At 66.7% G+C, this 56427-nt stretch carries 51 protein-coding genes and 1 pseudogene (1 of these 52 only partly in view); 36 read left to right on the top strand and 16 right to left on the bottom strand.

Going from position 1 to position 56427, the window contains the following annotated elements; translation table 11 throughout:
• Positions 1-1306, top strand: partial view of an MFS transporter gene (locus tag E1N52_RS25355; RefSeq protein ID WP_133185541.1) — the 3' portion only. It extends 11 nt beyond the left edge of the window; only the last 1306 of its 1317 coding nucleotides appear in the window; the start codon falls outside the window, past its left edge; its stop codon occupies positions 1304-1306.
• 9 nt (positions 1307-1315) lie between these two features.
• Here the strand turns inward: E1N52_RS25355 and E1N52_RS25350 are convergent, their stop codons facing one another.
• The 3 genes from E1N52_RS25350 to E1N52_RS25340 all read right to left on the bottom strand — a co-directional run bounded on the left by E1N52_RS25350 (position 1316) and on the right by E1N52_RS25340 (position 5565).
• Complete coding sequence (locus E1N52_RS25350) at positions 1316-3364, bottom strand: EAL domain-containing protein (RefSeq protein WP_133185539.1); 2049 nt, start codon at positions 3362-3364, stop codon at positions 1316-1318.
• Positions 3365-3584: 220 nt separating this feature from the next.
• Entirely contained in the window at positions 3585-4517 is a 933-nt protein-coding gene (locus E1N52_RS25345) for an NAD(P)-dependent oxidoreductase (protein WP_133185537.1), read from the bottom strand.
• A 67-nt stretch (positions 4518-4584) separates the two neighbouring features.
• Positions 4585-5565, bottom strand: coding sequence for an AraC family transcriptional regulator (locus E1N52_RS25340; RefSeq protein ID WP_133185535.1), 981 nt, complete (start codon positions 5563-5565; stop codon positions 4585-4587).
• A gap of 191 nt (positions 5566-5756) precedes the next feature.
• Between E1N52_RS25340 and E1N52_RS25335 the strand changes: the two genes are divergently transcribed.
• Positions 5757-6809 (top strand): NAD(P)-dependent alcohol dehydrogenase, encoded by a 1053-nt coding sequence (locus E1N52_RS25335; RefSeq protein ID WP_133185533.1) that lies wholly within the window; start codon positions 5757-5759, stop codon positions 6807-6809.
• A 299-nt stretch (positions 6810-7108) separates the two neighbouring features.
• Entirely contained in the window at positions 7109-8071 is a 963-nt protein-coding gene (locus E1N52_RS25330; protein ID WP_133185532.1) for a LysR family transcriptional regulator, read from the top strand.
• A 620-nt stretch (positions 8072-8691) separates the two neighbouring features.
• On the opposite strand, the gene E1N52_RS25325 is transcribed toward E1N52_RS25330, so the two are convergent.
• The gene (locus E1N52_RS25325) at positions 8692-9333 is read right to left on the bottom strand and encodes a C39 family peptidase (protein WP_246089214.1); all 642 of its coding nucleotides are present in this window, start codon (positions 9331-9333) and stop codon (positions 8692-8694) included.
• 323 nt (positions 9334-9656) lie between these two features.
• On the opposite strand from E1N52_RS25325, the gene E1N52_RS25320 reads away from it, so the two are divergent.
• The gene (locus E1N52_RS25320; RefSeq protein WP_133185528.1) at positions 9657-10511 is read left to right on the top strand and encodes a helix-turn-helix domain-containing protein; all 855 of its coding nucleotides are present in this window, start codon (positions 9657-9659) and stop codon (positions 10509-10511) included.
• Positions 10512-10547: 36 nt separating this feature from the next.
• Here the strand turns inward: E1N52_RS25320 and E1N52_RS25315 are convergent, their stop codons facing one another.
• Both E1N52_RS25315 and E1N52_RS25310 read right to left on the bottom strand, forming a co-directional pair.
• On the bottom strand, positions 10548-12398 hold the full coding sequence (locus E1N52_RS25315) for an ATP-binding response regulator (RefSeq protein WP_133185644.1): 1851 nt from the start codon (positions 12396-12398) through the stop codon (positions 10548-10550).
• A 52-nt stretch (positions 12399-12450) separates the two neighbouring features.
• Positions 12451-12981 carry a putative pterin-binding protein gene (locus E1N52_RS25310; RefSeq protein WP_133185526.1) on the bottom strand — a complete coding sequence of 177 codons (531 nt, stop codon included), beginning with the start codon at positions 12979-12981 and terminating at the stop codon, positions 12451-12453.
• 295 nt (positions 12982-13276) lie between these two features.
• Between E1N52_RS25310 and E1N52_RS25305 the strand changes: the two genes are divergently transcribed.
• Positions 13277-14224, top strand: coding sequence for a phosphoribosyltransferase (locus tag E1N52_RS25305; protein WP_133185524.1), 948 nt, complete (start codon positions 13277-13279; stop codon positions 14222-14224).
• 12 nt (positions 14225-14236) lie between these two features.
• On the opposite strand, the gene E1N52_RS25300 is transcribed toward E1N52_RS25305, so the two are convergent.
• Complete coding sequence (locus E1N52_RS25300) at positions 14237-15913, bottom strand: ATP-binding domain-containing protein (protein WP_133185522.1); 1677 nt, start codon at positions 15911-15913, stop codon at positions 14237-14239.
• 217 nt (positions 15914-16130) lie between these two features.
• Here E1N52_RS25300 and E1N52_RS25295 point away from each other — a divergent pair, with 217 nt between their 5' ends.
• Together E1N52_RS25295 and E1N52_RS25290 are read left to right on the top strand one after the other, a co-directional pair.
• Positions 16131-16757, top strand: a complete 627-nt coding sequence (locus E1N52_RS25295; RefSeq protein WP_069268745.1) for a glutathione S-transferase family protein — start codon at positions 16131-16133, stop codon at positions 16755-16757.
• 57 nt (positions 16758-16814) lie between these two features.
• The gene (locus E1N52_RS25290) at positions 16815-17450 is read left to right on the top strand and encodes a Fur family transcriptional regulator (RefSeq protein WP_133185520.1); all 636 of its coding nucleotides are present in this window, start codon (positions 16815-16817) and stop codon (positions 17448-17450) included.
• A 104-nt stretch (positions 17451-17554) separates the two neighbouring features.
• On the opposite strand, the gene E1N52_RS25285 is transcribed toward E1N52_RS25290, so the two are convergent.
• The 3 genes from E1N52_RS25285 to E1N52_RS25275 all read right to left on the bottom strand — a co-directional run bounded on the left by E1N52_RS25285 (position 17555) and on the right by E1N52_RS25275 (position 20544).
• The gene (locus E1N52_RS25285; protein WP_028205606.1) at positions 17555-17965 is read right to left on the bottom strand and encodes a response regulator; all 411 of its coding nucleotides are present in this window, start codon (positions 17963-17965) and stop codon (positions 17555-17557) included.
• Between the two features lie 198 nt (positions 17966-18163).
• Positions 18164-19726 carry a cryptochrome/photolyase family protein gene (locus tag E1N52_RS25280; protein WP_205965665.1) on the bottom strand — a complete coding sequence of 521 codons (1563 nt, stop codon included), beginning with the start codon at positions 19724-19726 and terminating at the stop codon, positions 18164-18166.
• A gap of 89 nt (positions 19727-19815) precedes the next feature.
• The gene (locus E1N52_RS25275) at positions 19816-20544 is read right to left on the bottom strand and encodes a TetR/AcrR family transcriptional regulator (RefSeq protein ID WP_133185518.1); all 729 of its coding nucleotides are present in this window, start codon (positions 20542-20544) and stop codon (positions 19816-19818) included.
• A 97-nt stretch (positions 20545-20641) separates the two neighbouring features.
• On the opposite strand from E1N52_RS25275, the gene E1N52_RS25270 reads away from it, so the two are divergent.
• The gene (locus tag E1N52_RS25270) at positions 20642-22207 is read left to right on the top strand and encodes an MDR family MFS transporter (RefSeq protein WP_133185516.1); all 1566 of its coding nucleotides are present in this window, start codon (positions 20642-20644) and stop codon (positions 22205-22207) included.
• 269 nt (positions 22208-22476) lie between these two features.
• A complete protein-coding gene (locus E1N52_RS25265; RefSeq protein WP_133185514.1) occupies positions 22477-23781 on the top strand; it encodes an MFS family transporter in 1305 nt (434 codons plus the stop codon).
• An 18-nt stretch (positions 23782-23799) separates the two neighbouring features.
• On the opposite strand, the gene E1N52_RS25260 is transcribed toward E1N52_RS25265, so the two are convergent.
• Positions 23800-25218 carry an aminotransferase-like domain-containing protein gene (locus tag E1N52_RS25260; RefSeq protein WP_133185513.1) on the bottom strand — a complete coding sequence of 473 codons (1419 nt, stop codon included), beginning with the start codon at positions 25216-25218 and terminating at the stop codon, positions 23800-23802.
• A 120-nt stretch (positions 25219-25338) separates the two neighbouring features.
• Between E1N52_RS25260 and E1N52_RS25255 the strand changes: the two genes are divergently transcribed.
• The 4 genes from E1N52_RS25255 (at position 25339) to kch (ending at position 29081) form a co-directional block, all read left to right on the top strand.
• Positions 25339-26262 carry a DMT family transporter gene (locus tag E1N52_RS25255; protein WP_133185511.1) on the top strand — a complete coding sequence of 308 codons (924 nt, stop codon included), beginning with the start codon at positions 25339-25341 and terminating at the stop codon, positions 26260-26262.
• A 96-nt stretch (positions 26263-26358) separates the two neighbouring features.
• Positions 26359-26895 carry a GNAT family N-acetyltransferase gene (locus tag E1N52_RS25250; protein ID WP_133185510.1) on the top strand — a complete coding sequence of 179 codons (537 nt, stop codon included), beginning with the start codon at positions 26359-26361 and terminating at the stop codon, positions 26893-26895.
• A 123-nt stretch (positions 26896-27018) separates the two neighbouring features.
• On the top strand, positions 27019-27903 hold the full coding sequence (locus E1N52_RS25245; protein WP_133185508.1) for a mechanosensitive ion channel family protein: 885 nt from the start codon (positions 27019-27021) through the stop codon (positions 27901-27903).
• Positions 27900-29081: a voltage-gated potassium channel protein gene (gene kch / locus E1N52_RS25240; protein ID WP_133185506.1), complete on the top strand. Its 1182-nt coding sequence runs from the start codon at positions 27900-27902 to the stop codon at positions 29079-29081. Before E1N52_RS25245 ends, kch begins: the two co-directional genes overlap by 4 nt.
• A gap of 21 nt (positions 29082-29102) precedes the next feature.
• Here kch and E1N52_RS25235 read toward each other — a convergent pair whose 3' ends face one another.
• Complete coding sequence (locus E1N52_RS25235; RefSeq protein ID WP_133185504.1) at positions 29103-29681, bottom strand: putative glycolipid-binding domain-containing protein; 579 nt, start codon at positions 29679-29681, stop codon at positions 29103-29105.
• Positions 29682-29877: 196 nt separating this feature from the next.
• On the opposite strand from E1N52_RS25235, the gene E1N52_RS25230 reads away from it, so the two are divergent.
• The 7 genes from E1N52_RS25230 to E1N52_RS25205 all read left to right on the top strand — a co-directional run bounded on the left by E1N52_RS25230 (position 29878) and on the right by E1N52_RS25205 (position 35721).
• On the top strand, positions 29878-30816 hold the full coding sequence (locus E1N52_RS25230) for an urea transporter (protein WP_133185502.1): 939 nt from the start codon (positions 29878-29880) through the stop codon (positions 30814-30816).
• Between the two features lie 10 nt (positions 30817-30826).
• Positions 30827-31603, top strand: a complete 777-nt coding sequence (locus E1N52_RS25225; RefSeq protein WP_133185501.1) for a class II aldolase/adducin family protein — start codon at positions 30827-30829, stop codon at positions 31601-31603.
• 44 nt (positions 31604-31647) lie between these two features.
• Positions 31648-31836, top strand: a complete 189-nt coding sequence (locus tag E1N52_RS25220) for a 4-oxalocrotonate tautomerase (RefSeq protein ID WP_028205614.1) — start codon at positions 31648-31650, stop codon at positions 31834-31836.
• Between the two features lie 407 nt (positions 31837-32243).
• Positions 32244-33683, top strand: a complete 1440-nt coding sequence (locus E1N52_RS25215; protein ID WP_133185499.1) for a cytochrome ubiquinol oxidase subunit I — start codon at positions 32244-32246, stop codon at positions 33681-33683.
• Positions 33684-33720: 37 nt separating this feature from the next.
• Positions 33721-34725 carry a cytochrome d ubiquinol oxidase subunit II gene (gene cydB, locus E1N52_RS25210; RefSeq protein ID WP_133185497.1) on the top strand — a complete coding sequence of 335 codons (1005 nt, stop codon included), beginning with the start codon at positions 33721-33723 and terminating at the stop codon, positions 34723-34725.
• Positions 34700-34855, top strand: a complete 156-nt coding sequence (locus E1N52_RS44185) for a hypothetical protein (protein ID WP_165979443.1) — start codon at positions 34700-34702, stop codon at positions 34853-34855. The genes cydB and E1N52_RS44185 overlap by 26 nt, the downstream gene beginning before the upstream one ends.
• Before the next feature lie 86 nt (positions 34856-34941).
• Positions 34942-35721 carry a hypothetical protein gene (locus E1N52_RS25205; protein WP_133185495.1) on the top strand — a complete coding sequence of 260 codons (780 nt, stop codon included), beginning with the start codon at positions 34942-34944 and terminating at the stop codon, positions 35719-35721.
• A 7-nt stretch (positions 35722-35728) separates the two neighbouring features.
• Here E1N52_RS25205 and E1N52_RS25200 read toward each other — a convergent pair whose 3' ends face one another.
• Positions 35729-36433 (bottom strand): methyltransferase family protein, encoded by a 705-nt coding sequence (locus E1N52_RS25200; RefSeq protein WP_246089213.1) that lies wholly within the window; start codon positions 36431-36433, stop codon positions 35729-35731.
• Positions 36434-36483: 50 nt separating this feature from the next.
• Positions 36484-37350, bottom strand: coding sequence for an arylamine N-acetyltransferase family protein (locus E1N52_RS25195; RefSeq protein ID WP_133185493.1), 867 nt, complete (start codon positions 37348-37350; stop codon positions 36484-36486).
• Between the two features lie 310 nt (positions 37351-37660).
• Between E1N52_RS25195 and E1N52_RS25190 the strand changes: the two genes are divergently transcribed.
• The 6 genes from E1N52_RS25190 to E1N52_RS25165 all read left to right on the top strand — a co-directional run bounded on the left by E1N52_RS25190 (position 37661) and on the right by E1N52_RS25165 (position 45561).
• Positions 37661-39175: a carbohydrate porin gene (locus E1N52_RS25190; protein WP_133185492.1), complete on the top strand. Its 1515-nt coding sequence runs from the start codon at positions 37661-37663 to the stop codon at positions 39173-39175.
• Between the two features lie 88 nt (positions 39176-39263).
• Complete coding sequence (locus E1N52_RS25185) at positions 39264-40424, top strand: NHL repeat-containing protein (RefSeq protein WP_133185490.1); 1161 nt, start codon at positions 39264-39266, stop codon at positions 40422-40424.
• 2 nt (positions 40425-40426) lie between these two features.
• The gene (efeB, locus tag E1N52_RS25180) at positions 40427-41734 is read left to right on the top strand and encodes an iron uptake transporter deferrochelatase/peroxidase subunit (protein ID WP_133185487.1); all 1308 of its coding nucleotides are present in this window, start codon (positions 40427-40429) and stop codon (positions 41732-41734) included.
• A 32-nt stretch (positions 41735-41766) separates the two neighbouring features.
• Positions 41767-42786: an iron ABC transporter substrate-binding protein gene (locus E1N52_RS25175; RefSeq protein ID WP_133185484.1), complete on the top strand. Its 1020-nt coding sequence runs from the start codon at positions 41767-41769 to the stop codon at positions 42784-42786.
• A 55-nt stretch (positions 42787-42841) separates the two neighbouring features.
• On the top strand, positions 42842-44485 hold the full coding sequence (locus E1N52_RS25170) for an ABC transporter permease (protein WP_133185641.1): 1644 nt from the start codon (positions 42842-42844) through the stop codon (positions 44483-44485).
• Between the two features lie 26 nt (positions 44486-44511).
• Positions 44512-45561, top strand: coding sequence for an ABC transporter ATP-binding protein (locus E1N52_RS25165; RefSeq protein WP_133185482.1), 1050 nt, complete (start codon positions 44512-44514; stop codon positions 45559-45561).
• Here E1N52_RS25165 and E1N52_RS25160 read toward each other — a convergent pair.
• Positions 45549-46418 (bottom strand): LysR family transcriptional regulator, encoded by an 870-nt coding sequence (locus E1N52_RS25160; protein WP_133185481.1) that lies wholly within the window; start codon positions 46416-46418, stop codon positions 45549-45551. The genes E1N52_RS25165 and E1N52_RS25160 overlap by 13 nt on opposite strands.
• A 136-nt stretch (positions 46419-46554) precedes the next feature.
• Here E1N52_RS25160 and E1N52_RS25155 point away from each other — a divergent pair, with 136 nt between their 5' ends.
• Positions 46555-47481 (top strand): DMT family transporter, encoded by a 927-nt coding sequence (locus tag E1N52_RS25155; RefSeq protein WP_133185479.1) that lies wholly within the window; start codon positions 46555-46557, stop codon positions 47479-47481.
• 21 nt (positions 47482-47502) lie between these two features.
• On the opposite strand, the gene E1N52_RS25150 is transcribed toward E1N52_RS25155, so the two are convergent.
• Positions 47503-48804, bottom strand: a complete 1302-nt coding sequence (locus tag E1N52_RS25150) for an MFS transporter (RefSeq protein ID WP_133185477.1) — start codon at positions 48802-48804, stop codon at positions 47503-47505.
• Between the two features lie 217 nt (positions 48805-49021).
• Between E1N52_RS25150 and E1N52_RS25145 the strand changes: the two genes are divergently transcribed.
• The 9 genes and pseudogenes from E1N52_RS25145 to E1N52_RS25105 form a co-directional block, all read left to right on the top strand.
• Complete coding sequence (locus E1N52_RS25145; protein WP_133185476.1) at positions 49022-49813, top strand: GntR family transcriptional regulator; 792 nt, start codon at positions 49022-49024, stop codon at positions 49811-49813.
• Positions 49797-51470, top strand: coding sequence for a malonate decarboxylase subunit alpha (mdcA, locus tag E1N52_RS25140; RefSeq protein WP_133185474.1), 1674 nt, complete (start codon positions 49797-49799; stop codon positions 51468-51470). The genes E1N52_RS25145 and mdcA overlap by 17 nt, the downstream gene beginning before the upstream one ends.
• Before the next feature lie 5 nt (positions 51471-51475).
• Entirely contained in the window at positions 51476-52432 is a 957-nt protein-coding gene (locus tag E1N52_RS25135; RefSeq protein WP_133185473.1) for a triphosphoribosyl-dephospho-CoA synthase, read from the top strand.
• On the top strand, positions 52420-52722 hold the full coding sequence (locus E1N52_RS25130) for a malonate decarboxylase subunit delta (RefSeq protein ID WP_042265098.1): 303 nt from the start codon (positions 52420-52422) through the stop codon (positions 52720-52722). Before E1N52_RS25135 ends, E1N52_RS25130 begins: the two co-directional genes overlap by 13 nt.
• A complete protein-coding gene (locus E1N52_RS25125; protein ID WP_133185471.1) occupies positions 52719-53600 on the top strand; it encodes a biotin-independent malonate decarboxylase subunit beta in 882 nt (293 codons plus the stop codon). Before E1N52_RS25130 ends, E1N52_RS25125 begins: the two co-directional genes overlap by 4 nt.
• Positions 53597-54412: a biotin-independent malonate decarboxylase subunit gamma gene (mdcE, locus tag E1N52_RS25120; protein WP_133185469.1), complete on the top strand. Its 816-nt coding sequence runs from the start codon at positions 53597-53599 to the stop codon at positions 54410-54412. The genes E1N52_RS25125 and mdcE overlap by 4 nt, the downstream gene beginning before the upstream one ends.
• A complete protein-coding gene (locus E1N52_RS25115) occupies positions 54412-55089 on the top strand; it encodes a malonate decarboxylase holo-ACP synthase (RefSeq protein ID WP_133185468.1) in 678 nt (225 codons plus the stop codon). The genes mdcE and E1N52_RS25115 overlap by 1 nt, the downstream gene beginning before the upstream one ends.
• On the top strand, positions 55086-56024 hold the full coding sequence (gene mdcH / locus E1N52_RS25110; protein WP_133185466.1) for a malonate decarboxylase subunit epsilon: 939 nt from the start codon (positions 55086-55088) through the stop codon (positions 56022-56024). The genes E1N52_RS25115 and mdcH overlap by 4 nt, the downstream gene beginning before the upstream one ends.
• Positions 56025-56255: 231 nt before the next feature.
• Positions 56256-56427 (top strand): annotated as a pseudogene (locus E1N52_RS25105) (IS5/IS1182 family transposase); the annotation flags it as partial.

Raw genomic sequence — 56427 nt, 5'->3', positions numbered from 1 at the left:
CGGCACCACCCCTGCGCGCCAGCCTGCCCGCGCTTCGCTCGCCGCCTTTGTCGGCACCACCATCGAGTGGTACGACTTCTACATCTACGCCACCGCTTCGGCGCTCATCTTCGGCAAGCTGTTCTTCCCTTCCCACGAGCCGTTCTACAGCACGCTCGCCTCGTTCGGCACCTTCGCCGTGGGCTTTTTCGCGCGCCCCTTCGGCGGGCTCGTGTTCGGGCATCTGGGTGACCGTATCGGCCGCAAGAAAGCGCTCGTCGCCACGCTGTCGATCATGGGTGTCGGCACCGTGGGTATCGGCTTCCTGCCGACCTATGCGAGCGCCGGCGCGCTCGCCCCGGCGCTCCTCGTGCTGCTGCGCGTGGCGCAAGGCATTGCGATCGGCGGCGAATGGGGCGGCGCGGTGCTCATGGCGGGCGAGCATGCGCCCAAGGAAAAGCGCACGTTTCTTGCCTCGTTTGCGCAACTCGGCAGCCCGGCCGGCCTGATTCTCGCGCTGCTGGCTTTTCGCAGCGTCGCGCATCTCGACAAGGATGCGCTCTTTGCATGGGGCTGGCGCTTGCCGTTCATCGCCAGCGCGGTGCTGCTCGTGGTGGGCCTGCTGATTCGATCGGGCGTGGGCGAGTCGCCGGAATTCGAAGCGATCAAGACGCAGCGCCGCACCGCCGCGATGCCGATCGTCGAAGTGCTGCGCGACTCGTGGCGCGCCGTGCTGCTGTGTCTCGGCGCGAATGTGATCGGCGTGGCGGGCGCGTGGTTCGTCAACACCTTCATGCTGAACTACACGACGCAAACGCTCGGACTCGACCGCGGGCTGATTCTGGATTGCCTGTTCGTCGTCGCGTTCATCCAGCTTTTTACGCAGCTTTTCTCCGGCTGGTTTGCCCAGCGTGTGGGCGCCGGGCGATTCCTCGTGCTGGCCGCCGCGTTGGCCATGATTTCGCCTTACCCGATGTTCGTGCTCGTCTCCACTGGTCGCCCGGTCGCCATCGTGGTTGGCATTGCAATTGCCGTGATGTGCATGTGCAGCTCGTACGCGGTCATGGCGGGTTTCATGACGAATGCGTTCCCGGTGCGCGTGCGCTACTCGGCTATTTCGATCTCCTACCAATGTTGCGCGGCGCTCGCGGGTGGCCTGACTCCGCTCGTCGGCACGCTGCTCGCGCATGACTATCCGGGTCAGTGGTGGCCGCTGGCGCTGTTCTACAGCGCGCTTGCGGGCATTTCGCTCGTGTGTATCGCGGTGCTGCAGCGCAAGCAGTCGTCGGCTGCACAAAGCGACGTGGGGCTCGCGCTGCAGGACTGACGCCCGCGCCTATCCGGCCGCCGTGATGGCCTCGATCAGCCTGTTCAGCGCAACGCGCCACGCTTCGCTGTTCGGGCCTTCGGTCAGCAGTGCGCCGACCACCTCCCGATGCAACGCATCACGTTGCGCGCCCGCAGGCAGTATGTCGCCGAAGCCCGCCAGCGACTGCGCGAGCGGCGCGCGGCCGCCCTCGCCTTCTTCGCGCGTCAGGGCGCGCAAGAGGTCCCACGCCGCTTCGGGCACCGCCGCGATCAAGAGCATGCGCTCTTCCCAGATCACGAAGCGGGCGAGCCGCGCCAGGAGGCTTTCCGTTCCGGCGCCGCTTTCGACGTTCGCGGTCGCGGCGAAGGCCGGCGTCGTGTCGAGCCATTCGATGAGACGTGTGCCTTCCATTGGCTTCGCGATGACATAGCCCTGCGCACCGTCCACGCCGAGAATGGCAAGCGCGCGCAGGAGGTCGAGCGTATCGACGCCTTCGGCAAGCACGCGCCTGCCGAGCGAATGGCCGAGGCGCGTCAACTGGTAGATCACTCGCAGCATACTGAGCGCATCGCCGCCGCTCACCTTCACCATCTCGCGGTCGAGCTTGATCCAGTCGAACGGCAATTCACGCAGGCGCGTGAGGCCGCTATGTCCCGCTCCGAGATCATCCTGCGCGAGCAGCACGCCCAGCTCACGGAACTTCGCGAGAATGGCGCGCTGCCCCTGGCTCAGCGACAGTGCTTCGTTTTCCAGAACTTCCAGCGTGAGCCGCGCAGCCGGGCACCGGTGCGCGGCCAGCGCGGTGCGGGTGGCTTCGAAATAGCGGATGTCGTTGAGTGCCGCCGGCGGCAAGTTGATCGAGACATCGAGGTCGCGGCCCCCGGCGTACCAGCGTTCGCGGTCGGCGAGCGCCTGCTCGATGCCGCGTGCGAACAGCGCGAGCAGATCGTCGGAGGAGAGCGCCGAGAGAAACACGTCGGGCACGAGCAGACGCTCGCCGTCGCGCAGTCGCGCCAGCGCTTCGACCTTGGTCGACTTGCCCGTTGCGAGGCTGAGCAGTGGCTGATAGTGCATTTCCAGCGCACCGGTGCGCACGAGCGCCGCCCAATGCTGGCGCACGCTCACCGGCACCGCGGCGCTCAGGCCGTCGTTGCCGGGGATGCGCGTCGCGGCGCAGCCGAGCAGCGTTTGCAGCAAATCGACGAAGGCCACCTGATCGGGCCCGACGAAGCCGCCCGGAAACGCGCTATACAGACTCAGCACGGCGAGCGGCGGCTGCCCGGGCGCGGCCAGCGGAATCGACACCGAAGAGCGCACGCCCTCGCGCGCCGCGAGATCGCGCCACGGCGCGACGAGCGGATCGGTCTGATAGTTGACGACGCGCTCGGGCTTGCCGCTGCGCCACGCGCGCCCGATGGCGCCCTGCCCTTGCGGATGATCGGCGCGCACGCTGATTTCCCGATCGTGCGCGGCAAGCACGTTGAGCATGCCGCCTTCCGTCTTGCCGCCCGCGCCGGCCTCGAAGTGAAAAATGCCCGCTTCGTCGGGACGTCCGATGGTGCAGGCGCTCACTTCGTCGTGCTCCGCCAGCGCGGCGATCACCTGGTCGATGAAATTCGTGTAACTGCCCGCCTCCCACACAAGACGCGTGATGCGCAACAGCGCTTCCTGCTGCGAGTCCTGTACGGCCTGATACGCCTTGAGTTGCCATGCAAGGTCGGCGGTCAGGCGGCGCGCGTAGAGCGAGAGTTGTTGCGTGCTCACCGTCCGGCCGACGTCGGCGTATATCAGCTCCTGAAGGATGCCGCGGCTGCGCACGAGTTCTTCCTTGTCGAGCCCGACAATGGCATGAATGCGGCCGATGCGCTGCGCCATGTCCTCGTGCTCGCGCGCGGTCAGGCCGAGACTGGCGAGGGCAAGGAGATTCTGGATCTGGCGCGCCTTGAGGTGCGCGAGTTCCGCACCCGAAAGCATTTCGAGGATGCGGCGGGATTTGGGCAGGCGGCCCAGCTCCTCGTAGAAGCGGTTCACCACATGGGCCGCGTGCTCGTGCAGTGCGCCAATCAGCGTTTTCATTTTTGAGCCTTCGATATCACCGCCCTGGCGTCACGGCCCGGATGTGCAAATGGGCAGGGTGGCGCGCCAGGTTCATGGCCGTTGTGGTCATTAGCGGCCGCTCGAACAGCGATTGTGGCTCGCACAGAAGGAATGATACGTCATACGATGCCGGCGTCCGCGCGCGGTGGCATACACAACGCGGCGCATGCGAGGCGCCAAAAGCCCCCGACGGCCGCCTTCAGAGCGGCGTGAGGAGTGTCTCGCCCGCGAAGTGCCGCGCCGCGTTTTGGGCGAAGTGGCGCACCGTGGCGGTGCGCACGTCGGGCGACGTGCCGGCCACGTGCGGCGTGAGCACAATGTTGTCTAACCCGATGAGCGCAGCGGGCGGCTGCGGCTCGCCCTCGTAGACGTCGAGCCCCGCGCCGCCCAGCGCCCCCGCCTTCAGCGCGAGGGCAAGCGCGGCCGTATCGACGACGCTGCCGCGCGACACATTGATGAGAAAGCCCTGCGGCCCCAGCGCCTCGATCACGGCGCGGTCGATCAGATGCTTCGTATGCGCGCCGCCCGGCGTCGCAATCACGAGAAAGTCGCTCCATTGCGCAAGCGCCATCACGCTTTCGAAGTAGCGCGCCTGAGCGCCTTCGCGCGGCTTGCGGTTGTGATAGCCGAGTTCCATGCGGAAGCCCGCCGCGCGCCGCGCGACCTTCTCGCCAATATGCCCATACCCGACAATGCCGAGCCGCCGCCCCGTGACGGTGGGGCGCATGGGTAGCGCGTCGCGCCAGACACCGGTGCGGCACGCAGCGTCGAACTGCGGCACGGCGCGCACGGCCGCGAGCAGCAGCGCGAGCGCGTGGTCGGCGACGCAGTCGGCATTGACGCCCGCGCCATTGCACAGTGCGATGCCACGCTCGCGTGCGTGGTCGAGCGCGATATTTTCGTAGCCCGCGCCTAGCGCGCCCGCCAGTTCGAGCGCGGGCATACGATCGATTTCGTCGGCGGTGAGGCCCGTCGTGCCGTTGGTGAGCACCACACGCACGTCCTTGCCGCGTTCCGCGACCGCTTTGGCACGCGCATCGGCATCGGGCGCGTAGATCACATCGAATTGTTCGCCAAACCCGGCGAGGTCTTCATCGGCAAGCAGTATCAGGACCAGCAGGCATGGCTTCATCGTCGTGTCACCCTTGCGTCATTGTTTCGATGTGCGAATCGAATGCCGATGCGCCCGCGCGTCAACTTCACACGGCCGTCACATAGCGCGGCGGCAGCACCTCGATGCGCGGCGCGGCCGCGGCCGCGGCGGCGTCGCGCGCCCGGCGCATCTGGTCGGCCGGGCTCATGCCAAAGAGGCGCTTGAATTCGCGGCTGAACTGCGACGCGCTTTCATAGCCCACGCGCGTGGCCGCCGCGCTCACGGTCAGGCCGTCGTGCGTGATCAGGAGCCGCGCATGATGCAGGCGCGTGGTCTTCACGTACTGCATCGGCGAAGTCGAGGTGACAGCCTTGAAGTGCGCATGAAAGACGGCAAGGCTCATGCCCGCTTCCGAAGCGAGCGTTTCGACGTCGAGGTCGCCGCGGTAGTCGGTGTGAATGCGCCGCAGCGCCTTCGCGATACGCCCGAAGTGGTGCTGATGCGTGAGCGCTGCGCGAATCGCGTCGCCCTGCTCGCCCATGAGCACGCGATAACAGATTTCGCGCACGATCGAAGGGCCGAGAATGCGCGCCTCATACGGCTGCGCGAGCGCTTCGAGCAAGCGCAGCACGGCGTTCGAGAGCGTGGCGTCGAGCGGCGTCGCGTAGATGCCCGAGGGCTCGGACACGGCGCGGCGCGGGTCGTCGAGCGCCATGAGCAGTTCGGCGACGGTCGTCAGATCGACGCGGATCGAAATGGCGAGAATCGGCTTCTCGGGGCTCGCCTCGGTCTCGCATTCGAACGGCATCGGCACCGAGAGGACCAGGTATTGCTGCGCGTCGTAGATGAACACCTGGTCGCCGAGGAAGCCGCGCTTGCGCCCCTGGCAGACGATGAAAATGCTCGGTTCGTACATGACCGGCTGGCGCGGATGGCTTTCGCTGCCGCGGTAGAGCCGCACGCCTTCGACCGCCGTGGCGTGCACGCCGTCGCGCTGCGTGATTTGCATGAGCAGGTCGACCGTGCGCGCCTGCGTGGCGGCCGCCGGCGCGATGGCCGCCGCGGCGAGGGTTTTGACGTAGCCCATATCGGTTGTGCCCCAAAAGATGAAGACAGGCAGAGGAACAGGCTTGCCAATCTATCACCGAACCCCTCGATGTGCTGCGCGCCAGGAGAATCAGGCAAGTCTTCGATAGCTTCAGGTATTCCCTGGGTGGGTCCCGATCCTTACGATGGGAACCCTGCCGCAACACCCATGTACTTGAGGAGAGCCAACACATGTACCCAACTTACGGATACGCCGCCCGCGACGCCGCCTCGCCGCTCGCCCCGTTCGAATTCCAGCGCCGCGACCTGCGCGAACTCGACGTCCGTATCGACGTGCTGTTCTGCGGCGTGTGCCACTCCGACCTGCACCAGGCGCGCGACGAATGGCGCAACACGATTTACCCGGTCGTGCCGGGCCACGAGATCGTCGGCCGCGTGGCCGAAGTCGGCAACGGCGTCACGAAGTACAAGGTGGGTGAACTCGTCGGCGTGGGCTGTCTCGTCGACTCCTGCCGCACCTGCCCGAGCTGCGCCGAAGGCCTCGAGCAGTATTGCGAGAACGGCTGGGTCGGCACCTATAACGGCGCCGACCGCGTGAGCGGCGACATCACCTACGGCGGCTACTCGACGCAGCTCGTGGTGGACGAAGCGTTCGTACTGCGCGTGCCGGAGAACCTCGATGCCGCCGCGGCCGCGCCGCTCCTGTGCGCGGGCATTACCACGTATTCGCCGCTGCGCACGTGGGGCGCGGGACCCGGCAAGAAGGTCGGCATCGTGGGTCTCGGCGGCCTCGGCCACATGGGCGTGAAGCTCGCGCATGCGATGGGCGCGCATGTGGTGCTGTTCACCACGTCGCCCTCGAAGATCGAAGACGGCAAGCGCCTTGGCGCGGACGAAGTGGTGATCTCGAAGGATCCGGAGCAGATGAAGGCGCACGCCAACAGCTTCGACCTGATCGTGAACACCGTGGCCGCGCAGCACGACCTCAACCCGTTCATCGAGCTGCTGCGCCGTGACGGCACGATGACGCTGGTGGGCGCGCCCGAGCACGATCACCCGTCGCCGCAAGTATTCAACCTGATCCTGAAGCGCCGCCGTCTGGCGGGCTCGCTGATCGGCGGCATTGCAGAAACCCAGGAAATGCTGGACTTCTGCGGCAAGCATGGCATTACGTCGGATATCGAAATGATCAAGATGCAGGACATCAACAACGCCTATGAGCGCATGCTCAAGAGCGATGTGAAGTACCGCTTCGTGATCGACCTCGATTCGCTGCGCAAGTAACGCGCACGCAGCGCGGCAAACAAGCGCCGCGCATCCAGACGTAACACCCTGCCCCGCCGGGCCATCCGTTCCGGATGGCCCGCCAGCCCTTCCCCTTCGAGGCCTCCTTTTTTGGCCTCCCGTAGTCGAGCCGGCGTCACATTCGCCGCCATCCAATCGTCATGGCTGTTTAACCGCTGAGCGTCGCTTTCCGCGAGACGCCGGCACCGCGAAGCGCATTCATCGCTACGCGGCTCACCCTTTTTCTGCAGCAGCGCGGATTTCGTTCAAGCCTCAAGCCCATTGTCAGGAGCTCGCCCGTGATCGACCGCATCCAGGCGATGCGCACGTTCGTGCGCATCGTCGACACCAATAGTTTCACCAAAGCCGCGCAGTCACTCGATATGCCGCGCGCCAGCGCTACTACGCTGATGCAAAACCTCGAATCGCTGCTGGGAACGCAATTGCTCGTGCGCACCACGCGGCGCCTTTCGCTCACGCCCGAAGGCGCCGCGTACTACGAACGCGCCTCGCAGATCCTCGCCGATATCGACGATGCCGAAGCGAGCGTGCGCCAGTCGCCCGGCGCGATTGGCGGGCGCTTGCGCGTGGAGATGCCCGGCCTCATCGCCAATGCGATCGTGCTGCCCGCGCTCGACGACTTCCACGCGCGCTATCCGCAGATCGACCTCGTGATCGGCGTGAGCCTGCGCAACGTCGATCTCGTCGGCGAGGGCGTGGATTGCAGCATCCAGCTCGGCGAGCTGCCCGACTCGGGACTCGCGGCGCGGCGCCTCGGCGTGCTGGAGCACGTGACCTGCGCAAGCCCCGCGTACCTCGAGCGGCACGGCGCGCCGCAAACGCTCGACGATCTCGCGCAGCATCCGGTCGTCAACTTCCTCTCGCCGCTCACGGGCCGCCCGTTCGAGTTCGACTTCGAGGTGGAGGGCAGTCCGACCAAGGTGAAGGTGGACGGGTTTGTGCACGTCTCCGACGAGTTCGCCTACCTGACCTGCGGTCTGCAGGGCTATGGGCTCATCCAGCCGCCGCTGCTCGCGGCGCAGCCGTACCTGGATAGCGGTGCGCTGCGGGAGGTGCTGCCGCAGTGGAAGCCGCTGCCTACGCCCGTTTCGGTGGCGTTTGTGAAGTCGCGCCAGTTGTCGCCGCGTGTGCGCGTGTTTGTCGACTGGCTGGCGGAGTTGTTTGAGGATGCTGGCGCGATCAATCGTGATCTTTCGCGGGTGCGGCAGTTGTTGGAGGGGCTGCAGTTGGCGTCGGTCTGAGCGTTTAAGTTTTTGCTTTGGCCTTTAGCTTTGGCCTTTACTTGTGTTCGCGTCGGTATGCAAGTGTTGCCCCTGTGCGGGGCGGCACCTACTTTCTTTGCGGCGGCAAAGAAAGTAGGCAAAGAAAGCCGCTCACACCGCCAGTGCCTGCCACCGTTCACATCTCGTCGTACATGGTGAATGGCTCCGGAGCGTCTGTCACCTCGCACCACCTAACTGAGTGACAAGGCAGTCATTCATCCCGCTGCTCGCTACGCGCGCTGCGGTCGGGTCTGCATGGGAAACCGGATGGTACGAACAAGCATTCGCGAAAACGCACGCGCACCAATGGTTTTCGGTTATGCCCTTCGGCGCGCGTAGCGCCGCCGGAAGGATGAGCGCCTTGTCACTACCGTTGAAGGTGCGGGGTGACAGACGCTCCGGAGCCATTCACCATGTATGGCCAGATGTGAACGGTGGCAGGCGCTAGCGGTGTGAGCGGCTTTCTTTTGCCTACTTTTCTTTGCCGCTGCAAAGAAAAGTAGGTGCCGCCCCGCACAGGGGCGACCCAGGCAGACCGCCGCGAAAACAAGGAAAGGCCAAAGCAGCCAGGAACCACAAAAAAACAAACCCACACGCCTTCAGCGCGGCCGCCTAATCGCCATACCCCGCCGCGCGTGAAACCGCGCAACCGTCTCATACGGCAACCAGACATCAGCCTGATACGGCGCAACCCCCGACGGATTGTGAAACCACACACCGCCGTCGCCACGTCCGTGCAGCAGGATCAAGTGGCCGCCCTGCCCGGGATTCTCCCGTTCGGGGTAGCGAATCTCGGGGCTCACAGAGACGATGGCAAGCGTATCGGCATCAACGCGCGCAGCACTCGCCGCAATGTCCTCGTCGATCATCACCTCCACGTGCACGCCGAACGCGGCTTCCACCCATCCGGCGAACGGCCGGTAAATCAACCCGTCCACGCCGCCATCTTCACGCACGCGATACACGCCGTGCTGTAACGCCTCTTCGAGCATCTGGGCGCGCGGCGCATGCGCGACGCCCCAATAGTCGAGCGCCGACTCGAGGCAGGTCAAGCCGCACAGGCGCTTGGCCCAGAAGCGATAGGCGTCGGCCTCGGTGAAGCCGCTCGCGCGCCAGTGCGGGTCCTCACACGGGTCGGCGCCGCGCTCGACGATGGGCGCCACCCAGTCGGCGCTGCCCCACTGGCTGTAATACGGCACGCCCTCATGCCGCCATGTCCCGCCGTTGCGCACGTCGTCCAAACGATACCCCTCGCACCTGTATGGTTGATCTTCCGCGCGCGAGCGCACGGCGCTCAAAATCGTGCATCTTCGCAGCCGCGCGCCGTCCCCGCAATGCCGCGAATACCGCAAGCCGCGCGTAATCCAGGCCGAATATACGCTTACATTCTCGTGATTCGGCGCCGCATTACATTTGGCTAAAATAACGCCGTCGTTTGGCATTTTATGCGTTTAGAATATCGTGCTCCCGTGCGCAGGCCGCGCGAGGTCAGGTCAGACCGGCCCCGCGGCGCCACGGCATGATGAATCAGAAACTGAATCCACGAATCCCTCCTTTGAGCAGTATGTCGAACGTTGCATACACAACCGACTCGGCCTCGGTGGCGGAGCGCGTACGCGAGCTGATGAGCCGTCACGGCATCGGCAAGCGTCAGCAAACGACCGAGCTGTGCCGGATTCTTGACCTGAGCTTTTCACAGGGGCACCGCAAGCTGCGCGGCAACAGCCCGTGGACGCTCGCGCAGATCAAGAAAGTGGCCGAAGCGTTCGGCGAACCCGCGGGCCAGCTGTTCGGCGCGCAGTTGCTCGACCCCGGCATGGTCGGGGCGAGCGCTCAGGAGGCGATGCTCTGTGTCAGCGCCGCCGAGCTGCCCTGCACCGCGTGGATCGGCGCACCCGTCGAGGCGGGCAGCCGCCCCGACTTCGTCGCGTACGAAAAGCAGGGCCAGTGGCGCGTGGTACGCCCGGACGGCGCGCTCTACCAGAACGCGCGCGAAGTCCACAAGATCGAGATCTACCCGCGCCGCGCCGAGTCCGACAAACCGCTCATCGCCGTCGTGGACGACGACCAGTCCTCCGCCGACAACCTGCGCGACTACCTCGAGCACAGCGGCTACACGGCGCTCGCGCTCTACGGCCTCACGGCATTCAACGAAGCGCTCGAAAACAACGTGTTCGACGGCGTGGTGATCGACTGGCTGTTCGGCAGCCTGACCGCCGCCGAGGCGATCCGCAGCGTGCGCGCCTCCGAGAACCCCGATGCGCCCATCTTCGTGCTCACCGGCGAACTGCTGACCGGCAAGGCCAGCGAGTCGGAGATCAGCCAGGTGGTGCGCCACTACAACGTGGCCTGCTACGAAAAGCCGGCGCGCATGGCGATTCTCGTCGCCGATCTTTCGAAGCGGCTCAACCGCGGCTAACGCCGCACATCGCCCACTAGCCCGCTCCCAGGTCTTTCAGGCCGCCGCGCGCGGCGCGCTCAGCGCGCGCTGCAACGCCGCGCGCAGCACTTCGTAATGCACCGGCTTCGTGAGCCGGTCGAAGAACGGCGCGCCCTCGCCGCCCGGGGTCTTGCCCGCATTGTCCGGTAGCGCCGCCAGCCCCGCCACGTCGGCGCTCACCGCAATCACGCGCGGCTGCCCGAGCACGTCCTGCGCGGCCCTGAGCCCCGCCACGAAGTCGTACCCGTCGCGGCCCGGCATGTGCAGGTCGAGCAGCACCACGTCGCAGGCTTCGTGCGCGAGCAGCGCGAGCGCGCTGTCGGCGTCACCGGCCGCGAGCGCGCGGTAGCCCATGTGCGCGACCATCTCGCAAAGCGAATCGCGCACGAGCGGGTTGTCGTCGACGACGAGCACCTGCGGCAGCGCCCGCGCGGGCTGCGCCGCTTCGGCCACGGCCGCGGGCGCCGGCGGCTCGACCGGCGTGACAGGAATGCGCACGGTGAAGGTCGTGCCTTTGCCCACGCGGCTTTGCGTCTCGATCGTCCCGCCGAACAATTCGACGAGGCCGCGCACGATCGCAAGCCCCATCCCCGCGCCCTCGTAGCGCCGCGAGCGCGACGTGTCGAGCTGTGTGAACTCCTTGAAGATGAGCGGAATCTGGTCCGCCGCCACGCCAGGCCCCGTGTCGCCGACGACGATCACGAGCGTGTCGCCGCCAGCCGGCCTCGCCGCGCCTTCCTCATCCTGCAATGGCCGCGCGACCCGCGCGGGCGCCTGCAGCCAGAATTCGAGCCGCACCTTGCCGCGCTCCGTGTAGCGGATCGCGTTCGTCACAAGGTTGCCGGCGATCTGGCGAATACGATGCGGGTCGGCCACCACGCGCCGCTGTGGTCCCACCCACGCATGCTCGAACACGAGCCCGCGCGCGCGCGCCGCCTGCTCGTTCTCGTCGACGATCGATTGCAGCAGCTCGCGCGGCTCGAACTCTTCCTGCCGCAATTCGAGCTTGCCCGCGCCGAGACGCGCGTAGTCGGTCAAGTCCTTCATCTGCGCTTCGAGCTGGCGCGCGGCGGTTTCGAGGCGCTGGATCACCTTGCGGTCGGCTTCCGAATGCGAGTTGAAGCCAAGCAGTTCGATCGACGAGACGATCGCGTGCAGCGGCGTGCGCAGTTCGTGGCTGATCATGCCGAGGAAGGCGTCCTTCGCCATGCTCGCCTCGCGCGCGGCCCGGCTCGCCTGGTGCTCCGCTTCGAGGGCCGCGTGCTGCTGGTGCAAGAGGCGCGTGCGCCGGTAGCCGTTCATCACGAGCAGCACGCCCGCCGCCGCCGAAAGCACGAGCAGCACGAGCCCGGACGCGAACAGCTCGCGGCGCTTGGCGATGAAATCGTGCCGGATCGCCTCGCGCTCGGTCACGTCGGCGAAACGCCGGTTCAGCGCGAGGTCGGTCACCTGGGTCCAGTGCAGGTCGAGCGCCATGAGCATCGGCACGGCGCGTTCGGGGTTGTCCGCGAGGGTGGCGATTTCGGCCTCGAATGGCGAGATCGTCGCGGCCAGAATGGCGAGATCGGCGTCCTGGCGTCGCTTGAGGCCGGGCGTCGAGTCGAGCGAGAGCGTCGAGCCCTTCATCACATTGAGCTTCGACTGCAGCACCTCGTAGCGCAGCCGCACCTTGTCGAGATCGCGGTCGATGCCGTCCGCGAACATCAGCAACTGGCTCTCGAAGCGCGCGTAGGCGATCTGAAGCTGCGCGGCGTCCCAGTAGAGGCCGTCGTAGTTGCCGGTGATGCGCTGCACGACCTGCGGATTGAGCAGGTTGGCATAGAGCAGATAGCCGACCGCCACCACGGGCGGCGCGAGCGCCGCCATCCAGATGATCGCCTGCAGCAGGCGTCGCAAGGGACGTTGTATCACCCGCTACTCACCGCTTGATCGTCATCGACTTGATCTGCCACGCGAACTTCGAGTCGCCCGCCGCGCCGTCCAGCTCGAGCGGATGCTGGTCGCGTGGATAGATCAGGAACAACGGGCCGAAATTGCTCACCTTCAGGCGCTGGCCGTTCATCTCGTAGGCGACCACCACGCCGTAGCGTGCGGCGTCGGCAACGGGCACGACGCAGGTGTAGTCGTCGAGCGTGTGGATCTCGATCTGGCTGCCGTAGGCGCCCACGGCCTTGAGCACGTCTGAAAGCAGCGGGCCCGTGAAAGTCGAGCGCGGCGTCCACGTCGTGGCCGTCGTGATCGAATGCGCGGGCAGCGCGAGCAGCTGCGCCTCGCTGAAGTGATACGCCGTGTGGGACGCGTTGTTGGTCACGCGCACCTCGCCATCCACGTCTAGCGAGAGCGAACCCGCAGAACCCTGCGCCTGCGCGGAGTGTGCAAAAAGCGGCGCCGCGCCCACGAGCGCGAACCCCGCCACGGCGGCCCAGCGCCGCCAGCCTGGCCATCCCATCCATTGCCACATCTTGCCCGAGCCCTTTCGCGCGATGATTCGCGTCGTTTTCGTGTGTCTTTGCGCGGCGCTGCGCCACATTTTTCGGCAATGCGCCACTTTTTCCTGCTGCTTTACCCTCGTTTTCCTGCTACCTCCGCCCGCCATGCCAGCAGGCGCCGGTGAGCATAGGCATAATATCGTCAAACATTGTGCTGACAATAGCCGTCTTTTTCTCGTACACCGCTATCGGAAACGCGCGTTGCGCATTTGTCGCGCAGTTGCCGATCACGGGCTTCGTCACCCATTTCAACCCATGGATAAACCTGTCGTTCCGCTCACCTACGAACAGCTCGATCACTGGGTCGAGTCGCTGCAACCGGCGCTGATCGCGGAGGAATTCGACCTCGTCGTCGGCATTTTGCGCGGCGGCGCGCCGCTCGCGCTGATGGTTTCGCACGCAACGGGAGCGGGTGTCGCATTCCTGCGCTACGACCGCACCACGCGCGAAGTGCGCTGGGACTCCACGTTGCCGCTGCCCGAACCGGGCTCGAAAGTGCTGCTCTGCGAGGACATCGCGGGGCGTGGCCATACGCTCGTGGACTGCATCGCATTTCTGACCGAGCACGGGCTCGTCGTGCGCACGCTCACCGGCGCCTATGACGACCTCAGCCGTTTGCGCCCCGATTATTCGATCGACGCGAGCGGCTATTTCGCGCTCTTCCCCTGGGAGCGCCAGGCCTACACCGACCGCTATCGCGCCGACTGGATCCGCGACACCGAAGGCGAAGGCACGCGCATGGCCGACGACCACGAGTACGCCGTCTACGCCATCGATCTCGACGGCGTCCTGCTCCCCGATATCCCGGTTGCGCGCTACGACGAAGACCTCGTCGCCGCGCTCGCCGAGCGCGATGAGCTGGTGCCGTTCGAGCGCCTGCCCGGCATCGACATGAAGCGCACCCGCGCGATCATCACGGGGCGTCCGGAGATCGACCGCGAGCGCACGCTCGCCTGGCTCGAACGCCACGGCTTCGGGCACCTCGAACTGATCATGCGCACGCCGGACCAGCACGACGACACGGCCGCGGCCGTGGCTGCGCACAAGGCCGCTGCGGCCATCCGCAGCGGCGTGACGCACTTCATCGAGAGCGATCCGGTGCAGGCCATCCTGATCGCCCAGAGCGCACCGCTCTTGCGCGTGATCTGGTGGAACGCCCAGGCGCGCACGGGCACGCTGATCGGCGCCTCGGCCTGGAGCTGAGCGAGACAGCGCTCAGACGCCGCCGCGCTGGCCCTCGATGAACCGCGCGGCGCGCGGCGACGCCACCACGATGAGCTTCATGGCCGCGCGCGTCGCGCCGACAAAGAGTTTGCGCGCGGCGCGCTCGTCGAATGACTCGAAGTCCACCTCGGTCAGGATCACGCACGGCGCGGACTGTCCCTTGAAGCGGTAGATCGAATCGAGCAGCACATCGCCCTCGCGATACTGCGGATTGCCGAACAGGTCGTATTGGCCCGTGAAGCTGCGCAGCCGGTGCGGGCCGAGCTGATCGAGCGTCGCGAAGAGCGAATGCTCGCGTCCGCGATAAGAAAGCACGACGATGTCCTGCTTGCGAAAGCCGAGCGAAAGCGCCTGCGTAATGGCGCGTTTCGTGGCCAGAACCACCCCGGGTTCCGCGCCGGGTCCGGTTTCGTGCTCATCCCAACTCGCCACCGTCACCTCGGAGCCGTCGAACGGACTCCCCGCCGCGAGCTGCGCGATGGCGGGCACGGTCGGTCCGGCCACGTCGCGCAGGAACGCGAGGATATCGCGCGGGCTGCGGTAGTTGGTGTTCTCGCGCAGCACGGTCCAGCCCGCCAGCGCGAGCGGCTCGCGCACGTACAGGTTCTGCAGCGGATCTTCGAGCCACCACCATGCTGCGCCCGGCCGCAGCAGACGCCCGAGCGCGCCGACCCACGGCTGCTGGAAATCCTGCCCTTCGTCGACGATCAGCACGTCGAACTGCCAGCGCTCGGAAATCGGCATTTCGCCGAAGCGCCGCACGAGGTCGTCGAATGCGCCGGGGCTCCCGAAGTCGGGCACGTGGCCGCCGTCACGCGCAACCCAGTCGCATAGCTGGTGATAGGTCGCCACCTTCGCCTCGGGCGGCGCGAGCTGCGCGATGTGATCCGCGAGCGGCCGGTTGAAACACACGTAGAGCGTGCGCGCGCCGCGCGCCACCGCGTCCTTCATGACCTGCACGGCCAGTTGCGTCTTGCCCGAGCCCGCCGTCCCGATCACGCGCAGCCGGAACGGATCGATTTCGAGCCGCCGCGCCCACGTGGCGAGGCCGCCCGCGAGCCGCGTGACGAGTGTGCCCGCCGCGCCCACCAGCGCGCTGGTGTCGGGCGTGAGCGAAAGTTCGTCGGCGAGAAAGTGATGGATCTTCGCGGCGCACGGCAGGCGCGGCTCGTCGGCGGGCATGGCTTCGAGCACGATGGCGGCGAGCTGCGCCTTGCGCGTGGCGTCGACAATGCGCGCCGGGTTCACGCCCGCGATGGCGGGCTCGCGCACCACGTGGTCGGGGCAGTAGAACAGCTCTTCGAGCACGTAGGTGCCCGCGCCGAACGACGCCGTAAAGCGCCGGTGCAGCCCTTCGACCGTGCGCGCCAGCGCGATCGCCACGTTGCGCTCGGTTTGCATGTACGCCTTGACGAGGCCGCCCGGCGTTTCGCGCAAGAAACCGGTTTTCTGCTCGACGATCATCACGCGCCCGGCCGGGCTGACGATCACGAAATCGGCCTCGCCGAAGACCGAAAAGCCTTCGGAGAGTCGCGTCCAGTGCACGCCGTGATAGACGGTGTAGCCGTTCGGCAAACCGCGCGCGAGCGCGGCGAGCGTTTCGCGCTCGCGCGCGGCGGCGCCGGTCGCTTCGAGATGCTGCCAGTCGTCGGGGACAATGCGGGCCATGGGCGGGTCTCGGGCGTGAGTTGGAGATCGAGGCGGGACGGCCGCGCGGGAAATCGAGAGAGCGGTGCCGCACGAATCGGGCGCGGCGGCGGAACTCCGGGCACCGCGCAGCGCCTATTCTACGAAATGCCTGGTTGCGCAAAAAAACCGCGCGAGAATCGTGTATCGTGGCGGCCTGCGCTTGACCCTTTTTCCCCTTGCAAGGAGTACGCGCCAGATGATCACGATCTGGGGACGCGCCAATTCGGTGAATGTCCAGAAAGTCCTGTGGTGTTGCGATGAACTCGTGCTGCCGTTCCAGCGCATCGACGCGGGCGGCTCGTTCGGCCATCTCAACGAGCCTTCCTATCTCGCCATGAATCCGAACGGCAAGGTGCCGACGATCACCGACGGCACGTTCGTGCTGTGGGAGTCGAACGCGATCCTGCGTTATCTGGCGATGGAGTACGGTCCCTCGAGCCTGCTCTACCCGACCGACCCGAAGGTGCGCGCCTCGATCGAGCGCTGGCTCGACTGGTCGATCGGCACGCTCGCGCCCATCGAGCGCCCTGTGTTTCTCGCGCTCGTACGCACGCCGCCCGAAAAGCGCGACACGGCGAAGCTCGCGGCAGACTTCGATCAGTTGACCCCGCTTTGGCGGCTGCTCGACCACCATCTGCAAGGCCGCTTCTTCATGGAAAACGAGCGCTTCTCGCTCGCCGACATCGTGCTCGGCGCGTACGCGCGGCGCTGGTTCGGACTCGAAGGCGTGGAACGTGAGCCGCTGCCGAATGTCGAGCGGTGGTATCAGCGCATCGCGCAGCGCCAGGGCTTCCGCAAGTACATCGATCTGCCGCTCACCTGAGCCGTCGCTCCATGGCGGCGCGGGCGGGCCGGCGGCGCGCCCCGTATAATCGCAAGCATGAAGACAGCAAAACCGTCCCCGGACGCCTTGGCCCTGCACAGCAACACGCAAGGCGAGGCGCACGACCACGCGCACGATCACGGCCACGCCCATTCGCATGACGTCGCCAAGGGCGCGTCGGTCGAGTCCGCACTCGCGATGGCCGAGGCCTATTGCCGCGAGCGCGGCGAAAAGCTCACGCCGATCCGCCGCAAGGTGCTGGAGTTGCTGCTCGCCTCGGGACGCGCGACCAAGGCGTATTCGCTGCTCGACGAAATGCGCCAGATCCATCCGGGTTCGGCGCCGCCCACGGTCTACCGGGCGCTCGACTTCCTGCTGTCGGCGGGGCTCATTCACCGCATCGAGTCGATCAACGCGTTCGCCGTTTGCCACGACCTCACGCAGTGTCAGCACGGCATTCTCGTGGTGTGCCAGCAGTGCGGCAACGTCACCGAGTTGCACGAGCCCAAGCTGCGCCAAGCGTTAGTTGCGCAGATCGAGGCCGCGGGCTACCGGCTCGCCGGCGACGGCATCGAACTCAAGGGTCTCTGCGCGCAATGCCAGGAGATTCAGGCTAGTTCGGCCGGCAAGGCCGTAAAGGCGGACGCCGCTGCCGCGCCCGAAGCCGCCGCGCAGTCCTCGTCCGTTAGCTAACTTTAGCCGCACGTCAGCGCAGGCAACGGATCAGCCGCGCCGCATGTCGCGGCGCTCCAGTCCATCAGCACCCGCCCGTTTCCGGCCTCGCTACGCGCGCGGCGTCACAGCGACTGGCGCGCGTCGATCGCGTCGCTCAGCAGCGTCACCAGTTCTTCCGGCCGGGCCGGCTTGGTCATGAAGTGCTGAAAGCCTTCGCCGATGCTGCGCAAACGCCAGCTTTCGTCGGTATGGCCCGTGAGCGCGACCGCGACGGTCGGTGCGTGATCGCCGCGAATTTCGTAGTCGCGCAAACGCTGGATCAGATAGAAGCCATCCATGGCCGGGAGGTCGAGATCGCAGACCACGGCATCGGGGTGCAGGCTCAGCGCCGCCTCGACGCCGGTTTCGGCGTCTTCGACCGCCACGACATGCGCACCCTCCGCCTCGAGGAGCGAAGTCAGTGACGCCCGGCTGTGCGGGTCGTCTTCGACGAGGACGATGGTCGTCCGGTCGAGCTTGTGTACTGCGTTCATTGTGTTTGCTTACATGCCTTTCTGTCTGTCAGGCCGAGTGCCGCAAGGCTACGAGCCCGGTATCACGCCGGGCGCACGGCAACGCGGGCCGTCCTGATAGAGCAATCTTAATGCCGTCCGGTTCCCGCGTGCTGTGAGTGCGCCCAGCCGCGCCGCGCACGATAGCCGCATCACAAGACAGCCCGATGACGGCCGCGCTCACGCCTTGCCGCCCTGTTTTGTGTCCTGCTCTGGATCCTGTCGCGAAGCGGCAAGGCCCTTGGCCTTACCGGTTTGCGCAAAGGCTTCGAGTGCACGCTGGCGCGCCAGTTCGTGCTCGACGACAGGTTCCGGATAATCTTTGCCGAGACGCACGCCCGCAGCTTCGAGCTGCTGCGCGCTGGCCTTCCACGGCTGGTGGACGAGCGCATCGGGCAGGTCTGCCAGCTCCGGCACCCAATGCCGCACGTAGGTGCCGCGCGGGTCGAACTTCTGACCCTGCAGCACCGGATTGAAGATGCGGAAATACGGCGCGGCATCCACGCCCGAGCCCGCCACCCACTGCCAGTTGGCCGGGTTGCTGGCCGGGTCGGCATCGACGAGCGTGTCCCAGAACCAGGATTCGCCCGCGCGCCAGTCGATCAGCAGATGCTTGCTCAGGAAAGAAGCCGCGACCATGCGCACGCGGTTGTGCATCCAGCCGGTGTGCCAAAGCTCGCGCATGCCGGCATCGACGAGCGGATAGCCGGTCAGCCCGCGCTGCCACGCTTTCAGACCGGCAGCGTCCTTGCGCCACGGCATGGCGTCGAAAGCGGGACGCAGGTTGCGCGTTGCCAGATCGGCGTAGTGAAAGCGTTGGTAATGGCAGAACTCCCGCCAGCCCAACTCGCTCGCGAACTTTTCGGCGCTCGCGGCGCGCCGCGCCGATCCCCGTCCGTGCGCGTGCTGCGCCGCCCTGAGCGCCGCCCAGACCTGGCGCGGCGAAATTGCGCCGACAGCGAGATACGGGGAGAGGCGGCTCGTGGCGGCGTCGCCGGGTTCGTCGCGCTCGCCGGCGTAGGCATCGAGGTCGGTGGCGAGGAACGCGCGCAGGCGCTCCAGCGCGGCTTCCTCGCCCGCCGGCCAGGCCTCGCGCAAGCCGCCCGACCAGTCGGGCGCGCGCGGCGCCAGGCCGAGCGCGTCGAGTTTCGATGCGCGCTGGGTAAGACGTGCTGGCAGCGATTGAAAAATCATCCGTTCGGGCTCGCCTTCCGGCGGCGGCGGATCGCCCACGCGCAGGCAGGCGCGCCAGTACGCGCTGAAGACCTGAAATGGCTCGCCGGACTGATTGAGCACCGTCCACGGCTCGTTGAGGAGCTGACCGCTGAAGCTCTCGACACTGACGCCGCGCTCGCGCAGCGAGGCTTTGAGGGCGCGATCGACCTCGCGTTGCGCCGCGCCGTAGCGGCGGTTCCAGTACACAGCTTGCGCGCCGGTTTCCGTGACGAGGGCGTCGAGCGTCGTCGCTTCGTCGCCCTGCAAGAGCAGCAGGCGGCCGCCGCGAGCGGCCAGCGCGGCTTCGAGCGCGCGCAGCGATTCATGACGCCACCAGCGCGCCGCGCCGCCCTCCGTGCGCTCGCCCGAGGCGTGCGGATCGTGGATCCAGACGCAGATCAGCGGGAGGCCGCTCGCTGCGGCCTGCGCGAGCGCGGGCTGGTCGGCAAGCCGGAGATCGTCGCGAAACCAGACGATGGCGGGGGCTCGATGCGCAGAAGCGCGGGAAGAAGCGGAAGAAGAAGGCAGACCGGACCTCGACCGGGAAACATTCGCGCGGCACAGCGCACGGGCCGTGCCGCAAAGGTCCCGGAGCGTACCACGTCGCACGCTGACGACTAATCCGTATCAATGCCCGTATCGGCGCGCGCGTCCACGCGCCGGGGCCCCACGCCCTCGGTGATGAGCGCGACCGCATGACGCACGATCGCGTCGACGCCGACGTGAGGCCGGTGCGCGTCGCCGCGCCACATCTGGCTGGTGGCGAGCGGCAGGAGCGTCAGGCCCATCAGCGACTGGAACAGCAGCGAAGGCTCCAGCGCCGCGTTGAGCCGGCCCTCGCGCTGCCAGCGCGCAATTGCCGTGTGGGCCTTTTCCTGGTGCTCGCGGCCGAGGCGCTCGAGCATGCGCTGGCGCAGCACGCCGCCCTCGCTGATGACGTCGCGCACCCACAGCGGCGGAAACCACGGATTGCGCTGCCCCAGCGCCACGAAGCGCTGCACGAGCGCAGTGAGCGCCGCCACGGGATCGTCGGGATGCTCCGCGAAGGTGTCGCCAAGCGCCTCGCGCAGCGGAATGAAACGCTCGTCGATCAGCACGTCGATCAGCTGATCGCGGGTCTTGAAGTAGTAGTGGACCATCGCCGGCGTCACGCCCGCCTCGCGGGCGATGGCGGCAAGCGACGTGTCGAGGATGCCCTGACGCGCGAACAGCACAAGTGCAGCGTCGATCAGACGCGCCCGCTGCTCCGCCCCGCCCACGCCGCCACTCGGCCGGCCGGGACGGCGCGCGGCGGCCCGGCCTGGCGTGCCGCTGGCGTTGTCGAGGGAAGGTTCTGGCGCGTTCATAGGTGTCTTATCCGGTAACAAAATGAATTTTGACCAACTGGAATAATTGTCCTAATATTAACCTCCGAATTAATTAATTTCAAGATAGACGGACACGATGAAACCCAGCACGAAACACCCTGTGCCCGCTACGGCGGGGGTTGGCGCTCACGCGAATGCAGCGGTGCTGGCGTCGGGCCCGGCTGCCGATACCGGCGGCCATCCGCCGATCCGGCTGCTGTTTCCGGCGCTCCTGCTCGTCATGCTGCTGGCCGCGCTCGACCAGACCATCGTCTCGACGGCGCTGCCCACCATCGTCGGCGAGCTGGGCGGGCTCGACCGGCTCTCGTGGGTCGTCACGGCCTACCTGCTCACCTCGACGATCGTCGTGCCGCTCTACGGCAAGTTCGGCGACCTGTTCGGGCGCAAGATCGTGCTGCAGGCCGCCATCGTGATCTTCCTGATCGGCTCGGCGCTTTGCGGCGTAGCCCAGAACATGGAGCAGCTCATCGCGCTCCGTGCCCTGCAGGGCATCGGCGGCGGCGGCCTGATGGTCGTGACGATGGCCGCCATCGGCGACGTGATTCCGCCCGCGCAGCGCGGCAAGTATCAGGGCATGTTCGGCGGCGTGTTCGGCATCGCCACGGTGATCGGGCCGCTGCTTGGCGGCTTTCTCGTCGAGCATCTGTCGTGGCGCTGGATTTTCTACATCAATCTGCCGCTCGGCGCGATCGCGCTCGTGGTGATCGGCGCGGTGTTCAAGCCGCGCGCCGCGCACGTGAAGCACGTGATCGACTACATGGGCGCGGGCTGGCTCGCCGCTGCCCTCACCTGCCTGATCCTTTTCACGAGCGAGGGCGGCTCGCTCCTGCCGTGGACGTCGCCCACGCTCTGGCTCACGCTGCTGCTCGGCATCGTCGCTGTCGCGGGCTTCATCCACGAGGAAAAGCACGCCGCCGAGCCCATCATCCCGCTCGAACTCTTTCGCCAGCGCACCTTCGTGCTCGCGAGCCTGATCGGCTTCATTGTGGGCGTGTCGCTGTTCGGCTCGGTCACGTTCCTGCCGCTCTATCTGCAGGTGGTGAAGGGCTCGACGCCCTCGCAGGCCGGCATGCAGATGCTGCCGATGATGGGCGGCGTGCTCGTGATGTCGATCATCACGGGCCGCATCATCAGCAAGATCGGCAAGTACCGCATATTCCCGATCGTGGGCACCGCGCTCGTGGCCGTGGCGATGATGCTGCTCGCGCGCCTGCAGATCGGCACGCCCATCCACCTCATGTATCTCTACATGGGTCTGCTCGGCTGTGGACTCGGCATGGTGATGCAGGTGCTGATCCTCGCCGTGCAGAACGCCGTGGAGTTTCGCCACATGGGCGTGGCCACGTCGGGCGCGACGCTGTTCCGCTCGATTGGCGGCTCAGTGGGCGTGGCCGCGTTCGGCGCGGTGTTCTCGCATGGGCTGAACGCACGGCTCGAAAAGGTGCTTACCGCCGACGTGCAACTGCCGCAGCCGCTCACGCCCGACGTGATCCACCATTTGCCGCCCACGCTGCACGCGCAGTATCTCGATGCGTTCGCCGGTGCACTGCACACGGTTTATCTCTCGGCGGCGGTCGTGGTGGTGCTCTCGTTCGCGCTGTCGTGGCTGCTGCGTGACGTGCCGCTGCGCAAGCAGCATTGAGCGCGTTTCCCTTGCTTTCCCTTCAAGCCAGCGCTTCCCCGCTGGCTTTTTTTCTGCCTCGCGAACCGGTGTCACTTCGGCCTGAAGGGGCTTGAAGGGGCCTGATCCGACCCGTTCGCACAGTTATTACATTTTCCACACAAGTAATTACAGTTAGCTAAAATCGCGGGCATCGCGCACCGGGACCCGGCGGCGCACGTTCCAACTCTCGCGACGGCTGCTTGACGGCCGCTCGCCAAAAAACACACAAACCAGGAGAAGACCCGCCCATGGACGTCCAGACCAACCAAGCCACGCTATCCGCGCAAGACACGAGGCGACGCGTATTCGCCATCGTCGGCGCCTCGTCGGGCAATCTCGTCGAGTGGTTCGACTTCTATATCTACTCGTTCTGCGCGCTGTATTTCGCACCCGCGTTCTTCCCGAGCGGCAACACCACCACGCAGTTGCTCAACACCGCCGGCGTGTTCGCCGCGGGCTTCCTCATGCGCCCCATCGGCGGCTGGCTGTTCGGCCGCATCGCCGACCGCCACGGCCGCCGCACCGCGATGATGATCTCGGTGCTCATGATGTGCGGCGGCTCGCTCGTGATCGCCATGCTGCCCACCTACGCACAGATCGGCGCGTTCGCCCCGTTCCTGCTGCTGGTCGCGCGACTCTTCCAGGGGCTTTCGGTCGGCGGTGAGTACGGCACGAGCGCGACCTATATGAGCGAGGTCGCGCTCAAGGGCCGGCGCGGCTTCTTCGCGTCGTTCCAGTACGTCACGCTGATCGGCGGCCAGCTCTGTGCGCTCCTCGTGCTCGTGATCCTGCAGCAAACGCTCTCGACCGAAGAACTGAAGGCCTGGGGCTGGCGCGTTCCGTTCGTGGTCGGCGCATTCGCCGCGCTGATCTCGCTCTATCTGCGCAAATCGCTCGATGAAACCTCGACGAGCGAGTCGCGCCACAAGCGCGACGCGGGCACGATTCGCGGCGTGTGGCAGCACAAGGGCGCGTTCTTGACCGTCGTGGGCTTCACGGCAGGCGGCTCGCTGATCTTCTACACGTTCACGACCTATATGCAGAAGTACCTCGTGAACACGGCCGGCATGCACGCGAAAACCGCGAGCAACGTCATGACCTGCGCGCTCTTCGTCTACATGCTGATGCAGCCGGTGTTCGGCGCGCTTTCCGACAAGATCGGCCGCCGCACGTCGATGATCCTGTTCGGCGCTTTCGCAGTCATCGGCACGGTGCCGCTCATGCATGCGCTCAAGGACGTGGCGAGCCCCGTGGCCGCATTCGCGCTGATCACGGTGGCGCTCGCGATCGTCAGCTTCTACACGTCGATCAGCGGCCTCATCAAGGCGGAGATGTTCCCGCCCGAAGTGCGTGCGATGGGCGTGGGCCTCTCGTACGCGGTAGCGAACGCGCTGTTTGGCGGCTCCGCCGAATACGTCGCGCTGTGGTTCAAGGCCGCCGGCAGCGAGTCCACGTTCTACTGGTACGTGACCGCGCTGTGCGCGATTTCGCTGATCGTCTCGTGGCGCATGCGCGATCCGTCGAAGGAAGGCTATCTGCGTCACGAACCGTGATGCTCGGGCGCAGCCGCTTCATGCCGGCTGCGCCACCCGCTCCATCGCACGCTGCAATGTTTCGTAGACCTTCGGACGATTGCACTGCGAAACATTGAAACGCAGGAAATCGCCCGCGCTGCGCGACACGCTGAACACGTTGCCCGGCGCGAGCACCACGCCTTCCGCCAGCGCCTCGCGCGCGATCTGCGCCGCGTCGAGTCCGTCCGGCAATTGCGCCCAGACGAATAGACCCGCCTGCGGCCGCGTCCATGCGGTCAGGCCCAGCGCCGAAAGCCGCCGCAGCGTTTCGCCCATGGCGTCGGCGAGCTTCGCGCGCAAGCCGTCCAGGTGCCGCCGATAGGTGCCGTCCACGAGCAGGCGGTGCACGAGTTCCGCCACCATCTCCCCGTTGCCGAACGAGACCGCGAGCTTGAGATCCACGAGCGGCTCGATCCAGTCGGCACGCGCCGCGATGAAACCGCAGCGCGCCGCCGCCGACATCGTCTTCGAGAAGCTGCCGATCGTCACGACGCGCGCGAGCCCGTCGAAAGCCGCGAGGCGCGGCGCGGGCTCGATCTCGAAGTCGGCGAAGATATCGTCCTCGACGATCAGGAGGTCGTGTTCCTCCGCGAGCTTGAGCAGGCGATGTGCAACGGCGGGCGCGAGCGTCGCGCCCGTGGGGTTGTGGACCGCCGAGTTCGTCACGTAAAGGCGCGGCCGCGATTCGGCCAGCGTGCGCTCGAACGCGGCAAGATCCGGGCCCGTCGGCGTGTACGGCACACCAACCACGCGCACGCGGTGCGCGCGCAGCAGGGCCTGGAAATTGAAGTAGCACGGGTCGTCCACGAGCACGGTGTCGCCCGGCTCCAGCAGGAAGCGGCACAGCAGGTCGAGCGCCTGGGTACCGCCGTCGGCCAGCAAGATCTGCTCGGGCGCAGCCTCCACGCCGTGCTGGCCGAGCCGCCATGCCAGCTGCTGGCGCAGCGCCGGCAGACCAAACGGCGACGCGTAATCGGTGAGCGGCGCGCGCGGGTCGCGTGCGAGGGCACGCAGCGCGCGCCGCACGGCGTCCTGCGGCAGCCACGAGGCGGGCAGCCAGCCGCAGCCGGGCCGCAGCGCGTCGGCCTCGGTCTGCAGCGACTGGCGCGTGAGCCAGAGCGGATCGATCTCGCGGTCGAGCTGCGGCCCGAGCGCGGCGAGCGCGAGCGGCGGTGCGTGACCGGCCACGAAAAATCCCGCGCCGCGCCGCGCGACGAGCACGCCTTCGGCGACGAGGCGCTCGTAGGCCTCCACTACCGTCGAATTCGACACGCCAAGCTGCTCGCTCATCGCCCGGATGGACGGCACGCGCGCGCCGGCGGCCAACGCCCGCGCGGCAATGCGCTCGCGCAGCGCCTGCATCACCTGCTCGACGCGCGTCATCGGCAGGGCTTGCGTCCTCGCTCTGTCTTTCATCTGTACTGCTCCGTGTTCAATACAGTTTGAACAAATTGTACTGATCTGTAGCTTACCTTCGCGCGGCGCGGCGCGCATCATCAGCGGATCGATCACCGAAGCTTCCCCTTGCCAAAGCTCATGCGCAAAACGCTCGACTCCACCACCGACGGCTGGCTCTGCGGTCTCGCAGGCGTCCTCATCTTCAGCGGATCGCTGCCCGCCACGCGGCTCGCCGTGCTCGGCTTCGCCCCCGTGTTCCTCACCAGCGTGCGTGCGACCATCGCGGGCATGCTCAGCGTGCTGCTGCTTCTTGTGCTGCGCGCCGCACGGCCCGCGCGCGCCGAGGTCTGGCCGCTCGTCATCGTCGCGCTTGGCGTGGTGGTGGGCTTTCCGCTCCTCACCGCGCTCGCGCTCCAGCACGTGAGTTCGGCGCACGCCATCGTGTTCGTCGGCTTGCTGCCGCTCGCCACGGCCGTGTTCGGCGTGTTGCGTGCGGGCGAGCGCCCGCAGCCGGCCTTCTGGATCTTTTCCGCGGCGGGGAGCGCCGCCGTGGTGGCATTCGCGCTGCGCCACGGCATCGACGCCTCGCCGCTCGGCGACGCGCTCATGCTCGGCGCGATCATCGTGTGCGGGCTCGGCTATGCGGAAGGCGCACGGCTCTCGCGGCGCCTGGGCGGCTGGCAGGTGATCTGCTGGGCGCTCGTGATCTCGCTGCCCGTGATGGCGCCGCTCGCATGGTGGCTGCGGCCCGCGTCGTTCGCCGCGGTGGGCGCGGCCTCGTGGTGGGGGCTCGCCTATGTGTCGCTTTTCAGCATGCTGATCGGCTTCGTGTTCTGGTATCGCGGGCTCGCGCTCGGCGGCATTGCGGGTGTTGGGCAGTTGCAGTTGCTGCAGCCGTTCTTCGGCTTCGTGCTCGCGGCGCTCCTGCTGCACGAGTCCGTGCCGCCGGCGATGATCGCCGTCACCGCCGTGGTGATCGCGTGCGTGGCAGGTGCGCGGCGTTTCGGGCGCGCGAGCGGCGCTTCCTCTGTCGCGAATCGCGCGGGCACGCAGCGCGTCTAGGTCAGGATTTTTGGCGCGCTTCAAAAGCGCGCCTGCGCGAGGCATAGTAAGGAACGCAAACCTCCTTCCCATTTGCCTTCGCGCCTCGATCCAACGATGAACCCACACTCCGACGCGCACGTGCGCGACGCCACTGCCGACGACTTCCCCACCATCGCGGCGATCTACGCGCACCACGTGCTGCACGGTACGGCGTCGTTCGAGGAGACGCCGCCCTCGCTCGACGAACTCCTGCGCCGCCACGCCGCCGTGCGCGAACACGGCCTGCCCTGGCTCGTCGCCGAGATCGACGGTCGCGTGGCCGGCTACTGCTACGCCACGCCCTACCGGCCGCGCCCCGCATACCGCTTTACGGTCGAAGACTCGATCTATATCGACGAGGCGTTTCGGGGCCGCGGACTCGGCCACACGCTGCTCAACGCGCTGATCGAGCGCTGCGAGGCAGGCCCATGGCGGCAGATGATCGCCGTGGTCGCCGACCCGCGCGGCGGCTCGCTCAAACTGCACGAGCGCCTGGGCTTCGCACTGACCGGCACGCTGTACGGCGTAGGCTTCAAGCACGGCGAGTGGCGCGACACCGCGCTCATGCAGCGCACGCTCGGGCCGGGCGCGGATACGCCGCCCAAGAGCTGACGCGCGGCGCTCAAACGCATTGCGGCACGCCACGCGTGTGCCGCAAGCGAAACGCCGCTCGTACAATACGTCCTTTCGCAACGGAGCCAGACCCAAGGCTCCGAAGACAAGGACTGATTCGCCATGCAACCCCTCCTCGAACATCTGCACCCGTCCAACTGGGGCTTCCTGTGGGACGCGCTCTCCGCGCTCGCGCTGCGCCTGTGCGCGGCCTTCGCGATCCTCTGGTTCGGCTGGTGGCTCTCCCGGCGCGTGGGCAACTGGATCAAGCGGCGAGGCGGCGGCATCGATCCCACGCTGCGCCCCATCGTGCGCGACACCGCCGTGTGGGGCGTGCGCCTCGTCGCCGTAATCGGCGCGCTTTCGCAAATCGGCATCCAGACCGCCAGCATCGTCGCGGTGCTCGGCGCGGCCGGTCTCGCCATCGGCCTCGCGCTGCAAGGCACGCTGCAGAACATTGCGGCCGGCATCATGCTGTTGCTGCTGCGGCCGTTCAAGGTGGGCGACTATATCGACGGCAGCGCCGGCGCGAGCGTTGCGGGCACCGTCGAGGAAGTGAACCTCTTCACCACGCGCCTCACGAAACCCGACGGCATCTGCGAATACGTGCCGAACAGCGCGCTGTGGAGCAATTCGATCCGCAACTACAGCCGCAATCCCACACGCCGGCTCGACCTCGAAGTGGAAGTGTCGGTGCGCGACGACGTGAACCGCGCCATCGACGCGCTGCGCACGCTCGCCGCCGCCGATCCGCGCGTACTGGCCTCGCCCGCGCCTCAAGTGATGGTGGCACGCTTCGACGACAGCACCGCCGTGCTCAACGTGCGCGTGTGGTCGAACATCGACACGTTCTGGGAGATGCGCTGGGAGCTTTCGCGCAAGGTGCGCCAGGCGCTCAATGACGCGCACTGCTCGCTGCCCCTGCGCACGCGCGAACTGCACATCGTGCAGACGCAACCGGGAGAACCCGAGCAACCGGCGCAATCGACTCAACAAGCGCAGCAATGAACGCGTACGCGCGCCGCCTGCGCGGCTACGCCAGAGGGCTCGTGCCGCACGGCTATCTGGCCTTGCTGCTGGTGATCGACGGCCTGCTGCTGGTGCGCCCGGTCGCCCAGAAGGCGCTCGAACACGCGCGCGGCAACTGGTTCGACGACTGGATCACGCTCATCAACGCGTTCGGCGTGCTCGCGCTGCCCCAGGCGCTCGTTGCAACCGGCCTCACGATGATGTCGTTCGGCATCGCGTTGCGCGCGCGCGTGGCATGGGTGCTTTCACTGGTGCTGCTCGCCGGCGCGACCAGCATCTGCCTGTGGGGCGACTATCGCAGCAACGCGCTCGCCGGCTTCTCGCTCGCGCTGGCCTGTGCGCTCATCTACTACTGGCGCCGCTTCGATCGCGCGAGCGTCGCCGTCGGCTCGTTGTTCGCATTCCTGAGCATTGGCTCGTTGATCGTCTATGCGGTGTTCGGCTCGCTGTATCTCGGCGAAGATTTCGACCCGCCTATCCGCAACCTCGTCACGGCGTTCTACTTCTCGATCGTGTCGATGTCCACGGTCGGCTACGGCGACATCGTGCCGCGCTCGGACACCGCGCGGCTCTTTACGGCCTCTATCATCGTGCTCGGCATCACCGTGTTCGCGACGTCGATCAGCGCTGTAATCGGGCCCGTGATCGGCGGCCATTTGAAACGCATCGTGAAGGGAGGCATTTCCAACGTGACCCGCAAGAACCACTATCTGATCGTCGGCGCGTCGCCGCTCGCGCATAGCGTGTACGCGGGGCTCCTCAAGCGCGGCTACGCGGCAACCGTGATCGTCGCGCCGAATACGCCGCACAATTATCCGCAGGAGGCCGATCTCATCATCGGCGATGCGAGCGACACCGCCACGCTGCACAACGCGGGCGCCGAAACCGCGCTCGCCGCGCTCGCGCTGCGCTCGGACGACGCCGAGAACGCCTTCGTGATTCTCGCGATCAAGGAGATCGCGCCGAAGGTGCGCACCGTGGCGCTCGTCAACGACAGCCGCAACCTGCAACGGCTGCGTCTCTTGCAGCCGGATATGGTGTTTTCACCGCAACTGCTCGCGGGCGAACTGCTCGCACGCACGCTCAACAACGAAACCATCGACAACACGCTGATCGAACAGTTGCTGTTCGGCAAAAGCGCAGGCGGCGCGGCGTAAGCATCTTGTCGACGCGTTCTATCAGTCCGGCGGCGGCAGACGCCGGAACAGCGTCGGATAGTCGATCACGAGCCCATCTTCGTCCACACGCAGGTTCGCCGTGAAGTCGCGAAAGATGCCCTCGTAGCGATACTCGCGGTCGCGCTCGATGCACACATAGGCCTGCTCGACAGGCTTGGGCTCCAGTTCGGGCGCGGCGATGTACACCACACGGATCGGCTGGCGCTCGCCGCGCGCAAGGCCCAGACGCCGGATCGGCAGCGTGTTCGTGTACGGCGTCGCGGCGATGTCGATGTCGATGCAGCCGTCGAGCGCTTCCAGTGCGCGCCCCTCGCCGTCGGTCCAGTGGCCCTTGCCGTCGCTCTGGAGCACGAGCGAGCCGCCGCCCATCACGCGAAACGCCGCCCAGCGCACCCGCCAGTGCGCATCGCACTCGATGGCGTAGCACAGGCCATAGGACTTGCCGTAGCGTTCGCCGATGACCACGCTTTCCGCGCGGATCGTGTCGCCTTTTTCGCCAAACTTCGGGGCGCAATGCGCATCGAACGCCAGATGCTCGATACCCTCGCCCGTCTCGGATGCCCAACGCACTTCACGCATCGTTCGCCTCCCACGCAGACTGTCTCTGGATAATCACGATAACCGCCGTGCCCATATCGTAACGCGGCGGCAAATAGCGACTATCAACACACGCGCATGCGCCAGGCGGTCTGCATCGCCTATGCTCCCATTCTGGCCGGCCGTGCGCCTCGCACCTGGGCCGCACTCGCCCGTACCCGCACACCACGCCTTCGCCATGTCCGCCCGATTTTCCGCCGCTTCCGGCGCCACTGCCGATACCGCCGCCGTTGGCGCGCTTTTGCGCAGCCTCGGCCAGATCGTGCTGCAAGCACACGCGGGAACGGGCGCGTGCCTGCTCGCGGCGCTCGCGCTCACCGACTGGCGGCTGGCTTTCGCCGCCCTGCTCGGCGCCGCTGCGGCCAACGTCTGCGCGGTCGTGGCGGGCCATGCAGAAACGGCGATCCGCGACGGCCTCGCAGGCTACAACGGCGCGCTCGCCGCGCTCGCGGCGTTCACCTTCGTCGGCGATGCGGGCACGGCGGCCGCGCTTGCGCTCATCGCGGGCGGCGCGAGCGCGTGGATCGCCGGGCCGCTGAACCGCCGCCTCGCCCGCGCCCGGCTCGGCCTGTATTCCGCGCCCTGCCTCATCGCGACCTGGATCTGGCTGCCGCTGCATCCCGGCAGCGCCCCCATCGCCAGCGCGATTGCCGCGGCGCCGCCGGCCCCGCACGGCGCACCGCTCGCCGCCGCCGCACACGCCGCCGCCGGCGTGCTGAGCGGCCTCGCGCAAACCACCTTTGCCTCGGGCGCGGCGGCGGGCCTATGCGTGCTCGCGGGCCTCGCCTGGTCGTCGCGGCGCGCAGCCGCCTACGCGCTCGGCGGTGCGGCGCTCGCGAGCGCGCTCGAACTCGCGTGCGGCGCAAGCCCGGACGCCTTCGGCGCGGGCCTCGCCGGCTTCAACGGCGCGCTTGCTGCGCTCGCGGTCTGCGCGCTCGGCACACGCGCCGCGATCTGTGCGACCATGCTCGCCGCAGCCCTGCATCTGGCCGCCGTACGCTGCGGACTGCCCGCGTTGACGGCGCCGTTCGTGCTGGCAAGCTGGAGCGTGCACGCGGCCGCGCGATGCCTGCGTCCTGCGTCATCCACGCCGTCTGAAGAGTCCATCGTCCGCTGAAGGAATCGCCATGTCTTTCGCCCATCGCCCGGCGAGCACCTGCGCCGAGACCGCGCCGCGCTCCGCCGCCGAGCAGCAACTACGCGTCGATCTCGCCGCCGCTTACCGCCTCATCGCACTCAACGGCTGGGACGACCTCATCTACACGCACGTCTCCGCCGCCATACCGGGCGAGGCGGGCCGCTTCCTCATCAATCCGTTCGGCCTCGCCTTCGACGAAGTGCGCGCCTCGAATCTCGTGAAGATCGACACCGAAGGCCGTATCGTCGGCGCAAGCGAGCATCCCGTGAATGCCACCGGCTTCGCGCTGCACGCGGCCGTCCATCTCGCGCGGCCCGACGCCGTGTGCGTGATGCATCTGCACAATACGGCGGGCATTGCGGTGTCGATCCAGCGCGACGGCCTCTTGCCCGCTTCGCAGCACGCATTGCGTTTTTACGGCCAGCTCGCCTGGCACGACTACGAAGGCCTCGCCTTCACGCCCGCCGAAGGCACGCGCCTCACGGCAAGTCTCGGCGCGCACCCGGCCATGCTGCTGCGCAATCACGGCACGCTCACCACCGGCCGCACGGTGGCCGAAGCCTATGTGCTGATGGCGACGCTCATCAAGGCCTGCGAAATCCAGCTGCAGGCGCAGGCCGGCGGCGTGCCGCTCGTCGTGCCGCCGCCCGGGGTCGCCGAACGCACGGCCGAGCAGTTGCGCGATGGCGGCGCGATCGAAGGCGTGCTCGAATGGCCGGCGCTGCTGCGTAAGCTCGATCGCATCGATTCGTCATACCGCGACTGATCGCGCCCATTCCATCGCTTCACTCACTTTTCAAGGAGACCCGCATGCCGACATTCCACATCGAAATGTTCGAAGGCCGCAGCGTCGAACAAAAACGCCAGCTCGCCGCCGCGTTGACCGAGACCACGTGCAAGGTGCTCGGCGTCGAGCCGCAATCCGTCGACATCATCTTTCACGACGTGAAGCCGGAAAACTGGGCGACGGCCGGCAAGCTGTGGAGCGATCCACGCTGACGCCATTTCCATCGTATTCCTGAGCTTTTCCGCCTGGCGTCGCACATACCGATCGTGCCGCCGGGCGCGCCTGATTTCTCCCCCGCACGATTCCCTACGCCGCACGCCGAGGCACATTGCCGCACCCCATGCGGCAGCGCGGTGTATTGACGCAGCGCGACACCCTTCGCCCGTCCCCTCTGCACAACGAGTGTTTAATCTAAATTGATCTGTATCAATGCGTTAGCGCATGTTTTCGTCTCATTGATATTGACGAGTGCGACACGCTGGCGCACGTCGCACCGCAGCAAAACTGCCGCCGTTCCCCTACGCTTACGTCCATCGCACGAGAAGCGCAGCGCCCCCACTGCCACACCGTGCGACGTTTCTTCCGCGCTTTCTCCGGTAAGCAAGCAACAGGCACGCACATGCACACGTCACTTTCCGCCTTCGACCTGGCCCGGCTGCAGTTCGCCTTCACCGTCTCGTTTCATATCGTCTTTCCGGCGCTCTCCATTGGCCTCGCGAGCTTCATCGCCGTGCTCGAAGCCTGCTGGCTTAAAACGCGCCAACCGTTCTACAAGGACCTCTGTCTCTTCTGGTCGAAGGTCTTCGCCGTGGCCTTCGGCATGGGCGTCGTGTCCGGCGTCGTCATGAGCTATGAGTTCGGCACCAACTGGTCGGGCTTTTCGTCGTTCGCGGGCCCCATCACCGGACCGCTGCTGATGTACGAGGTCATGACCGCGTTCTTTCTCGAAGCGGGCTTCCTCGGCATCATGCTGTTCGGCTGGAACCGCGTGAGCCCGCGCGCCCACTTCGGCGCGACGCTGATGGTCGCCATCGGCACGCTCATCTCCACGTTCTGGATCCTCGCCTCGAATAGCTGGATGCAGACGCCGCAAGGCTTCAAGATCGTCGATGGCCACGTCGTGCCGGTGGACTGGTTCAAGATCATCTTCAATCCGTCGTTCCCGTATCGTCTCGCGCACATGGCGATCGCCGCGTTCATCGTGGCCGCGCTCGTGGTGGCCGCGAGCGGCGCGTGGCATCTGCTCAAGGGGCGGCGCGACCCCGCCATCAAGAAGATGTTTTCGATGGCGCTCGGCCTGCTGCTCGTGCTCGCGCCGGTGCAAGCCTTCGTGGGCGATGCGCACGGCCTGAATACGCGCGAATATCAGCCCGCCAAGATCGCCGCGATCGAAGGCATCTGGGACACGGAACACGGCGGCACCGCGCTCAATCTGTTCGGCATTCCCGACATGAAGGCCGAAACGACGCGCTACGCCGTTTCCATTCCGCACCTGGGCAGCCTGATCCTCACGCATAGCTGGGACGGCGAGATCAAGGGACTCAAGTCCTTCCCCGCCGACGAGCGGCCCTATTCGCCGCTGCTGTTCTGGAGCTTCCGCGTTATGGTCGGCTTAGGCATCCTGATGATTGTGCTCGGCGTGACCGGCTGGGTGCTGCGCCGCCGCGGCACGCTCTACGATTCGCGCTGGTTCCAGCGCTTCGCGCTCGCCATGGGACCGACGGGCTTCATCACGCTGCTCGCGGGCTGGGTCACGACCGAAGCCGGCCGTCAGCCCTGGGTGGTCTACGGCGTGATGCGCACGGCGCAAGCGGTGTCGCCGCTCACGGCGCAACAGGTGGGCGTTTCGCTGATGGCCTTCGTGGCGGTGTACTTCCTCGTGTTCGGCACGGGCATTTACTACCTGCTCAAGCTTCTGCGCAAAGGTCCCGCACTGCCCGACCCGAAGCCGCATGCGCCTCACGAGCCACGTGAACCGCGCGTCGCCCACCCTGCGCTCGCTGTGAGTCAGACCGCACGCCGCCCCATGTCCGCCGCCGATCAGCTGATCGACGCCTGAGGCTCCCCGCATTCATCGTTACGAGGCTAGCAAGCAAATGGATGTCACCGTCATCTGGGCCGCGATCATCGCGCTCGGCGTTCTTCTCTACGTGGTACTGGACGGCTTCGATCTCGGCATCGGCATCGTGTTTCCGCTCTTTCCCGACGAGGATGAGCGCGATCTCATGATGAACACGGTCGCCCCCGTGTGGGACGGCAACGAGACCTGGCTCGTGCTCGGCGGCGCGGGGCTCTTCGCCGTATTCCCCGTGGTGTACTCGACCGTGCTTTCCGCGCTCTACCTGCCGCTCGTGTTCATGCTCGCGTGCCTGATCTTCCGCGGCGTCTCGTTCGAGATTCGCGCCAAGGCCAATCGCACGAAGCATTTGTGGGACCTCGCGTTCATTGGCGGCTCGACGGGCGCGGCATTCTTCCAGGGCATCGCGCTCGGCGCGTTCCTGCAAGGCATTCCGATGGACGGCGGCCAGTTCGCCGGCGACGCCTTCGGATGGCTCACGCCCTTCAGCCTGCTCTCCGGTTTCGGGCTCGTCGCGACCTACGCGTTGCTCGGCTCCTGCTGGCTCGTTGCGAAGACCGAGGGCGACCTGCAGCGCCGCCTGCACAAGCTCGTCTGGCCGCTCACGGTCATGCTGCTCGGCTTCATCGCGCTCGTGAGCCTGTGGACGCCGCTGCAGGACCCGGCCATCGCCGAACGCTGGTTCCGTTCGGGCCTCTTCTGGCGTCTCGCACCGGTGCCGCTGCTCGTGCTCGCCTGCGCCGCGTGGATGCGCTGGGCCGTGCATGCGCGCCATCACAAGACGCCCTTCATCGCAGCCATCGGGCTCGTGCTGCTCGGCTATGCGGGCCTGCTCGTGAGCCTGTGGCCGTACGCGATTCCGCAGGGCCTCACGCTGTGGGAAGCCGCCGCGCCGCGCGAGAGCCAGATGTTCACGCTCGCGGGCGCAGCGTTCATTCTGCCGATCATCCTCGCGTACACGATGCTCAGCTACTGGGTCTTTAGAGGCAAGGTGCGTCATGGCGACACCCATCACTACCACTAACACTGTGCGCCGCGCGCTGCCCGGCTGGCTCTGGTTCGTACTCCTCTGGTGTGGGGGCGTGGGCGCAGCCGTCTCGCTCGGGTTCGCGTTCAAGGTCTTCATGAACCTCACGCTGTTCGCCGTGAAGTGAGTTGCACGAGCGGAGTCGCACGAGCGCCCTCGATTTCACGGCGCCGCGTTAGACTGTAGGCTCTCTGTTACCCGTGCGAAAACCTCATGCAACAGATGACCTTCATGGAATGCGTCAAGCGCGCATGGGCGAGCGCCTGGCAGGCCGCCGTGCAAATGCCGGTTCTCCTTGCGGGGACGTTTGTGATCTACGCGGCGCTCGGCTGGTTCGGGCTCGCCGGGCGCCCCGTGCCGGCCGAAGGCGCGGCGCCTTCCGCCGGGCTCATTTTGCTCGGCAATCTCGCCTCGCTCCTGAATTCGCTTCTCTACCTCTGGTTCACGCTCAAGATCTCGCGCTTCGTGCTGCTAGGGGAGCGCAGCGCGCCGCTCATGCCGGCCGGCGCCAAGCCGTTCCTGCGTATTTTTGCGGTCGGCCTCATTCTGGCGGTCGCGCTCGGCGCATTCGCGCTGTTGCTGTGGGTCGTGCTGCGTCCTCAGTACCAGGGCGGCGCCGCGTTCCTCTTTCTGGTGGTCATTGCGATCTGGATGTTCGTGGCGGTGCGCCTCTCGCTGCTCTTTCCGGCGCTCGCCGTCGGCAGCAAGATCGCCTTCAGCGCCGCATGGCGCGACAGCCGCGGACACTTCTGGAGCCTTTTTGGTGTCACCTTCGTCGCCGCGCTGCCCATTGCGGTGTGCGGTCTGATCGTGCTGATCGGCATGGGTCTCGCGGGCGTCACGCCTGAAATCGTGCGGCAGCCGGGATGGCTCACCGCGCTCGCCATTGGTCAGAGCATCGGCAATATCGTGTTTGCGCTGCTCACCACCACGGCGCTCGCCTGGCTTTATCGGCGTTACGCGCAAGCCCTGACTTCGCCTTCCACGAGCTAATCTCGCGCTACCAGATGCCCGGCACGAAGCGATAACGCACGCGCGCCAGATACTCGCGGTAGCCGGGCAGATTCTCCGCCAGCGTTTGCTCTTCGCGCACCGCGCGATAGCCGATCCCCACGACCATCACAGGCACGCAAGCGAGCCCCCACCACGAACCGAGCATGAGCGGCGTGCCGACGAGAAAGAGCAGCGCGAAGCCATACATCGGGTGACGCACGTACGCGTACGGGCCGGTATCGCTGACCGTATGTCCGCGTTCGCTCTGAATCTTCACCACGGGCGCCGCAAAACGGTTCGCCGCGAAGACGGCGCGCGTCGCGTAAATATCGACGAAGATGAAGATGGCGCCGAGCACGCTGAGCCATAGCGGCACGCGCGACCAGCCCATGCGCACGGCGTCGATTCCCATCAGGCACAGCCATGCGCAAAAACCCACCGAAACGCACAGCATGAACACGCGGTCCCACGGCTGCTGCGTGCGCTGCGCGAACGGCGCGAGCCGCTCGACAAGGAGGCCCGGATCTTCGCGCCCGAGCCACAGGCCGATCCACACGCCGCACAACGCCCACTCGATGAGCCAGAGCCACGCCGCCGTCCACGCCAGCGTGCCCGCCGAAACGAACAACAGCACGCCCATCAATCCGAACCAGACCACGACTTGCACGAACAGCTTCGCCATTAGCGCTTTCGTCATTTTCAGCTCAGTCATGATGCCCTCCTTGCGCGGGGCCCAGCGTCGCGTCGTACGCTGACTCGCGTCTACTGTTGCGCGCTGTGCGACATCATGCGCGCATAGAGTGCGTCGGCGTCGATACGCTGCGCCGCTTCGCCGCGCGAGAGATCGATGCCAAAGCGCTCGCGCAGACACTGCGCGAGTTCCTCTCCATTGGCGAGCGTACGCTCCTCGCTCACCTGGCCTTGTGCGTCGCGCTCGGTAAAGCGCTCGTTGAACAGGATCGCGCGCCCGCCTTCGCGCGCGATGCACGCGATCAGGCTGAACGTAAAGAACGATTCGGGCGACGCCGACGTGTACCAGTTCGCCACTTCGTAATCGACCCACTCCGCCGGCGTCAATTCGAAGCGATAGAGATCGAACCACTTCTCGCCATCGTGCAATTGCAGCTTGCGCTCGTTCGCCGACAGAGTCACGAGCCGCGCCGGTTCGTGCGGTGTCGGCTGTTCCGCATCGGTCGAGAACGAGAGCGGCGCGCGCAGCGTCGCGGCACCGAAGCCCCCGTCGACGAGCCACGTGTCGCCCCCCGCCTCCACGCGCAGCAGCATATGTGTGCGCGGCGTGCGCGCGTCGGGTTCACGCCCGTACAGCACACGTGCGGCGAGCGGGGTCACCGTAAAGCCCAGTTGCATGAGCACATGCGCGAGCAAGGTGTTGTGCTCGAAGCAGTAGCCGCCGCGGCGCTGCGTCACGAGCTTCGCGACGATGTCCGGCAGCTTGATCGACACGTGCCGTCCCGCCAGCGGATCGAGATTCTCGAACGGAATGGCAAGCGGGTGCAGACGCTGCAGCTCGCGCAGCACGGCGAGGGTCGCTGCGCGCGGACCGTCGTAGCCGATGCGGGCGAAGTACGCGTCGAGATCGAGTTCGTAGCCTGGGGAAATGTCGGTCATGGAGCCAGCTTGTTTTGAAGTTTGAGCGGCGAAACGTGCGTTCACACACGTGATGATAAGCGACTTCATTCGCCTGACTAATTCATCCAAAACTAACTATCTGTAATGTGCAAACACGCGAACGACAGCACTTCGTAAGGATACTGCTGACGCGGCGTAAAACAGTTGAGAATCATTCTCGTTTTTGTTGACGCTCGCATTCGCTATTAGTACGATGGCGCCGTCTGGACATGTCGGGTATTCAGCGGCTTGCGAATAACAAACGCCAACGCGATCAATCAAGCAAACATTTCAATAAGTAAGGAATACGATGGAATTGACCCGAACCGTCCGCAGCCCTGCGCTGGCCTGCTCGCGCAGCGCAGCGCCCGGCCGCCCGGCGCGTCGGCGCACACCGGCGTTGCGCGCCATTGCCGTGCTTGCCGCGAGCGCGACTTTCGCGTGCGGAGCCGCACGCGCACAGAGCAATGCGAACCCCGACGCCGCCCCTGAAGCACCGGAAGCCGACCTCGCCATTCAGGCGCAGCCGTCGAACTTCTGGACCGGCTTCTGGTCGCGCCAGAACATGCTCGGCGACATGGGCGGCCTGCGGCCGTGGCTCGGCAAATACGGTGTGACCTTTCAGCTCACGGAGACGAGCGAATACCTCGCAAACCTGCGCGGCGGTCTCAAGACCGGCGGCGCGTATGACGGTCTCACGACGGCGACGGTTCAGGTCGACACGAGCAAGGCGCTCGGCATTCCGGGCGGCCTCTTCAATGTGAGCGCGCTGCAGATTCACGGCACCAACCTGAGCACGTCGAACCTCGGCACGCTGAACACGGCAAGCGGCATCGAAGCGACGCCCACCACGCGCCTGTGGGAGCTGTGGTATCAGCAATCGTTCTTCAACAAGCGCCTCGACGTGAAGATCGGTCAGCAGAGTCTCGACCAGGAATTCATCGTGAGCCAGTACGGGGCGCTCTTCATCAACACGATGTTCGGCTGGCCGGCGCTGCCTTCGTACGACATGCCGTCGGGCGGTCCCGCCTACCCGCTCGCCGGTCTCGGCGTGCGCGTGCGCGGGCAGATCACGCCTTCGTTAACGGCCCTCGCAGGCGTGTTCTCGGGCGACCCGCTCGGCAACGATCCGAGCAACCTTAGTGGTACGAACTTCAATCTGCACAACGGCACGTTGTGGATCGGCGAGCTGCAGTACGCCATCAACCAGCCGTCCGAAGGCGAACTGGTCAGTGCGGACAATCACGGCCTGCCCGGCACCTACAAGGTTGGCTTCTGGTACAACACCAACTCGTTCGCCGACCAGCGTTTCGACAACACGGGCCTTTCGCTCGCGAATCCGGCTTCGACCGGCATCCCGGCGCAGCACCAGGGCAACTATAGCTTCTATGCGGTGGCCGACCAGATGATCTGGCGTCCGGACCCGGACGAGCCGCGCAGCATCGGCGTGTTCGCGCGCGTGATGGGTGCCCCCGGCGACCGCAATCTCGTGAGCCTCGCGGCCAACCTGGGCATTGTGATGAAGGCGCCGTTCAAGGGCCGCGATAACGACAGCGTGGGCCTTGCCGCGACGTACATCAAGGTCGGCAACAACGTGCACAACCTCGACCTCGACCAGCAGATGTTCACCGGCGGTCCTTACGGCGTGCGCACGCAAGAAACCGCGCTCGAAGCCACCTATCAGTATCAGGTCACGCCGTGGTGGATTCTCCAGGCTGACGCGCAGTACACGTTCAACGCGGGCGCCGGCCAGAATCCGCAGGATCCGACCGCGCCGCTGCGCAATACGTTCGTGATTGGCGTGCGGACCAACATCACGTTCTAAGCCACGCAATCAATATCATGTCCAACACCAAGTCCTCGCGTTTTCCCGCCGGCGTGCGCGCCGGCCGCGCGAGGCACGGAGATTCAGTATGAAACACGCAACGCGCACGCTCCTGCAATGCACGGCCCACGCGGTCCGCTCCGCGCTCGCGCTTGCCGCCGCGGCGGCGCTCGCCGGCGCGCCGCTCGCGGCTCACGCCGACCCGCAAGGCCTCCTCGAGACCGTCAAGCATCACACCACGCTCATCAACACCGTGCCCGACAACGGCGACCAGAACCCGTACGCGATTTTCGTCGCGCCGGTCTCCTCCGGCACGGTGAAAGAAGGCGACGTGCTGGTCGACAACTTCAACAACGCGGCCAACCTGCAGGGCACCGGCAGCACGATCATCGACTATCACCCGGACACGAAGCAGATGTCGCTGTTCGCGACGATTCCGCGCGATCTCAAGGAATGTCCGGGCGGCGTCGGTCTTTCGACCGCGATGACGATGCTCAAGTCGGGCTGGGTCATCGTGGGTAGCACGCCGAGCAACGACGGCACGACCGGCACCAAGGGCGCGGGCTGCATGATCGTGCTCGACAGCAGTGGCAAGATTGCCAAGGTCATCAGCAGTCCCAACATCAACGACCCGTGGGGCAACATGGCAGTCGTCGACAACGGCGACCACGCCACGCTGTTCGTGAGCAACGCGGGCTTCGGCGTGGGCGGCGCGGACGGCGATCCGCCCGTGTTCAAGCAGGCCACGGTGCTGCGGCTCGACCTCGACATCCCGAGCGGCCAGGCGCCGGTCCTGAAGAGCGAAACCGTGGTCGCGAGCGGCTTCGGCGCGCAGGCGGACAAGGGCGTGTTCCTCGTCGGCCCGACCGGCCTCGCGCTTTCGGCGGACAACAAGCTGCTCTACGTGTCCGACGCAATCGGCAACCGCATCAACGTGATCGAAGACCCGCTCACGCGCGACACGAGCGCGGGCGTGGGCCGCCAGCTCACCGCCGACGGCCTGCTGCACCGTCCGCTCGCCATGATCACCACGCCGCAGGGCCACCTGCTCGTGACGAATGCCTTGAACGGCCAGGTCGTCGAGATCGACCCGGCTGCGGCAAAGCAGCTTTACGCGCGCTGGATCGATACCGACAAGGCGCAAACTCCTCCGGGCAACGGCGACCTTTTCGGCATCGCGCTGACCCCGGCAGGCGACGGCTTTTATTACGTGCAAGACGACGTAAACACTCTCGTGCTGGCTAAATAATCATGTCCTCCGACGATACCCCCAACCAACCATCGCGCCCCGCGCGTCGCGGCTTCCTGAAAGCCGGCGCCGCGCTCGGTGCGAGCCTCGGCGCGGGCGCGGCCACGAGCGGCCTCGCTCAGGCCGCCGAGGCAAAGCACCACGCGATGCCCGCCGACCCGATGCTCACCGTCGAGCCGTTCTACGGCGAGCACCAGGGCGGCATCGTGACGCCGCAGCAGGCGCACACGTATGTCGCGGCCTTCGACCTCACGACGACCTCGCGCGACGACGTCATCAACCTGCTGCGCAAGTGGACCGAGTCCGCGGCGCGCATGAGCCAGGCGCAGCCCGCTGCCGCGCTCGACTACACCGGCGACGACCACCCCGCGGCCGACTCCGGCGACGTGCTGGGCCTCGGCTCGGCGGGCCTCACGGTCACCTTTGGCTTCGGCCCCGGTCTCTTCACGTCGCAGGACAAGGATCGCTACGGTCTCGCGCACAAGCGCCCTGCCGCGCTCGTCGACCTGCCCCGCTTCAACGGCGACCAGCTGATTGCGCAGAAGACGGGCGGCGATCTGTTCGTGCAGGCGTGCGCCAACGACGCGCAAGTCGCTTTCCACGCGGTGCGCCAGCTCGCACGCCAGGGCTACGGCATCCTGACGATGCGCTGGGGCCAGGCGGGCTTTCTGTCGGGCCCGCGCGCGCAAACGCCGCGCAACCTGATGGGCTTCAAGGACGGCACGAACAACCCGCCGACCACGGACCCGAAGGCGATGAACCAGTTCGTCTGGGCCACCGCCGCCGACGCGCCCTGGATGCAGGGCGGCACCTATACCGTGGTGCGCCGCATCCGCATCACGCTGGAGCACTGGGACCAGATGGAACTGGGCTTCCAGGAGCAGGTGTTCGGCCGCCACAAGTACAGCGGCGCGCCTCTCGGCCAGAAGAAGGAGTTCGACAACGTCGATCTCGACGCGCAAGATAAGGACGGGAATCCGCAGATTCCCGAGAACTCGCACGTGCGTCTCTCGAACCGCGCATCGAACAACGGCGCGCAGATCCTGCGCCGCTCGTATTCGTACAACGACAGCACAGACTTTTATATCGAGCGCTGGCCGCCGTGGCGCCAGGAAACCGAATATGACGCGGGCCTCATCTTCATTGCCCACCAGGGCGACCCGCGTACGGGCTTCATTCCGATCAACGAAAAGCTCGCGAAGTTCGACATGATGAACCAGTTCACGACGCACGTGGGCAGCGCGATCTTCGCATGCCCGCCCGGTGCGAAAGCGGGCTCGTTCATCGGCGCGGAGCTGTTCAGCGCCTGAGATTCACAGATAACAACGGACAACGAAGCAATATGAAAATTTCCATGATGCGCACGCCGCTGCGCGCCGCCGCCCTCTCGCTCGCGCTTGCCGGCATGCTGCCGCTCGCCGCGCAAGCGGCCTCGATCACGCTCTACAACGCACAGCACGAGCAGGTCGTGAACCAGCTTGCGAAGGACTTCGAGCAGCAGACCGGCATCGACGTGAAGATCCGCAGCGGCGAAGGTCCGGCGCTCGCGGCGCAGCTCGTCGCCGAAGGCGAGAAGACGCCCGCGGACGTCTACTTCACGGAGAACTCGCCGGAACTGATGCTGCTGGAAGAAAAGGGCCTCCTCGCCCCGGTGCAGCAAGCGACGCTCGCGACCGTGCCCGCGCGCTTCAACTCGCCGCAAGGACAATGGGTGGGCGTGACCGCGCGCGAGAACGTGCTCGCGTACAACACGGCCAAGGTGCAACCCGCGCAATTGCCGAAATCGATTTTCGATCTCGCCAAACCCGAATGGAAGGGTAAGGTCGGCATCGCGCCGAGCGACGCCGACTTCCTGCCGCTCGTCGACGCCGTGCTCGCCGTGAAGGGCGAAGCCGCCACGCTCGAATGGCTCAAGGGTCTCAAGACCAACTCGCAGATCTTCGACGACGACGAAGGCGTGGTCGCTGCCGTGAATCGCGGCGCGGTCGCCACCGGTATCATCAACAATTACTACTGGGACCGCCTGCACGCGGAGATCGGCGACAAGAAGACGCAAAGCGCCGTCGCGCATTTCGCCGATGGCGACGTGGGCGCGCTCGTCAACGTTTCGGGTGCTGCCGTGATGAAGTCCGCGCACAATGTGGACGGAGCACAGAAGTTCCTCGCCTATCTCGTGAGCGAGCGCGCGCAGAAGCTGATGGCGCAGGACCACATCAGCTACGAGTACCCGCTGCGTCCCGGCGTGGCGAGCGATCCCATCAACAAGCCGTTCGACCAGCTGAAGCCGCCCGCGCTGACCATCCAGCAGCTCGGCGACGACAGCCAGGCGGGCAAGCTGCTGCGTCAGGCTGGCCTGCTGTAATCGGCATGGAGTACGAAGCAAGATCGTGAGCGAAGCAGTTACGACGGCGCAAGCCGTGCCAGAGTCTCATCAAGTCGATGTCGCGGGGGTCTCGCCCCTGCGCGCGCGGCGGCGTGCGCCGCGCGCGCTTTTCGCCGCCGCCGCGCTCGGCCCGCTGCTGGTGCTGCTGCCGCTCGCGCTGACGTTCTGGCGCGCGCTGTCCTTTGGTCTCGCCGACGCCGCCGAGCTGATCTTCCGGCCGCTGGTCGGCGAGTTGCTCGTCAACACGCTGTCGATTACTGTTTCGGCCACGCTCGCTTGCGCCGTGCTCGGCACCGCCGTGGCGTGGCTCGTCGAGCGAACCGACGTGCCGGGGCGGCGCGCCTGGGCGCTCCTCGCCGCCGCGCCGCTCGCCATGCCCGCGTTCGTCACGAGCTATGCGTGGGTCTCGCTGAGCCTCGATTTGCAGGACTTCCTCGGGGCGTTCATCGTCATCACGACGGCCTACTTCCCGCTCGTCTATCTGCCCGTGGCCGCCGCGCTGCGCGGCCTCGACCCCGCGCTCGAAGAATCGGCGCGCGCGCTCGGCTGCAACCGCTGGTCCGTTTTCGTGCGCGTCGTGCTGCCGCAATTGCGACCCGCGCTGTTCGGCTCGATGCTGCTCGTCGCGCTTGGCGTGCTCTCCGAATTCGGCGCATTCACGCTGCTGCGCTTTCGCACGTTCACCACCGAAATCTACGCGGAATACCGCACGAGCTTCGATGGCGGCGGCGCCTCGCTGCTGGCCTGCGTGCTGATCCTGCTCTGCCTCGTGTGCCTCGTGCTCGAGTTTCGCGTGCGCGGGCGCGCGCGCTACGAGCGCGTGGATCGCGGCGCGCGCCGCGCGAGCGTGCGCCATGCGCTCGGCCGCTGGCGCTGGCCTATGGCGGCGGGTTTCGTCGCGCTCAATGTGGCGACGCTCGGCGTGCCGCTCGCGATGATCGGCTACTGGCTCACGCAGCCCGGCGCGGCGGCAATCACGCCCGCCGATGTCTCGCCGGAGTTGCTGGTTTCGACCACATTCGCCTCGCTGCGCCTCGGCCTGACGGCTGCGTTTTTCACCACACTGCTCGCGCTGCCGCTCGCGTATTTGCTTGCGCGCTATCCCGGCCGCGCCGCCACGTTTCTCGAACGCACGGCTTTTATCGCGCAGGGCGTGCCCAGTCTCGTGATTGCGCTTGCCATCGTTTCCCTCGCGGTGCGCGCGCTCGAACCGCTCTATCAGGGCACCACGCTGCTGATTACCGCATATGCGATCCTCTGTCTGCCGCTGGCGCTCGTGAGCGTGCGCGCGGCGCTCCTGCAAGCACAGCAGCGCCTCGAAGATACGGCGCGCGCGCTCGGCCTGGGATGGTTCGCAACGTTGCGCCGCGTCGTGCTGCCGCTCGCGGGTCCCGGCCTCGGCGCGGCGGCCTCGATGGTGTTCATCTCGGTGGTCACCGAACTGAACGCCACGCTGCTGCTCGCGCCCATCGGCACGCACACGCTCGCCACGCAGGTCTGGACCGACACCTCGACGCTCGCCTTCGCGGCCGCCGCGCCGTATGCCGCGCTGCTCACCGCGCTTTCGCTCGCCGCTTCGGGCCTGCTGTTCGCGTTTGCGGGCCGCTCCGCGCTCGCGGGCCATGCAACGGTCAACATGCCGGTCGATACGATCGACACGCCGCCCGACGACGCCTGAGCCTCAGTTAGCCCCAAGTTAGCCCCATGAGCACACTTCGCATTTCCGGCCTGAAAAAGGCCTTCGACGGCCATCCGGTCCTGCACGGCATCGATCTTTCCGTGCGCTCGGGTTCGCTCGTCGCGCTGCTCGGGCCTTCGGGCAGCGGCAAGACCACGCTGCTGCGCGTGCTGTGCGGCTTCGAGCGCGCCGACGCCGGCACGATTGAGATCGACGGCCGCCGCGTCGCGGGCGACCGGCTGCATCTGCCGACCGAGCAACGCCATATCGGCTACGTGCCGCAAGAGGGTGCGCTCTTTCCGCACCTCACGGTTGCCGAGAACATCGTGTTCGGCCTGCCGCGTGCGCAGCGGCGCGCGCAGCATCGCGTGGCCGAATTGCTCGAACTCGTCGGTCTTCCGGAATCCTATGCATCGCGCGCGCCGCAACAACTCTCGGGTGGCCAGCAGCAGCGCGTGGCGCTCGCCCGTGCGCTCGCGCCCTCGCCCGGTCTCGTGATGCTCGACGAGCCGTTCTCGTCGCTCGACGCCGCGTTGCGCGTCGAAACGCGCGAAGCCGTGGCGCGCGCGCTTGCCGCTGCCGGCGCGACCGCCGTGCTCGTCACGCACGACCAGGCCGAGGCGCTCTCGCTCGGCCACGAGGTCGCCGTGCTGTGGCGCGGCAAGCTGCTGCAGAGCGGGCCGCCGCAAACGCTGTATCGCCGCCCGGCCACGCGCGAACTCGCGGCCTTCATCGGCGAGGCGGTGCTGCTGCCGGGAACGGTCGCCAACGGGCGGGCGCATTGCGTGCTCGGCGCGCTGCCGATCCAGCAAGACCAGCATGCGGCAGAAGGCGCCGTGGATGTGATGCTGCGCCCCGAGCAGATCGACGTGCTGCCAGAAACCGCCCAGCGCGACGGTGCGCTCGAAGCGGTGGTGCAGGCCATCACCTTCCAGGGTCAGGATGCCGCGCTCACGCTGCAACTGATCGATGCGCACGCAACGGTCCGTGCGCGCGTGCCCGGTTATCGCACGCCGCGCGAAGGCGAGCGCGTGCGGCTCGCGGTGGGCGGCGAAGTGAGCGTCTACCCGCGCTGACGCGGCACCGAAAGGTCCTGCACCATCTGCTGCGCGAGGTAGTCGCAAGTCGGCCGGTTCGACTTGACGCTGCGCGCCACCACGATTTCCAGCGGCTCGATCTTTGGCAAGCCCTGCGCCTCGCCGAGGATCGCGAAGCGCGCCGGCACGCTGCAACGCGTGAGCGCGACGATCGCAATGCCCGCCTCCACCGTCGCCGTCAAACCCATCAAACTCGCGCTGCTATAGGCGGCCCGGTAGCGGATGTGCGCGCCGTCGAGCGCCGCCACGGTATGCGCGCGCGCCACGCTGCCATGCTCGTAGAGCCCTACCGGCAGCGGCGACACGGCAAGCGGCGCGGGGTCGGTAGCGGACCCCACCCAGACCATCTCCTCGGCGCGCACGAACTCGCCGCGCATCTTGCGGTCACGCGTGACGAACGCGATGTCGATCTTGTTGTCCGCCAGCATCGGCCCGAGCGCGACGCTTTGCGCACAGACGATCTCGATCTCCACATGCGGATAAAGCGTCGAGAAGCGCCGCAACACCGGCGACAGCAGCGACGCCATATAGTCGTCGGGCGCGCCGAGCACCACGCGCCCCGTCACCTCGGGCCGCACCAGCGCCGCCCATGCCTCCTCCTGCAGATCGAGCGCTCGCCGCGCATATTCGAGCAGCGTGTTGCCCGGGCGCGTAAGCGCGAGATTGCGCGTGTCGCGCGTGAACAGTGTGGTGCCAAGCATCTGCTCGAGTCGCTTGATCTGCATGCTCACGGCCGCCTGCGATCGATGCACGGCCACGGCCCCCCTCGTGAAGCTGCCCGCGTCCGCGACGGCGGCGAAGGTGCGTAGCAAATCGATGTCGAATTCGGGGTTCATACGCTGGGTGGCCAGATCGCAGCCTATTCATAAGCTACGTTGATGGAATTCTTCAATTTAATTCGTTTGCCCGTGCCCCGCAACTGGCGAATACTTAGCCTGTCTCCAACCCCCTTTCAATCCCCCAGCTCCGGCCATGCAATCCGAACATCACGGCAACCGTCAGCAAGGCGTCCTCATGCTCGCGGGCGGCGGCCTCCTGATGGGCACGATCGGCGTGTTCGTCGAGGAGGCGCGCCTCGGCGCCCTCACGCTCGTGTTCTTCCGCTGCTTTTTCGGCATGCTCGCGCTCGCCGGGTACTGCGCGTACAAGGGCTGGCTCTCGCCGCGGCAGTTCACGCGCCGCACGCTCGCGCTCGCGGTGATTTCAGGCGTGCTGATGGTCACGCAGTGGGTGGCTTTCTTCGACGCGATCCATCGGACGAGCATCGCCGTTTCGACGGTCGTGTTCCATGTGCAGCCGTTCTGGGTCGTGCTGATGGGCGCGGCGATCTTTCACGAGCGGCTCGGCGCCGACCGGCTGGGCTGGATCGGCATTGCCTTCGTGGGGCTCGTGCTCGCTTCAGGCGTGCTCGCGGAAACCCATGTGGCCGATCGCACGAGCTACATGATCGGCATTGGCGAATCGCTGGGCGGCTCGGTGCTCTATGCGAGCGTCACGCTGATCGCCAAGAGCCTGCGCAACTTCCGCCCGCACCTGCTCACGCTGACGCAATGCGTGGTGGGCTCCGTGTGCCTGCCGCTCATCGCGCCGTTTTTCGCGCCGCTCGAACTCGCGCATATTTCCGCCACGCAATGGGGCTGGCTCGTAGGCATGGGGGTGCTGCACACGGGGCTTTCGTACGTGCTGATCTACGGCGCGCTGCCGATGTTGACGACACCCGTGATCGCCGTGCTGCTGTTCGTGTATCCGCTCACCGCGATCGCCGTCGATGCGATCGTCTACGGTCGCGCGCTGAGTGTGCCGCAGCTTGCGGGCATGGCGCTGATCGTCGCGGCGAGCCTCGGGGTCAATCTCGGCTGGCGCCTGTTGCCGCCGAGGCTCGTGAAGGCGCGGCGCTAACCAACGCGCCGCATATCGGGCTCAGGAAGGCAGCGTTTGACCCTTCGTTTCCGGCGCAAACGGAATAATCAGAAGCCCGAGAACGAAGGCCAGCGCCGTGAGCGCCACCGGCACGCCGAGCGTGTGCATGCGCAGCACTGCCGCGCCAAGCAGGAAGTTCACGCCCGCGCCCACGAAGCGGCCAAATGACGTGCAGAACGCGAACGCCGTAGCGCGCACACGCGTTTCGAACTGCTCAGGCAGCCAAAGGCTGAACAGCGCGAAGTTGCCGCCGAAGAAGCCCAGCACGAAGAGCAGCGCAATGAACGGCACGAGTCCGTTCTGCAGGTAGAACGCCCAGCCGAAGCTCGCCGCGATCGTCACGGCCATGCCCGCGAAATAAACGGCGAGCGTCCACTTGCGGCCGATGCGTTCGGCCATGGGCGGCAGTGCGAGGCAACCGAGGATCGTGCCGATCGAGAGGATGCCCGTGGCGATAGACGCCGTGCGGATCGCCTCGGCCTTATTGGCACCGGCCCGCGTCGCCAGCTGGATCACGGCCGACGGTTCATACACCGCGCCGGCCCACAACCCGATGATCGCGATGGTCAGCAACGCGCACGCCACCACGGTGCGCTTGCGGTACACGTCGCCAAAGATTTCACGCAGCGGACGGCCGCGGTGCACATGGCTCGCCTCCGACTTCTGCCACTTGGCCGGCTCCTCCACGCGCGTGAGCACGAGAATGGCCACCACCACCGGCACCGCGCCCGTGAGGAACATGGCGCGCCAGCCGAAGTGCACGCCGACCGTGTAATTGAGCGCGGCCGCAATGAAGAAGCCCGCGTAATAGCCGGTTTGCAGATAGCCCGCACCCATCTTGCGGCGGTCCTCGGGCCACGATTCGGCCACGTAGGTTCCTGCAAGCGCCCACTCCCCGCCGATACCCACGCCCGCGAGAAAGCGGTAGATGGCGAGCGACCACACGCTCTGCGCAGTGGCCGAAAGTCCCGTGAAGATCGCAAACATGAAGATGGTGCCGGCCAGCACGCGCGTGCGGCCGAAGCGGTCCGCGAGCGGCCCCCAGATGAACGACAGCCCCCAGCCCACGAGGAAGAGCGCGAACAGGATCGAGCCGGCAAGCCCGATGTTCGCCGCACTCGCCTCATAGCCCGAACGCGGCAACAGCTCCGTGAGCGCGGGCGTGAGCACGAGTGCGTAGATGAACGAGTCCATCCCGTCGAGCGTCCAGCCTGCCCAGGCGCCCCAGAAACCGGCGATCTGCGACCGGTTGAGCGGTGTCTTGGTGCGAGTTCGCCGCGCGGACTCGGTGATCGAATTCATGATGCTCCTCTCTCCATTGATGCCTCGCCAGCCCACGCAGCAAGATGCGCACGCACGCCGCGAAACGCGGAAATGCAGGCCGCGGCAGTGCCGGCCCTCTTCAGGAACTCCCTGTAAGCCCCCGTTCTTCTTACCCGTCTATAGTGAATCTGGTGTTTCTGTGTTGCGGGTTTTGGAGGCTTTCGCCCCGGTCGTTTTATATATAATATTTGATCTCATGAGCGACGCAACGAATGGTTTTCCCCTGGAAGGCGCGGCAGCGCCCCGCACCAGCACCTCGCGCATGATCGCCGACGCCCTGCGCAGCGCGATCGTCGAGGGCAAGCTCGCGCCTGATGCGCCATTGCGCCAGGACGCGATCGCGCGGCATTTTTCGGTCAGCGCCATCCCCGTGCGCGAGGCCCTGCGCCAGCTCGCGAGCGAAGGCTGGGCGAAGATCGAGGTAAACAAGGGCGCGAGCGTGGCCTCGCTCTCCGCCGACGAAGCGCGCGAGATCTACGAGATCCGCTCCGCGCTCGAAAGCCTCGCGCTCGGCCTCGCCATTCCGAATCACACGAGCGCCTCGCTGCGCGAAGTGACCGCGCTGGCCGCCGCCGCGAAGCGCGAGCGCGATCCGTCGCTCTATGTCGCGCGCAACGAGGCCTTTCACATGAGCCTCTATGCGCCCGCCGGCCGCCCGCAGTTGCTGGAGATGCTCACCGCGCTCCATCGCCGCGGCGAACGTTATCTGCGCCTGAAATTCGGCTTTCCCGAATACAAGGGCGAATCCGATAGTGAGCACACCGAAATTCTTGCCGCCGTGAAGCGCGGCGACGTGCCCACTGCGCAAAAACTCGTGGCCGAGCACCTGCTCGGCACGGGCGAACTCATCTACCGTTTCCTGACCGAGCGCGCCGCGCTGCCTGCAGTGGCAACCTCAGTGCCACCTTCGGCACAGACTGCCGCCGCAAAGCCGCGCGCCGCCTCTTCCCGTTCACGGAGCCGAACTGCCGATGAAGCCTCAAGCTGACACGCCAACCTCGCCTGACCTCGCGCCGCGCTCTTGGACCACGCGCCGCGACGAAAAGGCCCGCCGCCTCGCCGCCGTTTCGGGCTGGCTCGAAGACGGTGTCCTGCCCGCCTCGCGTATGACCGATGCGCTCGAACTGCTGATCCGCCCGGGCGACCGCGTCGCGCTCGAAGGCGACAACCAGAAGCAGGCCGACTTCCTCTCGCGCTCGCTGGCCAAGGCCGATCCGGCCAAGGTCAACAACGTTCATCTGCTGATTTCCAGCATCAGCCGCCCCGAGCATCTCACGCTGTTCGAGCGTGGCATTGCGCACCGCGTCGACTTCGCGTTCGCGGGGCCGCAGAGCCTGCGCGTCGCGCAGTTGCTCGAAGACGGCCAGCTCGAAGTGGGCGCGATCCATACCTATGTCGAACTGTACGCGCGCATGTTCGTCGACCTGATCCCCCAGGTCGCACTGCTGTGCGCCGAAAAAGCCGACCGTCACGGCAATCTCTACACCGGCCCGAATACCGAAGACACACCGACCATCGCCGAAGCGGCCGCGTTCAGCCAGGGCATCGTGATCGTTCAGGTAAACGAAATTGTCGATGAACTGCCACGCGTGGACATTCCTGGCTCGTGGGTCGACTTGGTCGTGCAGGCCGACCGGCCGTTCGCGGTCGAGCCGCTCTTTACGCGCGATCCGCGCCACATCGGCGACTTGCAGGTGCTCACCGCGATGATGGTCATCAAGGGCATTTACGCGCCCTATGGCATCGCCGCGCTCAATCACGGTATTGGCTTCGACACCGCCGCGATCGAATTGCTGCTCCCCACGTACGGTGAATCGCTGGGCCTGAAGGGCAAGATCTGCCGTAACTGGACGCTCAATCCGCACCCCACGCTGATTCCCGCCATCGAATCGGGCTGGGTGGAGAGCGTGCATTGCTTCGGCAGCGAAGTGGGCATGGAAGCCTATATCGCCGCGCGGCCCGATGTGTTCTTCACGGGCAGCGACGGCAGCCTGCGCTCGAATCGCGTGCTGTGCCAGCTCGCGGGGCAATATGCCGTGGACCTCTTCATCGGCTCGACGCTGCAGATCGACGCGGACGCGAATTCGTCCACCGTCACGCGCGGCCGGCTCGCGGGCTTCGGCGGCGCGCCGAACATGGGCCACGATCCACGCGGACGGCGCCATGCGAGCGAAGCCTGGCTCAAGCTGCTCAAGGACAACGGTCCCGTATCGCGCGGCCACAAGCTCGTGGTGCAACTGGCGGAAACCTGGAAGAAAGGCGGAGAACCGACTTTCGTCGACGAACTCGACGCCATCGCCGTGGGCCAGAAGAGCGGCATGCCCGTCGCGCCCGTGATGATCTACGGCGACGACGTGAGCCATGTCGTGACCGAAGAAGGCATTGCGCACCTGCATCGCGCAGAGGGCGTCGACGAACGCCGCGCCGCGCTCGCGGCCGTGGCGGGCGTGACGCCCATCGGCCTGCGCGCGCAGCAGCAGAAAACCGACGAACTGCGCCGCCGCGGCATCGTGCAGTTCCCCGAGGATCTCGGCATTTTGCGCGGCGAGGCCAAGCGCTCGCTGCTCGCGGCGCGCAGCATCGACGATCTGGTGACGTGGTCCGGCGGACTCTATGCGCCGCCCGCCCGTTTCCGTAGCTGGTAAGCGCGATGCGTACGCTTCCTTTTACGGCGCTTGCCGAGGGCTCCGCGGGTCTCGCGCGACGCGTTTCGTACGCTGGCGACTCGCGGCTGTCCTCCTCCGACGCGCAGCTCGCCCGCTTCGCCCGCGACGCGCTGATCGAAGAGGCGCGCCTCACGCCCAAGCCCGCGCTCGTGGACGCGCGCGGTAGTGGCGCGCACAGCGATCTCGATCTCGCGACGATGCTGCGTTCGGCGCACGCGCTAGAACCCACGTTCGAAGCACTCGCGCGCGCCTCGCGCGGGGCCGCGCCCGGCACGGCTTTGCGCACTGATCTCGCGCGCATCGGCCGCGCCGGCGAAGCCGCGATGATGCGCGCGACGCAGGGCAGCAACGCGCATCGCGGCGCGATCTGGATCGTCGGGTTGCTGGTGGCGGGCGCGGCGATCGTGCATACGCCGCAAAGCAGCGACAGCGAATGTGCCCACGCGGCGCACATCTGCGAAACGGCTGCGCAGATCGCGCGCTTCGACGACCTGCTCGCACAGCCCGCGCAAAGCAACGGAGAGCGCGTGCGTCAGCGCTACAACGTAGGCGGCGCGCGCAGTGAAGCGCAAGAAGGCTTTCCGCACGTCGTGCGCGTGGGTCTGCCCGCACTGCACGCCGCACGCGCGCAAGGGTACGAAGAAGCCCACGCGCGCGTGGACGCCCTGCTCGCGATCATGGCCTCGCTCGACGACACCTGCGTGCTGCATCGCGCGGGGCTCGCCGGGCGCGAGGCAGCTCGAACGGGCGCGCAGCGCGTGCGCGACGCGGGCGGCGTCGCCACGCAAGCCGGCCGCGCCGCGTTCGACGCGCTCGAACGCGCGCTGCTCGCACTCAACGCATCGCCGGGTGGCGCGGCTGATCTGCTCGCCGCGACGCTCTTCATCGACAGACTGGTTCAGCACCGCATGGGCGGGAGGACGGTTTCATGGAACAACTGACATTCGACTATCCGGCGCAACGCGCCGTGACGACACGCGCCCACGTGGGCGTGGTGGGCTCGGGCGATCTCGAAGTGCTGCTGCAGCCCGCGAGCGACATGCAGGCGCGCGTGGTCGTGCATACGAGCGTGGACGGCTATAGCCATATCTGGAAGAGCGTGCTCGACCGCTTCTTCACGCGTTACGACGGCGCGGCGCTCATCGAGATCAACGACTTCGGCGCCACACCCGGTGTGGTGGCGCTACGTCTCGCGGAAGCCGTGGAAGCCGCGCAGGAGGCGCAGTCATGAGCAGCACGAATCAACTGACGCCCGGCGCGCTGCTGCGCGAGAGCTTCATCGAATTGAGCGCGCGCGAACGCGCGGCCGCCGTGCTGGACGCGGGCACGTTCCGCGAACTGCTTGGGCCCTTCGACCGTATCGAATCGCCGTGGCTGCCGTTGCAGGGCATCGTCTGCCAGGCCGATGACGGCGCGGTGATCGCGCGCGGCACCATCGACGGGCAGCCCGCTGTCGTAGCCGCGATCGAATCGGCATTCCAGGGCGGCAGCATCGGCGAAGTGTCGGGCAGCAAGATCGCCGCCGCACTCGAACTGGCGCTCGCCGACTGCGAGCGCGGCAAAATCGTGCGGCCCGTCATCCTGTTCGAAACCGGTGGCGTGCGCTTGCAGGAGGCCAATCTCGGCCTTGCCGTGATTGCGGAGATCCAGTCGGCCATCGTCGCGTTGCGCGCGCATGTGCCCGTGGTCGGCGTGATCGCGGGCATGGTGGGTTGTTTTGGCGGCATGTCGCTCGCGGCGGCCCTCTGTTCGACGCTCGTGATGACGAAGCAAGGCCGCCTCGGCATGAATGGTCCGGAGGTGATCGAGCAGGAAGCCGGCATCGAGGAACTCGATTCGAGCGACCGCCGCCAGGTGTGGCAATTGATCGGCGGGGAGCAGCGCGCGCAGACCGGTTTCGCCGATGCGCTCGTCGAAGACGCGGTAGACGATGTGCGCGCCGCCGTGCGCACGGCGTTTGCGCAAGGCGCGCCGCGCACGCCGCGCTCGGCGGACGTGGATGCCACGCTCGCGAAACTCGCGCAGATCGATCCCGCCAGCGTCACCCCAGAAATGATGCGTGCGGTGTTCACCGCTTCGCCCCTGAACCTGCGCGGAGAAAACGCATGAACGACACGACGACGAGCCGCGGCTCACGCTGGCTGCGCGCCCTCGCGGGCGTGGAAACGCAAGGCGCGTGCGTGCAATACGCCGACGCGCCGCTCGACGACGAGACCGCGCGCTTCATCACCGTCGCGCCCGATCCCGCGAGCCGCTTTCCGCGCGCGCGCGACAACGTGGTGGGCCTCGAACAAGGCTGGCGTCTCGCGAAGGCCGTACGCGAAGCGATTGCCGAGGACGCCACGAGCGGCAAGCGCCGCCCCATCGTCGCGATCGTGGATGTGAAGAGCCAGGCATACGGCTATCGGGAGGAGATGCTCGGCATTCACCTCGCCTGCGCTTCGGCCGTGGACGCCTACGCGAGCGCGCGGCTCGCGGGGCATCCCGTAGTGGCGCTGATCGTCGGACCCGCCATGTCGGGCGCGTTTCTCGCGCACGGCTATCAGGCCAATCGCATCGTCGCGCTCGACGCGCCCGGCACGATGGTCCACGCCATGGGCAAGGAAGCGGCGGCGCGCGTCACGCGGCGCAGCGTCGAGGACCTCGACGAGCTTGGCGAAAAGATCGTGCCGATGTCGTATTCGATGACTTCGTTCGCGAAACTCGGTCTGCTCGACGAGTTGATCGAGGGCGTCGATGCGGACGCGCCGAGCGCAGCGCAGATCACACGCGTGCGCGATGTGCTCGCACAGAAGGTACGTGAAGCACGCGGCGACAAGAGCGGCCTCGCGCATCGTCTGCAAGGCGAGTCGGCGCAGCGTACGCGCGCGGCGTCGATCGAGGTGCGCAAGCGTCTGGCACAACAGTGGGACGCTAGCTGATGCGCGTGTGCGCCGCCCCGCCGTTCGCTGCTGACGCGCCGCGCGTGGACGACACGCGCTGGCGCGCGCACGACCTGCTTCGCATCGCGCGCCATACGCCGTCAGGCGACGAGCCGGATTGGGTACGCGGCGCGCTTGCCCGCGCGCCCTGGGTGGTCGTGCGGCGCACTTGCGCGGCGGCGGGCTTCGTGGCGGTAGGCGTGCGCGGCAGCGTACGTTCGGAGCGTTTCGGCACCTGGCTCAATACTGAGGATATCGAATCATCAACCAGTCCGGAGGATCTGCTCGGCGTTGAGCCGCTTCGCGCACGCCGCGCACTGCCCGCGTTCATCGCGCTCGCTACCCTGCGCTCAAGCGCCGCGCCGTTGCGCAGTTACGTTTGGGGCCCAACGGGCAGCGCCGGTTTCGAACTCGCCACGGGCGTTCCCACCCTCACCGCATCGAGCGATCTCGACATCATGATTCGCCTGCCGCAACGCATCTCACGCGCGGCGATCGAGGCGCTCGCGCAGACACTCGCGCAAGCCGCCAGCCGCTCCGGCACACGCATCGACGCGCAACTCGAAACGCCCGCAGGCGGCGTCGCGCTCGTCGAACTCGCTGCGCACAAGCCGCGCGTGCTGGCGCGCGCATCCAGCGGCGCGCAGCGCGTCGCCGATCCGTGGCAAGCAGCATGACGCTCGCCCTGCTCTTTCCCGGCCAGGGCGCGCAAAACGCAGGCTTCCTCCACAAGCTGCCGCAGCACGACGCCGTGCGGGCGACGCTCGACGAGGCGTCGGCGGCACTCGGCTTCGACGTCCTCACGCTCGATAGCGACGACGCCTTGCGCTCTACGGTTGCCGTTCAGATCGGCCTCACGGTCGCGGGCGTGGCCGTGGCGCGCGCGCTCGCGCACGAAGGACTCACGCCGCAATTCAGCGCAGGGCTTTCCGTGGGCGCCTATGCGGCCGCAGTAAGCTGCGAGGCCCTGGCGTTTGGCGACGCGCTGCGGATGGTGCGCAAACGCGCCGAGCTGATGGAAAACGCGTGGCCCTCGGGCTATGGCCTCTCGGCCATCGCGGGGCTGAGCGAGACGCAGGTGGAAGCGCTCGCGGATGCGCATGCACGCGACAGCGGCGAGCGAGTGTACGTGGCGAACGTCAACGCGCCGCGCCAAATCGTCGTAGCCGGCGCCGATGGCGCGCTCGAAGCCTTTGCAGCCCGCGCGCTCGAAGCGGGCGCGCGCAAGGCGCAACGGCTCGCAGTGGCCGTTCCTTCGCATTGCGAATTATTGGCCGATGCTGCCGATACGCTCACCGATTGGGCGCGCGACATACCGTTTCGTACGCCGCGCGGCGCCTATGTCGACAATCGCGGCGGCAGGCCGCTCTACAACGCCGACGCCATCCGCGCCGATCTCGCCACCAATATGCGCTACACGGTGCGCTGGTACGACGCGCTCACGGTCATGATCGAGTCGGGCGCGAGCGTGCTGGTCGAGGCGCCGCCCGGCCAGGTGCTCACGGACATCGCCCGCGAGCAGTATCCCGAGGTAAGCGCGCTCGCAGGCTCGGGTTTGCCGCTGGAGCGTCTCGTCGCGATCGTGCGGCGCCGGCTCGGCGAGGACGCCTGATCGCAGCGCAAATGCCGAATTCGGCGTTTATGCGCATAAATTCTTATTTGATTTTTAGCGCGAAGCCGCTCGCGCGTGCATGGCCGCCGCATCGAAAATCAGCGATTTAGTCGGCCTTGAACAATCCGCGAAGGCTTATGCGGCAAGGCTCTGAGGCCGAATTGGTGTTGTGGGAATTGCAGGGACCAGGCATATTGACGCTTGAATCCTGCAAATCCTGACGAGGTGCGGATGGGTCCGAAGACGCCTGTGACAGAAGGAGATTTCTTCCGGCAGCCGCTGCGTGAGCAGATCAATCTGAAACATCCGCTGGTGCGGCTGGCTGAACTGATCAACTGGGATCGGCTGGGCGTGGCAATGAGCGAGAGCTTCGTGTCGCGCAAGGGACGGCCGGCAACATCAC

Origin of the sequence: Paraburkholderia guartelaensis, assembly GCF_004353905.1 — a bacterium.
Lineage (GTDB): Bacteria > Pseudomonadota > Gammaproteobacteria > Burkholderiales > Burkholderiaceae > Paraburkholderia > Paraburkholderia guartelaensis.
This window is presented reverse-complemented; position numbering and strand designations above follow the sequence as displayed.

Coding starts and splice junctions, on each gene's coding strand:
- E1N52_RS25350 (WP_133185539.1), bottom strand. CDS start 3,364: ATGAAAACGCTGATTGGCGCACTGCACGAGCACGCGGCCCATGTGGTG.
- E1N52_RS25345 (WP_133185537.1), bottom strand. CDS start 4,517: ATGAAGCCATGCCTGCTGGTCCTGATACTGCTTGCCGATGAAGACCTC.
- E1N52_RS25340 (WP_133185535.1), bottom strand. CDS start 5,565: ATGGGCTACGTCAAAACCCTCGCCGCGGCGGCCATCGCGCCGGCGGCC.
- E1N52_RS25335 (WP_133185533.1), top strand. CDS start 5,757: ATGTACCCAACTTACGGATACGCCGCCCGCGACGCCGCCTCGCCGCTC.
- E1N52_RS25320 (WP_133185528.1), top strand. CDS start 9,657: ATGTCGAACGTTGCATACACAACCGACTCGGCCTCGGTGGCGGAGCGC.
- E1N52_RS25315 (WP_133185644.1), bottom strand. CDS start 12,398: ATGGCGGCGCTCGCGCCGCCCGTGGTGGCGGTCGGCTATCTGCTCTAT.
- E1N52_RS25310 (WP_133185526.1), bottom strand. CDS start 12,981: ATGGGATGGCCAGGCTGGCGGCGCTGGGCCGCCGTGGCGGGGTTCGCG.
- E1N52_RS25305 (WP_133185524.1), top strand. CDS start 13,277: ATGGATAAACCTGTCGTTCCGCTCACCTACGAACAGCTCGATCACTGG.
- E1N52_RS25300 (WP_133185522.1), bottom strand. CDS start 15,913: ATGGCCCGCATTGTCCCCGACGACTGGCAGCATCTCGAAGCGACCGGC.
- E1N52_RS25295 (WP_069268745.1), top strand. CDS start 16,131: ATGATCACGATCTGGGGACGCGCCAATTCGGTGAATGTCCAGAAAGTC.
- E1N52_RS25290 (WP_133185520.1), top strand. CDS start 16,815: ATGAAGACAGCAAAACCGTCCCCGGACGCCTTGGCCCTGCACAGCAAC.
- E1N52_RS25285 (WP_028205606.1), bottom strand. CDS start 17,965: ATGAACGCAGTACACAAGCTCGACCGGACGACCATCGTCCTCGTCGAA.
- E1N52_RS25275 (WP_133185518.1), bottom strand. CDS start 20,544: ATGAACGCGCCAGAACCTTCCCTCGACAACGCCAGCGGCACGCCAGGC.
- E1N52_RS25270 (WP_133185516.1), top strand. CDS start 20,642: ATGAAACCCAGCACGAAACACCCTGTGCCCGCTACGGCGGGGGTTGGC.
- E1N52_RS25265 (WP_133185514.1), top strand. CDS start 22,477: ATGGACGTCCAGACCAACCAAGCCACGCTATCCGCGCAAGACACGAGG.
- E1N52_RS25260 (WP_133185513.1), bottom strand. CDS start 25,218: ATGAAAGACAGAGCGAGGACGCAAGCCCTGCCGATGACGCGCGTCGAG.
- E1N52_RS25255 (WP_133185511.1), top strand. CDS start 25,339: ATGCGCAAAACGCTCGACTCCACCACCGACGGCTGGCTCTGCGGTCTC.
- E1N52_RS25250 (WP_133185510.1), top strand. CDS start 26,359: ATGAACCCACACTCCGACGCGCACGTGCGCGACGCCACTGCCGACGAC.
- E1N52_RS25245 (WP_133185508.1), top strand. CDS start 27,019: ATGCAACCCCTCCTCGAACATCTGCACCCGTCCAACTGGGGCTTCCTG.
- kch (WP_133185506.1), top strand. CDS start 27,900: ATGAACGCGTACGCGCGCCGCCTGCGCGGCTACGCCAGAGGGCTCGTG.
- E1N52_RS25235 (WP_133185504.1), bottom strand. CDS start 29,681: ATGCGTGAAGTGCGTTGGGCATCCGAGACGGGCGAGGGTATCGAGCAT.
- E1N52_RS25230 (WP_133185502.1), top strand. CDS start 29,878: ATGTCCGCCCGATTTTCCGCCGCTTCCGGCGCCACTGCCGATACCGCC.
- E1N52_RS25225 (WP_133185501.1), top strand. CDS start 30,827: ATGTCTTTCGCCCATCGCCCGGCGAGCACCTGCGCCGAGACCGCGCCG.
- E1N52_RS25220 (WP_028205614.1), top strand. CDS start 31,648: ATGCCGACATTCCACATCGAAATGTTCGAAGGCCGCAGCGTCGAACAA.
- E1N52_RS25215 (WP_133185499.1), top strand. CDS start 32,244: ATGCACACGTCACTTTCCGCCTTCGACCTGGCCCGGCTGCAGTTCGCC.
- cydB (WP_133185497.1), top strand. CDS start 33,721: ATGGATGTCACCGTCATCTGGGCCGCGATCATCGCGCTCGGCGTTCTT.
- E1N52_RS44185 (WP_165979443.1), top strand. CDS start 34,700: ATGGCGACACCCATCACTACCACTAACACTGTGCGCCGCGCGCTGCCC.
- E1N52_RS25205 (WP_133185495.1), top strand. CDS start 34,942: ATGCAACAGATGACCTTCATGGAATGCGTCAAGCGCGCATGGGCGAGC.
- E1N52_RS25200 (WP_246089213.1), bottom strand. CDS start 36,433: ATGACTGAGCTGAAAATGACGAAAGCGCTAATGGCGAAGCTGTTCGTG.
- E1N52_RS25195 (WP_133185493.1), bottom strand. CDS start 37,350: ATGACCGACATTTCCCCAGGCTACGAACTCGATCTCGACGCGTACTTC.
- E1N52_RS25190 (WP_133185492.1), top strand. CDS start 37,661: ATGGAATTGACCCGAACCGTCCGCAGCCCTGCGCTGGCCTGCTCGCGC.
- E1N52_RS25185 (WP_133185490.1), top strand. CDS start 39,264: ATGAAACACGCAACGCGCACGCTCCTGCAATGCACGGCCCACGCGGTC.
- efeB (WP_133185487.1), top strand. CDS start 40,427: ATGTCCTCCGACGATACCCCCAACCAACCATCGCGCCCCGCGCGTCGC.
- E1N52_RS25175 (WP_133185484.1), top strand. CDS start 41,767: ATGAAAATTTCCATGATGCGCACGCCGCTGCGCGCCGCCGCCCTCTCG.
- E1N52_RS25165 (WP_133185482.1), top strand. CDS start 44,512: ATGAGCACACTTCGCATTTCCGGCCTGAAAAAGGCCTTCGACGGCCAT.
- E1N52_RS25160 (WP_133185481.1), bottom strand. CDS start 46,418: ATGAACCCCGAATTCGACATCGATTTGCTACGCACCTTCGCCGCCGTC.
- E1N52_RS25155 (WP_133185479.1), top strand. CDS start 46,555: ATGCAATCCGAACATCACGGCAACCGTCAGCAAGGCGTCCTCATGCTC.
- E1N52_RS25150 (WP_133185477.1), bottom strand. CDS start 48,804: ATGAATTCGATCACCGAGTCCGCGCGGCGAACTCGCACCAAGACACCG.
- E1N52_RS25145 (WP_133185476.1), top strand. CDS start 49,022: ATGAGCGACGCAACGAATGGTTTTCCCCTGGAAGGCGCGGCAGCGCCC.
- mdcA (WP_133185474.1), top strand. CDS start 49,797: ATGAAGCCTCAAGCTGACACGCCAACCTCGCCTGACCTCGCGCCGCGC.
- E1N52_RS25135 (WP_133185473.1), top strand. CDS start 51,476: ATGCGTACGCTTCCTTTTACGGCGCTTGCCGAGGGCTCCGCGGGTCTC.
- E1N52_RS25130 (WP_042265098.1), top strand. CDS start 52,420: ATGGAACAACTGACATTCGACTATCCGGCGCAACGCGCCGTGACGACA.
- E1N52_RS25125 (WP_133185471.1), top strand. CDS start 52,719: ATGAGCAGCACGAATCAACTGACGCCCGGCGCGCTGCTGCGCGAGAGC.
- mdcE (WP_133185469.1), top strand. CDS start 53,597: ATGAACGACACGACGACGAGCCGCGGCTCACGCTGGCTGCGCGCCCTC.
- E1N52_RS25115 (WP_133185468.1), top strand. CDS start 54,412: ATGCGCGTGTGCGCCGCCCCGCCGTTCGCTGCTGACGCGCCGCGCGTG.
- mdcH (WP_133185466.1), top strand. CDS start 55,086: ATGACGCTCGCCCTGCTCTTTCCCGGCCAGGGCGCGCAAAACGCAGGC.